The sequence below is a fragment of the Brevibacillus brevis genome (assembly GCF_031583145.1).
Taxonomy (GTDB): Bacteria; Bacillota; Bacilli; order Brevibacillales; family Brevibacillaceae; genus Brevibacillus; species Brevibacillus brevis_E.
Genome location: NZ_CP134050.1, coordinates 167,501 through 210,000 on the forward strand (window position 1 = coordinate 167,501; position 42,500 = coordinate 210,000).

General features: G+C 53.3%; 49 protein-coding genes and 1 rRNA gene (2 of these 50 running past the window's edge). All 50 read left to right on the forward strand.

The window, feature by feature from the left end:
- A 23S ribosomal RNA gene (locus RGB73_RS00965) occupies window positions 1-1,111 on the forward strand; it begins 1,817 nt to the left of the window's first position.
- Window positions 1,112-1,272: 161 nt separating this feature from the next.
- A complete protein-coding gene (gene cpaB / locus RGB73_RS00970; RefSeq protein ID WP_310767918.1) occupies window positions 1,273-2,001 on the forward strand; it encodes a Flp pilus assembly protein CpaB in 729 nt (242 codons plus the stop codon).
- Window positions 1,998-3,416, forward strand: coding sequence for a CpaE/TadZ family protein (locus RGB73_RS00975; RefSeq protein WP_310767921.1), 1,419 nt, complete (start codon window positions 1,998-2,000; stop codon window positions 3,414-3,416). Before cpaB ends, RGB73_RS00975 begins: the two co-directional genes overlap by 4 nt.
- 15 nt (window positions 3,417-3,431) lie before the next feature.
- A complete protein-coding gene (locus RGB73_RS00980) occupies window positions 3,432-4,922 on the forward strand; it encodes a TadA family conjugal transfer-associated ATPase (protein WP_310767924.1) in 1,491 nt (496 codons plus the stop codon).
- 10 nt (window positions 4,923-4,932) lie between these two features.
- On the forward strand, window positions 4,933-5,835 hold the full coding sequence (locus tag RGB73_RS00985) for a type II secretion system F family protein (RefSeq protein ID WP_310767928.1): 903 nt from the start codon (window positions 4,933-4,935) through the stop codon (window positions 5,833-5,835).
- 4 nt (window positions 5,836-5,839) lie between these two features.
- Window positions 5,840-6,754, forward strand: a complete 915-nt coding sequence (locus RGB73_RS00990; RefSeq protein WP_310767930.1) for a type II secretion system F family protein — start codon at window positions 5,840-5,842, stop codon at window positions 6,752-6,754.
- Between the two features lie 71 nt (window positions 6,755-6,825).
- On the forward strand, window positions 6,826-7,002 hold the full coding sequence (locus RGB73_RS00995) for a pilus assembly protein (protein ID WP_310767933.1): 177 nt from the start codon (window positions 6,826-6,828) through the stop codon (window positions 7,000-7,002).
- Complete coding sequence (locus RGB73_RS01000) at window positions 6,999-7,496, forward strand: A24 family peptidase (protein ID WP_310767936.1); 498 nt, start codon at window positions 6,999-7,001, stop codon at window positions 7,494-7,496. Before RGB73_RS00995 ends, RGB73_RS01000 begins: the two co-directional genes overlap by 4 nt.
- Entirely contained in the window at window positions 7,493-7,915 is a 423-nt protein-coding gene (locus RGB73_RS01005) for a TadE/TadG family type IV pilus assembly protein (RefSeq protein ID WP_310767939.1), read from the forward strand. Before RGB73_RS01000 ends, RGB73_RS01005 begins: the two co-directional genes overlap by 4 nt.
- A gap of 56 nt (window positions 7,916-7,971) precedes the next feature.
- Window positions 7,972-8,424 carry a hypothetical protein gene (locus tag RGB73_RS01010; RefSeq protein WP_310767942.1) on the forward strand — a complete coding sequence of 151 codons (453 nt, stop codon included), beginning with the start codon at window positions 7,972-7,974 and terminating at the stop codon, window positions 8,422-8,424.
- Window positions 8,425-8,521: 97 nt separating this feature from the next.
- Entirely contained in the window at window positions 8,522-9,139 is a 618-nt protein-coding gene (locus RGB73_RS01015) for a DUF4046 domain-containing protein (RefSeq protein ID WP_310767945.1), read from the forward strand.
- A gap of 109 nt (window positions 9,140-9,248) precedes the next feature.
- On the forward strand, window positions 9,249-9,527 hold the full coding sequence (locus tag RGB73_RS01020; RefSeq protein ID WP_310767948.1) for a hypothetical protein: 279 nt from the start codon (window positions 9,249-9,251) through the stop codon (window positions 9,525-9,527).
- 151 nt (window positions 9,528-9,678) lie between these two features.
- A complete protein-coding gene (locus RGB73_RS01025) occupies window positions 9,679-10,437 on the forward strand; it encodes a hypothetical protein (RefSeq protein ID WP_310767950.1) in 759 nt (252 codons plus the stop codon).
- A 2-nt stretch (window positions 10,438-10,439) separates the two neighbouring features.
- Complete coding sequence (locus RGB73_RS01030; RefSeq protein ID WP_310767953.1) at window positions 10,440-11,321, forward strand: CpaE/TadZ family protein; 882 nt, start codon at window positions 10,440-10,442, stop codon at window positions 11,319-11,321.
- A complete protein-coding gene (locus RGB73_RS01035) occupies window positions 11,318-12,106 on the forward strand; it encodes an SAF domain-containing protein (protein WP_310767956.1) in 789 nt (262 codons plus the stop codon). The genes RGB73_RS01030 and RGB73_RS01035 overlap by 4 nt, the downstream gene beginning before the upstream one ends.
- Entirely contained in the window at window positions 12,103-13,221 is a 1,119-nt protein-coding gene (locus RGB73_RS01040; RefSeq protein WP_310767959.1) for a hypothetical protein, read from the forward strand. The genes RGB73_RS01035 and RGB73_RS01040 overlap by 4 nt, the downstream gene beginning before the upstream one ends.
- Window positions 13,221-14,570 (forward strand): ATPase, T2SS/T4P/T4SS family, encoded by a 1,350-nt coding sequence (locus tag RGB73_RS01045; protein WP_310767961.1) that lies wholly within the window; start codon window positions 13,221-13,223, stop codon window positions 14,568-14,570. Before RGB73_RS01040 ends, RGB73_RS01045 begins: the two co-directional genes overlap by 1 nt.
- Window positions 14,567-15,466 carry a type II secretion system F family protein gene (locus RGB73_RS01050; RefSeq protein WP_310767963.1) on the forward strand — a complete coding sequence of 300 codons (900 nt, stop codon included), beginning with the start codon at window positions 14,567-14,569 and terminating at the stop codon, window positions 15,464-15,466. The genes RGB73_RS01045 and RGB73_RS01050 overlap by 4 nt, the downstream gene beginning before the upstream one ends.
- Window positions 15,466-16,305, forward strand: a complete 840-nt coding sequence (locus RGB73_RS01055; RefSeq protein WP_310767965.1) for a hypothetical protein — start codon at window positions 15,466-15,468, stop codon at window positions 16,303-16,305. Before RGB73_RS01050 ends, RGB73_RS01055 begins: the two co-directional genes overlap by 1 nt.
- A gap of 16 nt (window positions 16,306-16,321) precedes the next feature.
- Entirely contained in the window at window positions 16,322-16,468 is a 147-nt protein-coding gene (locus RGB73_RS01060) for a hypothetical protein (RefSeq protein WP_310767967.1), read from the forward strand.
- Between the two features lie 67 nt (window positions 16,469-16,535).
- On the forward strand, window positions 16,536-16,736 hold the full coding sequence (locus RGB73_RS01065; RefSeq protein ID WP_310767969.1) for a hypothetical protein: 201 nt from the start codon (window positions 16,536-16,538) through the stop codon (window positions 16,734-16,736).
- A gap of 268 nt (window positions 16,737-17,004) precedes the next feature.
- Entirely contained in the window at window positions 17,005-17,316 is a 312-nt protein-coding gene (locus tag RGB73_RS01070) for a hypothetical protein (protein ID WP_310767971.1), read from the forward strand.
- A 3-nt stretch (window positions 17,317-17,319) separates the two neighbouring features.
- The gene (locus tag RGB73_RS01075; protein WP_310767973.1) at window positions 17,320-17,472 is read left to right on the forward strand and encodes a hypothetical protein; all 153 of its coding nucleotides are present in this window, start codon (window positions 17,320-17,322) and stop codon (window positions 17,470-17,472) included.
- A complete protein-coding gene (locus RGB73_RS01080) occupies window positions 17,472-17,888 on the forward strand; it encodes a hypothetical protein (RefSeq protein WP_310767975.1) in 417 nt (138 codons plus the stop codon). Before RGB73_RS01075 ends, RGB73_RS01080 begins: the two co-directional genes overlap by 1 nt.
- Window positions 17,889-17,965: 77 nt before the next feature.
- Window positions 17,966-18,529 (forward strand): hypothetical protein, encoded by a 564-nt coding sequence (locus RGB73_RS01085; RefSeq protein ID WP_310774041.1) that lies wholly within the window; start codon window positions 17,966-17,968, stop codon window positions 18,527-18,529.
- A gap of 138 nt (window positions 18,530-18,667) precedes the next feature.
- Complete coding sequence (locus RGB73_RS01090; protein ID WP_310767976.1) at window positions 18,668-19,009, forward strand: DUF3870 domain-containing protein; 342 nt, start codon at window positions 18,668-18,670, stop codon at window positions 19,007-19,009.
- A 333-nt stretch (window positions 19,010-19,342) separates the two neighbouring features.
- Window positions 19,343-20,281 (forward strand): ABC transporter permease, encoded by a 939-nt coding sequence (locus RGB73_RS01095; RefSeq protein WP_310767978.1) that lies wholly within the window; start codon window positions 19,343-19,345, stop codon window positions 20,279-20,281.
- Entirely contained in the window at window positions 20,278-21,195 is a 918-nt protein-coding gene (locus tag RGB73_RS01100) for an ABC transporter permease (protein ID WP_310767980.1), read from the forward strand. Before RGB73_RS01095 ends, RGB73_RS01100 begins: the two co-directional genes overlap by 4 nt.
- 5 nt (window positions 21,196-21,200) lie before the next feature.
- On the forward strand, window positions 21,201-22,226 hold the full coding sequence (locus RGB73_RS01105) for an ABC transporter ATP-binding protein (RefSeq protein WP_310767982.1): 1,026 nt from the start codon (window positions 21,201-21,203) through the stop codon (window positions 22,224-22,226).
- Window positions 22,227-22,358: 132 nt separating this feature from the next.
- Window positions 22,359-24,017, forward strand: coding sequence for a peptide ABC transporter substrate-binding protein (locus tag RGB73_RS01110; RefSeq protein WP_310767984.1), 1,659 nt, complete (start codon window positions 22,359-22,361; stop codon window positions 24,015-24,017).
- Between the two features lie 154 nt (window positions 24,018-24,171).
- Window positions 24,172-25,272, forward strand: coding sequence for a dipeptide epimerase (locus RGB73_RS01115; RefSeq protein ID WP_310767986.1), 1,101 nt, complete (start codon window positions 24,172-24,174; stop codon window positions 25,270-25,272).
- Complete coding sequence (locus tag RGB73_RS01120; protein WP_310767988.1) at window positions 25,269-26,189, forward strand: C40 family peptidase; 921 nt, start codon at window positions 25,269-25,271, stop codon at window positions 26,187-26,189. Before RGB73_RS01115 ends, RGB73_RS01120 begins: the two co-directional genes overlap by 4 nt.
- A gap of 27 nt (window positions 26,190-26,216) precedes the next feature.
- Window positions 26,217-27,179: an ABC transporter ATP-binding protein gene (locus tag RGB73_RS01125; protein ID WP_310767990.1), complete on the forward strand. Its 963-nt coding sequence runs from the start codon at window positions 26,217-26,219 to the stop codon at window positions 27,177-27,179.
- Window positions 27,180-27,440: 261 nt separating this feature from the next.
- A complete protein-coding gene (locus RGB73_RS01130; RefSeq protein WP_310767992.1) occupies window positions 27,441-28,385 on the forward strand; it encodes a sigma-70 family RNA polymerase sigma factor in 945 nt (314 codons plus the stop codon).
- A gap of 164 nt (window positions 28,386-28,549) precedes the next feature.
- Window positions 28,550-29,422: an Hsp33 family molecular chaperone HslO gene (hslO, locus tag RGB73_RS01135; protein ID WP_310767994.1), complete on the forward strand. Its 873-nt coding sequence runs from the start codon at window positions 28,550-28,552 to the stop codon at window positions 29,420-29,422.
- Between the two features lie 30 nt (window positions 29,423-29,452).
- A complete protein-coding gene (locus tag RGB73_RS01140) occupies window positions 29,453-30,358 on the forward strand; it encodes a peptidyl-prolyl cis-trans isomerase (RefSeq protein ID WP_310767996.1) in 906 nt (301 codons plus the stop codon).
- Between the two features lie 82 nt (window positions 30,359-30,440).
- On the forward strand, window positions 30,441-31,373 hold the full coding sequence (gene cysK / locus RGB73_RS01145; protein ID WP_310767998.1) for a cysteine synthase A: 933 nt from the start codon (window positions 30,441-30,443) through the stop codon (window positions 31,371-31,373).
- Window positions 31,374-31,494: 121 nt separating this feature from the next.
- Entirely contained in the window at window positions 31,495-33,006 is a 1,512-nt protein-coding gene (locus tag RGB73_RS01150) for an anthranilate synthase component I family protein (protein WP_310768000.1), read from the forward strand.
- The gene (gene pabA / locus RGB73_RS01155; RefSeq protein ID WP_310768002.1) at window positions 33,003-33,593 is read left to right on the forward strand and encodes an aminodeoxychorismate/anthranilate synthase component II; all 591 of its coding nucleotides are present in this window, start codon (window positions 33,003-33,005) and stop codon (window positions 33,591-33,593) included. The genes RGB73_RS01150 and pabA overlap by 4 nt, the downstream gene beginning before the upstream one ends.
- Before the next feature lie 202 nt (window positions 33,594-33,795).
- On the forward strand, window positions 33,796-35,439 hold the full coding sequence (locus RGB73_RS01160; RefSeq protein WP_310768003.1) for a PhoX family protein: 1,644 nt from the start codon (window positions 33,796-33,798) through the stop codon (window positions 35,437-35,439).
- A gap of 20 nt (window positions 35,440-35,459) precedes the next feature.
- The gene (tatA, locus tag RGB73_RS01165; RefSeq protein ID WP_310768005.1) at window positions 35,460-35,702 is read left to right on the forward strand and encodes a twin-arginine translocase TatA/TatE family subunit; all 243 of its coding nucleotides are present in this window, start codon (window positions 35,460-35,462) and stop codon (window positions 35,700-35,702) included.
- An 85-nt stretch (window positions 35,703-35,787) separates the two neighbouring features.
- Complete coding sequence (gene tatC, locus RGB73_RS01170) at window positions 35,788-36,510, forward strand: twin-arginine translocase subunit TatC (RefSeq protein WP_310768007.1); 723 nt, start codon at window positions 35,788-35,790, stop codon at window positions 36,508-36,510.
- Window positions 36,511-36,554: 44 nt separating this feature from the next.
- Entirely contained in the window at window positions 36,555-37,394 is an 840-nt protein-coding gene (pabC, locus tag RGB73_RS01175) for an aminodeoxychorismate lyase (RefSeq protein ID WP_310768009.1), read from the forward strand.
- A gap of 60 nt (window positions 37,395-37,454) precedes the next feature.
- Window positions 37,455-38,651, forward strand: a complete 1,197-nt coding sequence (gene folP / locus RGB73_RS01180; RefSeq protein ID WP_310768011.1) for a dihydropteroate synthase — start codon at window positions 37,455-37,457, stop codon at window positions 38,649-38,651.
- Window positions 38,644-39,015: a dihydroneopterin aldolase gene (gene folB, locus RGB73_RS01185; protein ID WP_310768013.1), complete on the forward strand. Its 372-nt coding sequence runs from the start codon at window positions 38,644-38,646 to the stop codon at window positions 39,013-39,015. Before folP ends, folB begins: the two co-directional genes overlap by 8 nt.
- Window positions 39,012-39,542 carry a 2-amino-4-hydroxy-6-hydroxymethyldihydropteridine diphosphokinase gene (gene folK / locus RGB73_RS01190; RefSeq protein ID WP_310768015.1) on the forward strand — a complete coding sequence of 177 codons (531 nt, stop codon included), beginning with the start codon at window positions 39,012-39,014 and terminating at the stop codon, window positions 39,540-39,542. The genes folB and folK overlap by 4 nt, the downstream gene beginning before the upstream one ends.
- Window positions 39,494-39,703 carry a helix-turn-helix domain-containing protein gene (locus RGB73_RS01195; protein ID WP_310768017.1) on the forward strand — a complete coding sequence of 70 codons (210 nt, stop codon included), beginning with the start codon at window positions 39,494-39,496 and terminating at the stop codon, window positions 39,701-39,703. The genes folK and RGB73_RS01195 overlap by 49 nt, the downstream gene beginning before the upstream one ends.
- An 86-nt stretch (window positions 39,704-39,789) precedes the next feature.
- Entirely contained in the window at window positions 39,790-40,818 is a 1,029-nt protein-coding gene (dusB, locus tag RGB73_RS01200) for a tRNA dihydrouridine synthase DusB (protein ID WP_310768020.1), read from the forward strand.
- Window positions 40,819-41,033: 215 nt separating this feature from the next.
- On the forward strand, window positions 41,034-41,510 hold the full coding sequence (gene greA, locus RGB73_RS01205; RefSeq protein WP_310768023.1) for a transcription elongation factor GreA: 477 nt from the start codon (window positions 41,034-41,036) through the stop codon (window positions 41,508-41,510).
- A 101-nt stretch (window positions 41,511-41,611) separates the two neighbouring features.
- Window positions 41,612-42,500 carry the 5' portion of a lysine--tRNA ligase gene (lysS, locus tag RGB73_RS01210; protein WP_310768026.1) on the forward strand. 638 nt of this gene lie beyond the right edge of the window, so 889 of the gene's 1,527 nt are visible here — the first part of the coding sequence; its start codon is at window positions 41,612-41,614; its stop codon lies off the right edge, out of view.

Sequence of the window (42,500 nt, forward strand, 5' to 3'; positions counted from 1 at the left end):
CAGGTCTCTGCGAAGCCGCAAGGCGAAGTATAGGGGCTGACGCCTGCCCGGTGCTGGAAGGTTAAGGGGATGAGTTAGCGCAAGCGAAGCTTTGAACCGAAGCCCCAGTAAACGGCGGCCGTAACTATAACGGTCCTAAGGTAGCGAAATTCCTTGTCGGGTAAGTTCCGACCCGCACGAAAGGCGTAACGACTTGGGCGCTGTCTCGGCAAGAGACCCGGTGAAATCATAATACCTGTGAAGATGCAGGTTACCCGCGACAAGACGGAAAGACCCCATGGAGCTTTACTGTAGCCTGGTATTGGAACTTTGTGCATCATGTACAGGATAGGTGGGAAGCTGAGAAGCAGGGGCGCCAGCCTCTGTGGAGCTGTCGGTGGGATACCACCCTTGATGTACGGAGTTTCTAACTCGTCGCCCTCATCGGGCGAGAGGACCATGCCAGGTGGGCAGTTTGACTGGGGCGGTCGCCTCCCAAAAGGTAACGGAGGCGCCCAAAGGTTCCCTCAGAATGGTCGGAAATCATTCGTAGAGTGTAAAGGCAGAAGGGAGCTTGACTGCGAGACCTACAAGTCGAGCAGGGACGAAAGTCGGGCTTAGTGATCCGGTGGTTCCGCATGGAAGGGCCATCGCTCAACGGATAAAAGCTACCCTGGGGATAACAGGCTTATCTCCCCCAAGAGTCCACATCGACGGGGAGGTTTGGCACCTCGATGTCGGCTCATCGCATCCTGGGGCTGAAGTAGGTCCCAAGGGTTGGGCTGTTCGCCCATTAAAGCGGTACGCGAGCTGGGTTCAGAACGTCGTGAGACAGTTCGGTCCCTATCTGTCGCGGGCGCAGGAAGTTTGAGGAGAGCTGTCCTTAGTACGAGAGGACCGGGATGGACGCACCGCTGGTGCACCAGTTGTCACGCCAGTGGCACAGCTGGGTAGCTATGTGCGGACGGGATAAGCGCTGAAAGCATCTAAGCGTGAAGCCCCCTCCAAGATGAGACTTCCCACAGCGTTAAGCTGGTAAGACCCCTCATAGACGATGAGGTTGATAGGTTCGGTGTGGAAGCGCGGCAACGCGTGGAGCTGACGAATACTAATCGGTCGAGGGCTTATCCACACAATCTTGGCAATCATGCAGATCCAGTTTTGAAGGTGCGAACGTCTATAGGAAAAAGAAGAACCGTGCAGAAATGACTGCACGGTTTTTTTGTTTTCTTTTTTTGTCCCTGATGGTCCGTTTAAGCTAGCCCTAGCGTGTAGGAAAGGAGGGAGAGGATCATGTCTGTACATCCACTGCGGCTGTTGGCCTTACTGCTTCTGGCGTCGTGTATAGGAATGGGAACTTATCTGATGGTAAAGCCACACACCGTTACGTATGTACAATTGCGGCTGGGAGTCGACAAGGAAAGCGGTCAGCTGCTGGAAGCACAAGATATGGAGCCATTGATTGTAAATACAGGCAGCCCCTTTCAGAGGTCAGAGGTCCCCATACCTGGCTTGGTGTTGTGGAAAGAAGCCCCTGAACTGCTAGGCAGACCGTTCGCTCGTCAAGTAAAAGGCGGACGTCCGCTTCTGGAGAGTGACTTGGAGCGATCCGGCCAGGAACAGGGCAGGCCCGAGCTGTCTCCATCCATGACCGGGATGAGCATTCCCGTCGACAATGTGGCAGGTGTATCCCCCCATTTGTCGACGGGAGAGCGAGTTCATGTGTATGCCTCATTTGAAGATGATGCGGGAGCTCATTCCGGGCTGCTCCTTCAAAACATGCCAATCATTGGCGTTCAGCGCGAGATGGAAGGGGAACTGCCCAAATTGATGGCGGTGACCCTCTCCCTTACGAAAAACGAAGCCGTACTCCTAACACACGCACTCCATTACGGCAAAATCCGATTAGGACGTGCAACAGCAATGGATGAACAAAAGCCGGGCATAGGGGATTCAACATTCGCAGCAGAACTCATGAAGACGAAAAAACGCTGGGGGATTCGGGAGGAGGAGCAAGAGTGAAAAAAAGTCTGCTCATAGTAGACGAAGATATGGACGCCGCACATCTTTTGCGGCAGCAACTGTCCAGCAGCCAATGGCTGGAAGTCTGCGGACATGCGGCTAGCGTAGAAGAAGCTTGGAAAATGCTGCAGGCATGCAAACCGGCTATGGTACTTTTAGGGGGCCTTGCGGAGACGGAGCGAGGGGTGCTCTGCCAGCAGTTTCGACTGGCGTTTCCCCATTTGTCCTTCATTGCCGCATGTGTACCGCAAGAGCTCATGTGGGAGCCCTTTTTCCGCAATCTTGGGATCTGGGTAGTGACCAAACCGGTTCAGCCAAGCCAAATAGAGGCCTTGGCGATGATGCCATCAGCCGTATCAGAATCGGGAATTAACAGAGGTCCGCAATACGGAGAGTTTCATAAGTCTCCCATGCAATCTGAGGTCGTTCCACAGCAGCTACAGCATACGATTGCAGAGACGCAGTTCTATCCTGCCCGTCCTGTCACTGCAGGGCTGCCGTCCAAACGGCTGATTACCGTATACGGGCCCAAGGGAGGAGTAGGAAAAACATTTCTGTCCCGGGAGCTCGCCATTTTCTTTTCCATGCAGAAAAAAGAGGGTCGCCCGCTTCGAGTGCTAGCCGTAGATTTTAATCTGGATCTCGGCACGTTCGCAACTACCCTGAATCTCCCCCGAACCCCGAATATCTATACATGGGTGCAGGATATGGACGACCAGCTCCAAGCCATGGCACAGCGTCAAGGAAGGGATCCGCAGACGATGCGGAACGATGAATGGCAAGAGCTTGCGGCTGTCATGCCGTTGACTTCACACGACATTTCCAAATACATGGTACGACACGATGAAACGGGTCTTGATGTGCTTACCTCCCCGCGTGACATTCGGCACAGCTTTGAAATCAAGGATTATCACCTCTATCTCATCCTCGAGACGCTAAAACAGAGCTACTATGACGTCATTCTCATCGACACTGCTCCCGATACGACCGACGCAACAATTCAGGCGCTGTTTTTTGCCGAGCAAGTGGTCATGGTAGGAAATCCGGTTGTAGACTCCATTGAAAACATCCAGAGGCTCTTGAAATTGCTACGGGAGGCCGAATATCCGGAAGAACGGATTCAGGTCTGCATGAACCGCCTGCAGCGTAAAGAAATGTTTACGCTTGAAGAGATTCGGGCGTATTTTCAACTGCATCCCAGCAAGAGGATTTTCTCCATACCAGACGATGCAGAAGTAAAAAAGTCGATCAACAGCGGTAACCCCGTCATGCTTCAGCCGGGACGAGCTGCCGCCAAGGATGCGATTGAAACGTTGGGCAAAGCGCTGCTTCCCATCGAGCCGGGAAAAGCGGAACCTGCTGTCCGGCCGAAAACGAAGGAACGGCCATCGCTGTTTCGTTGGCTATGGGGCTAAGGAGGAGAGGCTGATATGTTCGACAAGAAACATTTGCTGGGCATCCAAAATCAGGGGCGCAGCCTACCGCAGGATTTGCGTACAGTAGGCAAAGAGACGACCCGGTCTCCACAGACTTTGAATGAAAGAATGCAGGCCACGGCTTCGCACCCATCCGGCGAAAGCCGAATTTCCTCTGAAGCCGAGACTTCCATTCGCACGCAAATTGTAGAGAAATACGGTAAACGTCTATGGGACGAGAAACAGTCTCCGCCCTTTTTGGCGGAATTGACGGCAGACATCAAGATGCTGATGGAATCCCAGACACCGCTGTCTACCGTTCACATGGATACCGAAGCAAAACGATTGCTGCATTCGCTGATCGGCTGGGGCCCACTCGACCAGTTGCTGGAGGATCCCGATATTACGGAAATCATGTTTCATCGGTACAACTATCTGGTCGTAGAAAGAAAGAGCACGGGCCGTTTGGAAATCCCTGATTTCCCCGTTTTCAGGGAGGAAGAAGAGATGCTGCGGCTGGTGGAGCAGATCGCGGCAACCATGGGACGAGAGTTTAACGAAACAAAGGCAGAATTGCACACCCAGCTGCCAGACGGTTCACGCGTTGCGGCCACACACCGGTCGATTTCTCCAGACGGACATATGCTCACGATCCGAAAACACCGCGACCTGCTCAGTGAAGCCGATTATTTGCGGTACGGATCCATTTGCGAGCCGATGCTCCTGTTTTTAAAACGGGCTGTAGGGTTGTCCCGTGCCTCGGGAATCGTGAGCGGCGGAACGGGGTCGGGGAAAACACACATGCTCAATCTTATTTCTCAATATGTTCCCGCTTCTCTAAGCATTATTACGATCGAAGACGTGCTGGAAATGAAGCTGCAGCATCCGTATGTGCGCCGTTTCTTGGCGAAGCCGCCGAATTACGAAGGGAAAGGCGGATTTTCCATCAAAGATTGCGTGCGGTTATCCTTGCGCAAGCGTCCGGACGTCATCATGGTCGGGGAGACGCGAGGGGGCGAAATCGTGGATATGCTGTGGGCCATGAACACGGATCATCCCGGAAGCTGGAGTACCGCTCACGCCAATTCCCCACGCGCTTTGGTCGACTCGACGCTTCCGATCCTGTTCGGAAAAGCCGATGAAGTGTACAGCACGGAAGAACGCAACCTGATGATTGGCTCCGCCCTCGATCTGATCGTTCAGGTCAAGCGTTTTGAGGAGGACGGGAGCCGGAAAGTCGTGGCGATTACGGAGGTGGTCGGTACAGGACAGTCTCACGAGGAATGGATCAAACGAGCATGCAACGTGAAGCAAGTGGTGCCTGACCGGGTTTATTTGCAGGACATATACGTGTATGAACCAACAGGCGTCCGGGATGGAAAAGTGACCGGTCAGTTCAGATGGACTGGGTATCGACCCGAGAGATTGATCAAGCGCTGGGTGGAAAAAGGGTTGCCTCGGGAAGAATTGGACCGGGTCTTTTTTACAGACCCGATTTTGCGATAGGGGGAGTAGCATGGGAGATTTGAGCATACCTCTTGCGGTTGGAATCGGGATAGGTCTTTTCCTGCTGCTGGCTCCCCCAAACTGGTTTAGATCCCGTACACAGGCTGGGAAGCACGCTATCGTCGGCCAACTGCAGCGCGACAGAAAAACGATCTGGAACAGGCTCGAGGACAGACTGATTCAATCCCGTTCAGACTGGGGAGTCAATCGTTATGTCACTTCCTCCTTTCTTTTCGGTCTGGTTTCGTTCGGTATCAGCATACAAATTTTGCAGTCGTGGTGGCTGGCTACTCCCGCTCTGTTTGCGGGTGTTCTTTTTACGGAGCGGCTCGTGGCCATCTTGGGGGCAAGACGCAAGGAGCAATTTGAGAACGGAAACGTCAAGGCCATTCGGCTGATGGCCAGTTCTTTGCGCACCTCGCCTTCCTACCTGCAGGCGTTTGAGCACGTAGCCGCCAGTCCTTTCTTGGATCCGCTCGTAACGGAAGAGTACCGGCGAATCGTCGAGCTATTGCGCGCTCAAATCCCTTTTGAACGTGTCATGGGTTCGTTCTATGAAAGGACAGGATCGGCAGACGTGAAGTACATGGCAACGATTGTCCACATTCAGCGGGAGATGGGGGGCGATATGGCAAAAACGCTGGATTTGGCTGCCACCGCCATCTTGCGGCGCAAACAGTCCCTGCGCAGGCAAAAGGCCGCCATGGCCCAAATTGTCGCCCAGGTGAACGTACTCAGTGTCATGCCGTTCGTATTCGTAACTGCATTGTATATGAACAACCCGCATCACTTTGATTCCTTGACTGCTACGCTGGGAGGACGGCTCATGATTCTGGCGTCTTTGGCATGTATTTTGCTCGGGGGAGAGGCTATTCGCCATGTAGCTCAAAAAAGAGTTCACAGAGGAGGCTAGAAACATGTCAATGGTATGTGCGTTGATTGGTTTCTCCTTGTTCTTATACGGTTTGCCTTCGTGCCTGAGCCGGGAGGGCGGAATGATCTTTTCTCTTTTCGGCAGGATTGACCGAGAGCAGCAACTGCAATTGAACGATGCCTTTTTTCAGCGGCAAAAGCAAACCAGATGGACAGTGGTCCAGATCTTGGAAAAGCACGATGCTCTCTTGGGGAAATGGTGCGAATGGATGGGAATTGACCGGAAAAAGACGGAAGAGACGCTTAAGCGGCTTGGCTATCGTGTAAGCTTGCCTGAACTGGTGATTGTTCGGGCTATCTGCATGGTGTTTGTCGCATCTGCCCTGTTGTACCTCATGACCAGCTTGTACGGGGGACAATCGCTTCGATTGGCAAACGGTTTTCCGCTGGCCATTGCCCTGATTCTGTATCTGCTGCCGACCAGGCTTCTTGATTGGGCGGATAAGCGGGTCAAAGCGGAGATCCGGGAGCAGGTTCCTGTTTTCTTCAGTATTGTTCAGGCTTTGGTGGAGGCGGGGATGCCAGTTCAAACGGCGGTAAAAGAGACGGCGCGGCGATTCGACGCGAAGCTTGGCCACGAGCTGGCGAGATTGGAAGTGGAGGCAAAGCGCCTGGGCAATTGGAGAAAGGCCATGGAAGAGCTGGCGTTTCGATGGGAGGTAGACGCGCTGTCTACCATCGCTTTGGAGATGAATGAAGCCATCAGCAAAGGGGTCAGCATATCCGGCATGTTGGCCGTGCAGGTCGAAGAGCAAATGAGGCAGCTGGAGGATGAAGCCGCTGCACGAATGAACCGGTTGAATATCAGGCTGCTTCCGTTTGTGATCATTCTCATGGGCGTTCCGCTGTTGTTTTTGGTCATGGGGCCGGCACTGATCGGGATTGGCGATCGATTGTAAATAGTTTTGCATGGGCTTCTGTCTTTTGACAGAGTGTAAGTAGAATCCCATGAAAAAAGGAGTGAGTACCAATGTCCTTCGTCACCGATTATGCAAGACGGTTTTGGAGCGAGGAGGATGGCGTCACGATTGTCGAGATGGTGATTATCGTAGCGGTGATTCTTATCTTGATCATTCCGACGCTCGCCTCCCTGGGAGAAGCGGAAGACGCCAAGTTGAAAGAACTCCAGGAAAAAATCAGCAAATGACGGACATTGTCCTGTATGGGCTGTTGACGGTTGCCGCTTGCTTTGATTGGCATCTCCGCAAGATCCCCAATGCTTTGACCTTCCCAGTAATGATTACCGGGCTGTGCCATCAATGGCAAGCAGGAACGCCATGGACTGCCATCGAGGGAGTCGCTGGGGCATTCCTATTGACCCTTCTGCCTGTCGCTTGCAAAGGGATGGGGATGGGGGATCAGAAGCTGTTGATGGCGTTTGGCGCATGGAGCAGTTGGGACGACGTGTACTCCCTGTTCTGGCATTCTGTCTTGCTCTGCTTGCTTGCGGCGGCTTTGCTCCCCCGTACCTGGAAGCGTCTATGGGCCAACCTGAGGAAAGTAGCGATCGGATGGAGGGCGCATCGGCAATTGTGGTTTCCTGGCAGCGGACAAGCCGCTTTTGTATTTCCGTATGCGGTTTTTCTACTGGGGGCATTTTTCGTCCAGCAGCTTCGGGTGTGGGAAGTGCTCCTTGGATGAAGCGCTATCCGATCGTTCGCATGGTACTTGCTTCCGAACGAGGGAGCCAGACCCTTGAGTTTATCTTGGTATTCCCGCTAGTTTGGATACTGTTTTTGTTCTCCTTTGACCAATTCAGCATTCTGTACAACAAGCAAAAGACACTGGCGGCTGCTTACGAGGCTGGGCGGATCGCCGCCGTTCAGCCCAATTTCGGACTCGCTTCGTATCATGCCAGGGAGCGAGGAGAAGCAGAGCTAAGAGAGGGCTTGGGAATTGCTGATCAAGAGGTTCGTCTGCACTTGAAAGGCGGAGGCTGGAGAAAGGGCAATCACATTGTGGCTGAAGCCTCTATGAGCTTTTACTTGCTGGCGACAGGGGAGAAGGTAAAACTGACAGAGAGCTACTACATGATGATTGAAAATGCGGAGGATAAATGATGAATCGCTGTTCCCCCACTCACAGGTCAAAGCTGGCGGATGAGAAGGGAGCTGTCATGCTGACCATGATCTTCTTCCTTTTTTGCTTGGGAAGTCTTGTCTCCTTGCTGCTGTTTCAGGAGCAGGCAGATTACTTGAAGATGAAGGTACAGCATACCGCTGATCTCATCTCGAAAGGGGCCCGTGCCGCAGGCAAATGGGAGTACGTCGACACAGAGGGCGAGAGGCGGACACGGCTGTTTGCCACGACTGGCGAAGCGATTGGATCCGAGGCCGAAATCATTCGCGGAGCCAGGGAAGAAGCGGAAATTTTATGGGGCAACAACCGATCGTCTTTGGAGAAAGGCTTTGACAGGGCCCGCATCACTCATCAAAAGGGTGAGCAGCCGTATTTGTACAGACAAGGCATTTATCATGTGCGGATCGGGGTGGATAGCAACGTGCCCTACCTATGGGACGATGTTGACATCAGAATGGAGCGTGTTTCCCAGTCAGGAGTGTACGACTAATGGCCCGGATCAATTGGAATATGCTGTTATTTTTGTCCTAAACCACCGTGGTAATTTAGAAGTATATTCCAAAGGTGGGGATAGGAGTGAGGGAACAATGCCTTCAAAAATAGTGGATCGGTACAAGCGCATACTGAGCGGAGAACAAAAGCGTTTTTCCCCGTATGAATTTGAAGATGCGCAATACCGAAAGCAAAAAATCCAATTGGTTCTTCGATATGCGATTGAGAATGTAAAAAGGTGGACTCCCGAACAAGCGCGTCGAGAGCTGAGCATTCGGGATGTGAAAGAGCTGAAGCTGCATCTGGTTCGTGAATACATCGAGCCTCCGATCGAAGCCAAGCCGGACGATGTCTACTACATGGTGGAATTCGCCTATCCGTATCTTCCTCGCAGATCCGAACAAGAAAGGGTGCTTTGGGTCTATCAGGAGGTGTTGTCGGGCATACGCCGCCATTTCCCTCCCCTGTATTTTCAAAGCATAAAAGGAGAGGAACGCGCAAAAATTTGTGTGGATTACATGTGCAGCCAATTGATGAAGCTGCCTGACATAAGCGATCTTCCCAGAATATTCAGCAAAACGGAAAGGGCGTACAGTCTACTAAAAAAGTACAAGTTGAAGATTCTCGTGGATACGCTGTATTTCTCGCCGTTTGACATGGTGACAGAAATGTACCCGCACCTGAGCGCCCCTGCTTTGTGGGAAGACGTATAAAAAATATTTGCGTGAGCCTGCTGTCTTTTTTTACGGTAATAGTAGTTTCATTGGCTTATAAGCACATGAAACGGCCGTACTCTACAGGTGAGAGAAGGAGGCGTTGCGAATGGCAACAGTAGAGGCTCACCAGCACAGCTCTGTTACAGTGGAGCAGCTTCTGGGGCGAAAAGTACGCTATCAGAAGCACAAGCCCGGCAGACATCTTTCGTTGGAAAGATTGCCGAGGGAAGCCTTCCAGATCGAAACCGTACATCGGTTTGGAAGGAGAGTCATACTCAATGACGGCTTTATCGTGATGGAGGATGCTCCGACCGTCATGGAGCGCGGGGGAAGGATCGCCCTTCTGCTCGCTACGGGAGAAGAGCTGTATCTCATGGCAGAGTAAGCTCCCAGCGTCGCCTTGCACGGTTGCGTGCGAGGCGATTCCTCCAAAAAAGCCGGGTTGAACCCTTCCAAAAAAGATTTGACGAGTGACGAAAGATGTAGCAAAATGTCTATTAAAACATAAAAATGTAAAAATTTGGGGGTATTTTGTCGTGTTGGCAAAGAGCGCAATCGAATTGGTCAACCGCTGCTACGAGGAGACAAACAGTCTGGTATCACTGGAAGAATTGAAGGAATCTTTCATCATCTTCGTTTTTGGAAACTATCAGGATGAGTTTCTAAAAAAGCATGATCTGGAGACGTTTTACGAGCATCTCGATCAGCTGCAATTAACGAACTGCCGGAAAGATTTTGACAAGGCCGTAGAGGAATGGTACGTCATTCAGTACGGCAGTACAGCCAAAGAAGCGAACTACCATGACATTCTGTTTACCCTTGTAAAGGATGCTGTTGTTCAGTATCAGTCCCAAAATCGGAGCGCATTGATTCGTGATGTGACAAAGATGCTGACGGTTCCGGGCGGGTTCATCGCTCGATGGCAAAGCGGCATTCACCGCGACTCTTCCACACCGACATACTTTAAATACCTGATGAAGCTGGGCATTCGTTCCCACGATGACATTGAGACCTTGGTGGATATGTGGCTTGTCGAATATCCGAATGCCTTTGATAAAAAGCAACAGCAGTTATTCGCCAATCCTCCCAGACGAGGGAGACCAAACAATGTAGAGCTGGCCGTGCTCGTCGATCTGGCGTACAAGTTCAAGCCGGAAATGACCTCACAGGAGCGCGAGCGATTGCGGAAAATTTACTATTATCACCGCAAGTCTCTCACCATAAAGGAAATGGTAGAGAAGTTTAAAAACTATATAAGCAGTAAAACAAAAACAGACGATTCCCAGGTAGGATAGACATGTTTCACCAAGTAAGCCGTTTCGTATCCCGGTTTCGGGACCTGGAACAGCAAGAATTTCTCCACACCCCGGAGGAAGAGCGGCAATGGAGAGCCCTGAAAGACAAGCTGATAGCTCCCCATTCGATAGAAGAGCAACCATACTCGTTCGGTCGCAGCTGCGTTGCGGTCGCCAGCCTGTATCCGCAGGCCGGAGCCAGTTTTATTGCTGCCAACGTCGCTTACGCATGGGCCGGAAAAGGGATTCCTGTCACCCTAAGCGAGATGCCCAACGCCATTTCCTACTATTATTTTGCACTAGACTACGAACGCAGGGTTCACCGATTAGCGAATCCATCTACACCCGCACCGTTGCTCCTCATGCAGAACAACCATCTACGCATCCAGATCGACCCCCCGTTGCTGCAAAACGAATCTTCCCACATCGATCAAGCTCATTGGTTACTACGAACATGTAAAGCCACTCCATTCGTCGTCATTGATGTTTCTTCCCGCTGGAGAGAGGAAGGAACAGCGCAACTGTTCGAATTGGCTGACGAAATCTGGATTGTATTTGATGCTGACCTAGCTCGGCTTACCCGCCTGCTGTTAGTGGAGCCTCCCCCCTCGTGGTGGTTCACGGAACGGAAAAAAATCAAATTGATCGCAAACAAATGGAATGACGGACTGTCCCGTTCCCGTGTTATGAAAAAAATTGAGGGGACCTTTTCCCTGTGGGGTCCGGAATCCGGCCCCGTCAAGGTGGAGCATACTCTATCCCTGATCGACAGTGAAAAGGCGGGGGAGGCGCAAGCTAAAGCAAACCTTCTATTGGAACAATTTCCGGAAGAAGAGCATGAATTTCAGTCGCTGATCCACACGTATAAAGGAAGGTTGTTATGAAAAAGCAAACCTTGTTTTTGATCTGCCTGATCTCCTTTTTACTGGCAGGCTCTTCTTTCTACGCAGCGACCAGGTACATCGATGCACTGGCAGCAGAAGAGCTTTTTGCCCCTGTCGTTAAAGTGGCTCAAGGCAAAGAAATATCGCCGTTTGAACCGATTACGCGGGAAGATGTCGTCCTTGTCTCGGAAGAAACAGACGAAATCCTGCCCAATTCGGCGCGTGACCTGGAGAGTGTCATCGGAAAACGAAGCGTGCAGAGCATGTACGAAGGGGAGCAATTACTTTTAAACAAGCTGACGGATACGCAGCTTCTCCCTGAGAAGGGACAAGCCCGATACGAGTTTCCATTGACGTACATTCAGCCTCTGACGGAGCTCCGCAAGGGGGATCACGTAAAGATATGGGTGAAGTACAAACCCCTGACAGAATTGCAGGGCTTGCCGGATCCAGCCCAGTTCACGAAAACAAATGATACAGCGGAACTGCTTTTCGAAAGCCAGTTGGTGAGCGTGCGAGACAGCAACGGGATTGAAATTTACACCTTGAAACCGAGCATGCTGCCTTCACCCGACCATATGGATGCCGTGTTTAACGGTTCGAAGGAAAAGCCCATCTTGAACAGTGAGAAACGCTATCGCGATTATCGGGTTCAGCCCACAGCCATGCCCGCCTTTGTCGGATTCAATCTGACCGATCGGCAGTATGTCATTCTATCGGAAGCGATGTCCTATGGCATGCTTCAGATCGGGCATATCCTGGATGCGAAGGAGGTTGCTTCATGAAAATTATCGTGTGTTACCCCATGAAGTCGTTGGCAAGAACATATATGCCACACGCTGCCGAGGCTTTAGTAGCGGAATCGGAGGAAGAGTTTTTTCGCTACGTCAAACTGTATCAGCCTGATGCCGCTGTCGTTTTTTCCGAAATGTTCTCCGCGCCGGCCTGGGAGTGGCTCCCAGCTGTAAAAGATTCGCTCCCGGAAAAAGCCTCTCTCCTTGTCATTCCTTTATACCGGGATGAGGCTTTGATCGCCAAAGTAACAGAGGAGATGCATCTTCAAGAGGTATATGTCCTGTCCGCCCAGCTCTCACAGGAAGAAATTCGGGATCAGATCAGCCTTGTGCTGGATATGGTGGATGGAACGCAGGTGAGGCAGGAGACAAATACCAACGGGACCGTCTATGCTTTGATGAGCTACGGATCTTCAGGGATCACTACGTTTTGCATCAATTACCCGATTGTGCTTGCGAGGCGGTATCCGGAAAAGAGAATTGCAGTCCTCGACATGAACGAGGCCAAACCCGATTTATCGCGTTTTTTCAAATTGCATAAGCACCAGCTCGCACTTTTCCGCCCAGATTTTTGGGACAAGGAAAAAGCGCGAAAACGCAATTGGCTGGACGTATGCAAACAGAGTACCCACATGCCCAACTTGTATTACGCCCATGCGGCAAACAAATGGAAGAGCTCGGAGCTCACCAATCTGATTTCTTCGTTTCGAGAGCAGTTTGACTATGTGTACATAGACTGGGGGTACTGCTTCCCGGAGACAGAGGCCATGCAGCGCTTGCTGGACGTGGCTGATCGCAATCTTTTGTTTGTGCGGGCGGATCCGTTTAGTGTCGAGAATGCGAGGGAGTGGATTCGGGCCTGGAAAGACAGAGGAGTTTCGTGCGAGGTCCTCCTCAGTCACATGGACAAGGGACAACCGTTCCGAATCGGCGAAGGCATGTCCTTGTACGGCATCGTTCCTCGCATTTCCGAGGGACGACTCATGCAGGCTCAGTTAAGCAACAGCGTGCTGGTGGAGGAATTTTTTCCGCCCAAGCTTTACGTAACAAGTCTCAAGCATCTGGCAGAGTCTGAATATACGGTGAAAAGCGCGGTGCCGGTCTGATGGATACATTGAAACGATCGTGGACGCAATCGGCTTTGTATGGGGTGGAAAGCCTGAAGCAGGCTGCACGGGATTATCTCAACCATTTTGGCAACACCAAAGAAGAGAAGCTGGAGATGCAGAAGATATTGTCTTCCGCTGAGCAAGGCGATCGAGATAGCCATAATCATATTATTTTGCGCCTGCAGCATTACTTTGAGGAAGTTCTCAAGCGACCGGTTACCGAACAAATTTTGCCCCAAGTCAATGGGTACGAAGGGCTTGTATTTGCTACTTACGGATGGGGAATCCTCGATGCCGTGCTTCACTTGTCTCCTTGGGTGGAGGAAGTGCGAATTTCCGCCAACAGAAAGGTAGCCTACATCGAACATGGCGTGAAAAAATCTCTCGAGTACACACCGACATGGCGGGAAGTAGAAAACCTCCAGCAAAAGCTGACAAATGCCGCAGGGCTTTCCTTCAACGAGAAAAAGCCTCGTTTGAGCGGATACCTCGATTCGATCAAAGCGCGGTTGACCATGTTCACATTCCCGTATTCTCGGGTACCCACGATTCTGGTCAGGAGGTTTACGACCCCTGCCTTTTCACTGGACAGCCTGCGTACCCAACCGCAGCCTACCTTTGATGAAAAGGTGCAATGGCTGATGGAGCAGCAAGTATACGGACGGGGAAACGTGCTGGTGATCGGTCCGATGGCGGCAGGGAAGACGACGTTGATGCTGTGCATGCTCAAACTGAAGGACCCGAGGACGGAATACGTGACCATATTTGAGAGCGAGCACGAGATGCGGTTCGGAGATGTTTGGAGCGGCGAAGTAATCGAACTGCAAAACGTAGAGGAAATTGGGATTGAACTCGCCCACTGCTTCAAAGACATGTACCGTTCCACAGCCAACACCATTTTGATTGGAGAAATCCGGGAGCCGATAGAGGCCTATCATTTCATCAACGCGGGCATCAGAGGGACCGACGCGACGATTGGAGCCATGCACGAACGCTTTCCGCACAAGGCGCTGCAAGATTTGACCGACCTTGTGTATCAGTACGGAGGGCGCAGTATTGAACTGACCCAGGAGAGAATCAGCAGGGCAGTCAATTTCGTCAATTCCCTGACGTATCGCAACGATGGGCATCGCTTTATCGACGCGATTCACGTGACGGAATGGAACGAGACCTTCGGCAGGGTGGATTCGATCCCGCTCGTTTACCGACACAGGCAAACAGGCGTATACGAATGGACTGGCAAGCAGATTGCTCCGGATTTGATTGAGTACATGTGTTATGTAGGAAAGGCGGATATGGACGTGTTAAAAGAATTGCGTTTGACGGATATAGGCAGGCAGCTATGAAATACATGCTGGTCGTCCCCATGTGTCTATGTATTTTCAGTGGATTCTTGTTTCTTGGTCAGTACTTGTACAAGGGATGGTCCGCCCCGAAAGTGTTTTTTCCACGCACGGTTGAAGTGTGGCGGGAAAAGTTTTTACAGCATGCTACCCGCAGGAAGCTTTACAACGGCTACGACCGTTGGTGCCAGATTGGAGGAGGCACGCCAGAGGCGCACTTGCTGATCTCCTTGATTGGGGCTGTCGCCGGCTTCGTGTCCGGTCTCTTGATCGGGAATATGATTGTGTCGCTCTCGATGTTCTTGCTGTTCCTGTTGCTTCCATCGCTGTTGCTATACGCCCGTTATACTGTTCGGATCAACAAAAAAATCAGTTCTTTTTGCCGCTTTGTGGAGCTGTTTGCCCGTTATTACAACAGCCGCAAAAACATTATCCTGACGTTTCGGGAAATGATCGACGAGTGCCCAAAGGAGCTGCTGCCCGAACTGCTTCTGGTCAACAACAGTCTGGCAGACGGGGGCGATCCGGTAATGGCAGTCGAGCAATTCGCGCACAGATTGGACCATCCGTGGGCATTTGACTTTGCGACCTATATTGCGAGCGGCCTTGAGGGGGAGACCGAGGACATCCAGATCCCTCTCAATCGGTTGACGAATGAGATGTTTGTCCAACAAGACGAGAAGGAAGAGCGGGACAGTGAGATCTATGCGATTTGGATCAGCCTGCTCGTCGTAATTGCCATCTGCATTTGTTTGATCCCTTACAACCAGGTGTTGCTGAAAGATACGTATCGCCTTTACTTTTACACACCGGATGGACAGGCGATTCTCGCGCTTGCTGTCACGGTTTGGGCGTTGTCCATCTTGCTTGCCTTCATATGGGGAAGGAGGTATCGCTAGTGTCGCTGTTCGTCATGTACACCTATCTCGGATTGGGCTCGCTTTTTGTATTCACCGCATTCTTTGCGATCGGCAAACACTTGGTCACCGCGAAGCGACCCCGGCTTTTTCTTTCAAAAGTATGGTGGGAAAAGTGGGAGCAAGCGTTGCACGCCGATGAAGACGAGAAATGGGAGCAGCTATTGAACCGGGCGGGAAAGCCTTTTGGCTGGGGGAAGGCCGAATGGGTGTTTTTGCAACTGGTTTGCGGCAGTACAGTCTGTTTTCTGATCTTGCTGTGGGCTGTGGTAAGCCGTGTTGAATCTTTTCCCGTCTTCTCCATGTGTATCGTCTCTGCGGGCAGCTTCATGCTGCCGTACATCGGTCTGAAAATGTGGGCAGGGCATCGGGAAGATTTGCTGAGCAAGGACATTGCCCGGTTCATCAATCGATACGTGACCTTGTTGGAAAATCAGGTGCCGATCTACAACGCGATGGTAAAAGCGGCTCGGCCGACCAAAAAGCTGAAGGAGTACGTCCCTACGCTCTCGGAATGGAATAAGGATCCGGAGGAAGCGCTGGAGCAATTCAAGCGAAAGATCGGGGTGGATGATGGGGTCATCCTGGTATCCAGCATGCGAACGGTTGAAAAGCTAACCGGGGGACAGTTAAGCGTGACCATGCAACGAATGGAAAGGGCAGTGGACCATCGGCGGACGTTTCGTCACCGCAAGAACATCAAATCGCTGGGGATCGGGTATAGCGTCATCGTGTATCCGGCCTTTTACATGGGCCTGCTGGTAGCCATGTTCCCTTGGTACAAGCTGCTTTCCGAGATACTGGACAAATATTTGACCTGACAAGGAGCGGTCAGCTATGACAAAGCTGTTGTCCATCATGATGTGCATTGTTTTTACCCTCGGCATCATTGTTTCCAGTCTGTCCGAAATCAACAATTCAGTCGTCCGGGATGGCGGCCTGCGGGATCGGGCTGTCAGCTGGATCGACCAGGCGATTCCTTGAATCTGCTTTCCTCCATTAGATAGGAAGCTTGCCGTTTGAATTCCATAAACCAGAAGGAGTGATTTTCATGTCAAAGATGTTCTTTATTTTCTTGGCTTGCGTGATGGTGCTCGGGATCGGAGTAAGCTCGTATGGCAACGAGCTGAGCCCGGCTGCCAACAGCTCTGCTGAAAGCATCAACAACTCGATCAGTTCGCTCAATTACGACACGCGAAATGAAAACATCAACTTCCGGACGCAAAACGGAACGTCGTACACTTCCAACTGATATGCTGACCCATCACGTTTTTCTCGTCATTTTAATCATGGTGGGGAGCCTGTGCGCTGTTCTGTGGGGTCTCCATCCGGAAGATCAGCTGCGCGAAACGCAAGAGGAAAGGGTGCATAGGGCTGCGACAGTCATCTTTCATTGAAAGAATGCTTGAGAGCGGCAGCGAACTATGGTCAAACTGAAAGTTTTTTTAATCTGCCTTACAGTCCTTATTCTCGTCTTTTCAGCGGTGGGAGCCTTCCATTTGTATGCCATGGAAAGGGCAATGGCGCGAAGCATCTATGCCGATCTGCTCGATGACATGCAGGATATCGGTTACCTGGATCCGGCCTTGGAAGAATACTATTTGCAGGAAATGGCCGACATGGGCTGGGATGTATCCGGTGATGTGTTTGCAGGGAGCTGGCCCCGATCCGAGCATGAGCGGGCTCGAAAAGAACGCCAGGAAACGGTGACGCTCTCTGTAACGATCAGGCCTTCTATCGTTTCAGGGTGGCTGCATCGCTTTGTGGAGGGAGAGATCGCGTTTAGCTTCGCAGGCAGCCGTCCCTCCGAATATTTTGACCCGGGGTGGTAGTCTTTGAATAAATTGATCGCGATTTTGGCTTTGCTCGTTCTGGTACTGCCGCTGACCGTGAATCTCTTGTTGACTGGCCCGGACAACCTCATGTCCGCATGCTCGCAATTTTTCGGCGAGCTGCTGGGCAGTGTGACGAGATTCGGTACGAGCTGATGGGGCAACTGATTGCCGTCATTTTGAACGTCATGGTACTGCTGATCGTTCCGCTTGGCATTTTGCAGGTGCATACGGTTGTTCAAACCAAAAACGAACTGCTGGAGGTCAGTGCTGCAGCCGCCAAATACGTGAGCAATCACGGTGGGAAAGATGGAACGAGCATACAGCAGGAGGTACGTCGGTTGGTTTCCCAGGAGTTGGCGGAAAAGCAATTCTCTTTGTCGGATCGCGATTTGACGGTGAGCATCAGCAGGACCCGTTCCGCCGATCCGGTATTGTGGAGCCACGAAGACGAGTTTGAATTGACTGTGGAGGTTCCTTTTCCCGTCTTTACCGATTTGTTTCCTATGCCAGCAGACAGGATGAAGGTGACGCGGAGAGGGACGATTAACGTCATGGATTATGATCTGTAGTAACCGGAAACCGGGAAGCAAGGTGACGCGAAGAGGAGGCTATCTGTACGGGTATCAATGTCTTGTCCATTTCGATGATGCTCTTCTTTCTCCTGATCGGAATATTTATTGTAGATACGGATGTAACGATGCAGAAAAAAACGGAAGTGAAAGCACTGCTGGAGCTGGCAAACCACCATGCGACCTTTGCCGTCGATCCAATCCTAAAGACAGAGGGCGTCATCGACCTGATGGAGGACGAAGCGATGGAACGCTTCGCTGCCAGGATGAGTGAAAACGGCGGGTATCGTTTGGAGCAGCGAGCCTTTGTGCCGGCAGGGGAAAGCGTCACCACCGATCCGCTTCCTTTCTACCGCTATTACATCGATTTTCGAGCCTGGCGCCAAGACTTGGAGCTGCGCTTGCGGTATAACGGTACGACTTTGCTGCAGGAGCGGGCAAGCCCGGGAGCCATTCGATCCGGAGGCGGCCGGTTGCAGGTGACGGTGGTGACGGAAGAGGGAGAAGAGCTGCGCCTGGCCCCCAAAACCATGGTCGGACCCTCGCATGTCGTAGTAGCGTACGTGGACGAAAGGCCGTTCCTTCCCATTCTCCCGGCCCATTCGTTTCCCGTCGTATCCGTAGAAGAATTGAAACATTAGTCTGAGTTATTTACAAATTATGAATTCCTTTGGTACTATGTAGGAAAGTGCTTAGCCACCTTGCGATTGTGAGGAAGTAGCTCTCCGAACGTCTCGCATGGCCGGTCCTTCAAGCGCGATAAAGGTGAGGTTTTCCAATTGTTTGACAAAGATACCATTTATATCGTAGGCGATGCGCAGTCTTCCTCCAACAACCCGATCACTCAGCAGTTCAGTGCCTTTTTTATCGGTCTGGTCGTGGATACGTCAAACGACAAGATCGTAGAGGCGGCCTGTTCCGCTACGGTCCAACTGACATCAGATTTTGCCCGGTCGATTTTCGTCGGCCATTCCATCTTTGCTTCAGAGGAGATCGGAGAAGAGATTCGCTATCGGTATTTTGGATCTTCCCAAAAAACGTTGATCGCTGCGTTCAAAGACGCACAAAAGAAGTACAAACAGGCTATTGCCGTGAGAAACAGCATGACAGAGTCACGGTAAATAGCACATACGCTGCTTTATTTATTCGTATGCACGGCATACACGTAAGTAAAACCCAGCAAATGCCATCGCTGTGAGCATTTGCTGGGTTTTTTGTTTCAGGGAGCGGGCAGGACAAAGAGACCTTGGACGTTCGCATTCGGGACCGTCCGGGAATACAACGTTCCGCTGCTATACGTCCGGTTCCACCCTGAAGCAGCCTCGGCAGAGGTCTTTTACGCGAACGTCCGCAGGTCAGAGCGTCCTTTGCCCATGCCTTTGGCAACCACTTTACGGCCAGATGCCGCCCCTTGCATTTTTCCCTAGCATTACTGATTAGAAGGAGGAGATTCCTTGCTATCATTTGTCTTTCGCAGATTTATCTCCATGGTCGTCACGCTCTGGCTCATCATTACTCTCACCTTCTTCCTCATGCACGCAGTACCCGGATCTCCTTTTGAAAAGGATGGGAAGGGTCTTAACGAAGCGGTGGCAGCCAACCTGAATGCCTACTACAACCTCGATAAGCCGCTGCTGGTCCAATACGGCCTGTACTTGAAGCAGCTGGTCCAGTTCGATCTCGGGCCGTCGATCGCCAACAGCTCGGATACGGTGAACAAGATGATTGCCCGCGGCTTTCCGGTTTCATTTCAGCTTGGGATTGTAGCGATTCTTTTTGCGGTAGTGACGGGGATCGCGCTGGGAGTGGTCGCTGCATTGCGTCATAACCGGCTCATTGACTACTTTGCGATGGTCGTGGCTGTCATCGGCATATCCGTCCCCAGCTTTGTCGTCGCATCGCTGCTCATCAAGTATTTGGCGGTGGAATGGAAGCTGCTGCCGACGGCAACATGGGGGACATGGGCACACGTCATCATGCCTGCGCTGGCTTTGGCCTTTAGCCCGATTGCGATCATCGCCAGGCTTACGCGCACCAACATGCTGGAAGTACTGACGCAGGATTTCATCGAAACCGCTCGTGCAAAAGGATTGTCGCCCGCTACGATCGTGTTCAAGCACGCGCTTCGCAATGCGATTTTGCCCGTCGTTACCTTGCTCGGGACACTGATTGCCAACGTTTTGACAGGAAGCTTCGTCATTGAAAAGATTTTTGCCATTCCCGGCATGGGCAAATACTTTGTGGCCGGGATCAACAACCGCGATTATTCCGTCATTATGGGAACGACCGTGTTTTACAGTGCGCTGCTCATCTTCATGATCTTCGTCGTCGATGTCTTGTACGGCATCATTGATCCGCGAATCAAGTTCCACGGAAAGGAGAGCCAAGGATGATTGTTTCTGACGAATTGTTTGTCCCGATGCGAAAAGACAGCTCCAGTACGGAAGCGATTGTGCGGCCGCAGCTTACGTTTTGGCAAGGGGCTTGGCTCCGCCTTCGAGGAAACAAGCTCGCACTGGCTGGATTGGTCATCATCATTCTGCTCGTTGGCATGGCGATCGTGGGGCCGATGATTTCCGGCCACGACTACGCCAAGCAGTCCATCATTTCCAAAAATAAAGGCCCGTCCGACATGTACTGGTTCGGGACGGATGAATTTGGCCGTGACGTATTTACCCGGGTGTGGTACGGCGCGAGGATATCGTTGTTCGTCGGATTGATGGCGGCACTCATCGACTTCTTTATCGGTGTCTTGTACGGCGGTATCGCCGGCTACATGGGCGGCAGGGTCGACAATATCATGATGCGCTTTGTCGATATTTTATACGGATTGCCGTACCTCTTGGTCGTTATTTTGCTGATGGTCGTGATGGGACCGGGCTTGATGACCATTATCGTAGCCCTCAGTGCGACGGGGTGGATCGGGATGGCACGGACCATCCGCGGACAAGTGTTGCAAATGAAAAACTCGGAATATGTGCTGGCTGCCAAGACGATGGGAGCGAAGCCGTTTTACATTATTCGCAAGCATCTTTTGCCAAATACCATCGGAATTATCATCGTGTACGTGACATTGTCCGTACCGACGGCCATTTTCTCGGAGGCGTTTCTCAGCTTTCTCGGACTCGGTGTTCAGGCGCCGCAAGCCAGCTGGGGCGTGATGGCCAACGACGGACTGTCGACCATCTTGTCCGGTCATTGGTGGAGACTCTTTTTCCCGGCCTTCTTCATATCCTTGACCATGCTTGCGTTCAACGTGCTCGGCGACGGTTTGCGGGATGCGTTTGATCCGAAGTCTAGGGGGTAAGCATCATGGAAAAACAGGAAACATTGCTGGAGGTAAACGGACTTCGCGTCGTATTCAAGACGCACGGCGGAGAGATCAATGCGGTTAGGGACGTCACCTTTTCGCTGAGGAGAGGGGAGACGCTGGCGATCGTGGGTGAATCCGGATGCGGCAAAAGCGTGACAGCCAAAAGCATTATGAGGCTGGTGCCAGAGCATATCGGAAAGATCGCAAGCGGCAGCATTCTATACAAAGGAAAAGATTTGGCGAAGCTGCCTGAAAAGGAAATGCGGGAGATGCGCGGCTCGGAAATCTCGATGATTTTCCAGGATGCCATGACTTCCTTGAACCCGACGATTTCCATTGGCGAGCAGATCATGGAAGGAATTATTCGGCATCAGAAGGTCAGCAAGGCGGAAGCCAGACGGCAAGCCATCGAAATTCTGCAGCTGGTGGGCATCGCCAACCCGGAGAGCCGGCTGAAGCAATATTTGCATCAATTCAGCGGCGGGATGCGGCAGCGAATCATGATTGCGATTGCACTCGTGTGCAAGCCGTCTATCCTGATCGCCGACGAGCCGACGACCGCGCTCGATGTGACGATCCAGGCGCAAATTATCGACCTGTTTAAAAGCATTCAGCAAAAAACAGGCGTGTCCATCATCATTATCACGCACGATCTGGGCGTCGTGGCCAAGATCGCCGATCGGGTCAACGTCATGTACGCGGGGAAAGTAGTCGAGTCTGGCCTGGTCCGGGACATTTTCTACAATCCGCAGCACCCGTACACGAAAGGTCTGCTTGCTTCCATGCCGCGTCTCGATGCGGACCGCAACATCCCGCTAAGCCCCATTCCGGGGACGCCGCCGGATTTGTTTTCGCCTCCGCCGGGCTGTGCCTTTGCCGCCCGCTGTGATTACGCGCTGGAGGTATGCCGCAATCATCAGCCTGCCGAGACGACTGTACACAGCAGCCACGCCGTCTCCTGTTGGCTGCAGGATCCGCGGGCGAAAAAGCTGCTCGCCTCCATGCAGGTGCCTACAGGGACTTGAAGCCGATCGGTGACACGGCACACTCCGGCTTGAGTCCATGCCGCTCGCTTTGCTCATCGGTGTAAAAGAGGGTGTCGTCCTGCGACGCTATCCTTTTACGACATATAAAAAACGTATAAGGGGGAAGAATCAGTGAAAAAATTATCGACACTCCTGCTGTCTGCGTCGCTCGCTGCTTCCATGCTGATTGCCGGATGTTCATCCGGTCAGCCTGCGGACAACAATGCGGCTCCACCGGCGGCAAACGGAAACCAGTCCGCTCCGACTCCGCAAGACCAGGCAGCCAAGCTGCTGCTCTTGAACAACATCAAGGAGCCTACGTCTTTGGACCCGCCAATCGGGTTTGACGAGCCTTCCTACAACATCCTGAACAACCTGATGGAAGGTCTGACTCGTCTGGATGCCGACCAAAAGCCTCAACCGGCGGCAGCATCGGAATGGCAAGTGTCTCCGGACGGTAAGGTCTACACCTTCAAGCTTCGCGACAACAAGTGGACCAACGGCGATCCGGTTACGGCAAAAGACTTCGAATACGCGTGGAAGCGCATGCTCGATCCGAAAACGGCATCGTCAGCAGCGCCGCTCGCTTACATCATCGAAGGGGCAGAGGCTTACAACAGCGGAAAAGGCTCCGCCGATGACGTCAAAGTAAAAGCGCTGGACGACAAAACGCTGGAAGTGAGACTGGCTCAGCCTGCGTCCTGGACGCTGCTGCTCGTCTCCAACCCTGCATTCTTCCCTGTAAACAAGGCAGTTGATGAGAAAGATCCGAAGTGGGCTGCCGAAGCTTCTACTTTTGTAGGAAACGGTCCGTTCAAACTGACAGAATGGGCGCATGACAGCGAACTGAAAATGATGAAAAACGAGAACTACTGGGATGCGGCAAACGTAACCCTCGCTGGCGCCGTTTGGAAGATGATCGATGACGAGAATACGGAATATCAAATGTTCACCAACGAGGAGCTGCACAGAACGACCACGGTTCCTGCAGACATGGCCGACCAGCTGTTCAAAGAAGGGAAAGTGCTCGTAAAAGACGGAGCGGGAACAGAGCTGTATCGTTTCAACGTGACCAAAGAACCGTTCGACAACAAAAATATCCGCAAAGCATTCAGTATGGCGATCGATCGGCAGACACTCGTTGATCTTGTTCTGATGCGTAAGCAAAAACCGGCGTTTGCATTTGTTTCCTACGGTCTGCCGGATGCCAACGGCGCGGGCCAGTTCCGCGAAGTAGGCGGAGATCTGGTGAAATTCGATCCGGCCGAAGCGAAAAAGCTGCTGGAGCAGGGGATGAAGGAAAAAGGCTACACCACCCTGCCGGAAGTGACGCTGACCTACCGCAGCGGCACCAACTACGAGAAAACTGCGCAAGCGTTGCAAGAAATGTTCAAGCAAAACCTCGGGGTCGATGTCAAGCTGCAAAAGGTCGAAGGAAAAGTGCTGACCGATATGCAAAAGCAATTGCAATTCCAGTTGGCGCGTTCTTCCTGGCTGCCTGACTTCGGTGATGCCATCAACTTCCTGGACATCTTCCAGTCGAAGAGCCCAAGCAACCGCACAGGCTGGAGCAACGCTCAATACGACAAGTTGATCCAAGACGCGTACAAAGAGGCGGACGATGCGAAGCGGCTGCAAATGCTGCACGATGCGGAAAAAATCCTGATGGATGAGGCGCCAATCGCTCCGCTGTACTTCTACAACACGTCCCTGCTGCAAAGCGACAAGGTCAGTGGAATTGAAAGCACATCTCTCAGCTATACAGACCTGAGGAAGGCTGTCGTGAAGTAAAAAGCAATGGCCGGGAGAAGTCATTTCAAGGCAAATGGAATGACTCTCCCCCTTTTTTGCTGATTGTTTTAATGGTGCTATAATTAATTATGACTTAAGCAAACAAAAGAGAGATGACATCAAAGAAATAGCACTAGAGAAGATGGAGGAAAACATGATTATTCAAGCCATCGAAGTAAAAAGAATTTCTGTCCCATTGAAAAAGCCGTTTAAAACTGCATTGCGCACCGTCGAGAGCCTGGAATCGGTTCTGGTCAAGATCACGTGCGACAATGGAATGGTAGGCTGGGGAGAAGCGTCAGCCACAGTCGTCATCACCGGCGACAGCATCGAGAGCATTGAATCCGCCATTTTAAATACGATGAAACCGCAGTTGATCGGGCTGAATCTGAAAGCCTACGAGCATGTGTTCCATGTCTTGCACCAGTCCATGGTCGGCAACACCAGTGCCAAAGCAGCGGTCGACATCGCTCTGTACGATCTGATTTCCCAGCGTGCCGGCATGCCGTTGTACCAGTTTCTCGGCGGGTACAGAAATCAGCTGGAAACGGACTACACCGTGAGCGTCAACTCGCCAAAAGAGATGGGAGAAGACGCAGCCGCCTATTTGAAAGAAGGCTTCAACGTTCTGAAAATTAAGGTAGGGAAAGACAACATCGAGGATGACATCTTGCGCATCCAGGAAATTCGCAAATCCGTGGGCAATCAAGTGAAGATTCGTCTTGATGCCAACCAGGGATGGAATGTCAAAGAAGCGGTTCGTTCGATTCGCAAAATGGAAGATATGGGCCTCGGCATCGAGCTGATCGAGCAGCCGGTGAAAGCTCATGATCTTGAAGGCTTGAAAGTAGTGACCGATTCCGTAGATACGCCGATCATGGCAGACGAGAGCGTGTTTTCCCCGGCACAGGCCTTGCACGTTCTGCGCACCCGGGCAGCTGATCTGATCAATATCAAGCTGATGAAAGCAGGCGGAATTTTCAAAGCGCAGTTGATCAACCAGATGGCGGAAGAACACGGAATTCCATGTATGGTTGGCAGCATGATCGAATCGCGTCTGGCGGTTTCGGCGGCGGCTCACTTTGCAGCCAGCAAGAAAAACATCACGCGGTTCGACTTCGATGCGCCGTTGATGCTTCTGCATGACGGCATTGACGGAGGCGTGACGTATGCAGGCCGCCTTATGACGATGCCGGAAGACCCTGGCCTTGGCATTCACTCCGTAAGCATGTGGGAAGGAGGAAAGGAATCGTGAAAGCTGCACTCGTAAACGTTTCGGTCGCAACTGTATGGACGAAGCCGGAGTCGCCGCGGGACATCGACCGACTGGCGCTGACCGTACCCGTGGATGCACGCGGCTGGCTGTCGTCGCTTACGGTCGAGGAAAAACTCGGCTTCTACGACAACAACGCCATTCAGACGCAAGCTCTCTACGGCACGAAGGTGCTCATCGAGGAAGAGCAGGGAGATTGGTCCAAGGTACTCATTCCGGATCAGGCTTGCCGCAAGAACGAGATCGGGTACCCGGGGTGGATCCCTTCGAATCAGCTCGTGCCCTGGTCCGAAGCGTTTGAGGTACAGGACGGCCAAAAGCTGGCGATGGTGACGGCTGCGATGGCTGACCTCTACACCACCGACAGGGAAAGGGCAATGGAGCTGGCTTATTTGACCAGACTACCGCTGCTCTCGGAAACGGAAGGCGGTGTATTCGTGGCTACGCCGACAGGAGAGGGCTTTTTGCGCTCGGAAGACATCGAGGTGGTCCGGGCAAACGAGCCAGTTGATCTGACGGGCAACCGCGGGGAAGCCATCGTCGAGAACGGCAAGCGATTCCTCGGACTGCACTACCTGTGGGGCGGAATGTCCTCTTACGGCTACGACTGCTCTGGATTTGCCTACAACATGCATCGTTCGGTCGGCATTCAGATTCCTCGTGATGCGTCGGATCAGGCGAATGCCGGACAGTTGGTGGAAAAAGCCGACTTGCTCCCGGGCGATCTGCTGTTCTTCGCCCATGAAGAAGGAAAGGGCAGGGTGCACCACGTCGGCATTTACATCGGCAATCAGGAAATGATTCACTCCCCTGACTCGCGCGGTGCCATTGAAATCGTCAAGCTCGACGATACGTACAGGCTGATTAAGGAGCATTGCGTCTCCAGACGATACTGGTAAACGGATTACGGGGGGAGGAGTGGCCAGATGCAAAAAAAGAAGCTGGTCGAGGTAAAAAACCTAACGAAAGCCTTCACGGTTGGCAAAGGGCTTTCGCTCAAAGCTGCTGACAATGTTTCTTTTGATATTTATGAGGGGGAGACATTCGGTCTGGTAGGCGAGTCTGGCTGCGGGAAATCCACGACGGGCCGCACCATTATCGGCTTGTACCAACCAAGCGGAGGCGAAGTGCTCTTTGACGGCCAAAATGTGCACAAAGCCTCTTCGCACGAACGCAGCAAGCTGACGAAAAACATGCAAATGATCTTTCAGGACCCATACGCTTCCCTGAATCCTCGGATGAATATCGCGGAGATTATTTCCGAAGGCTTGCAGCTCAACGGGCTTTACAAGGGCAAAGCGGAGCGGATGAAGCGCGTCGTCGAGCTGCTGGAGATGGTCGGTCTGAACAAGGAGCACGCCAACCGCTTTCCCCACGAATTCAGCGGCGGACAGCGGCAGCGGATCGGGATCGCAAGGGCGCTCGCAGTCAATCCCCGCTTCGTGATCGCGGATGAGCCGATCTCGGCACTCGATGTCTCCGTGCAGGCGCAGGTGGTCAACTTGATGAAAAATTTGCAGCGAGAGCAAAACCTCACCTACCTGTTTATCGCACACGATCTGGCGATGGTGAAGCATATCAGTGACCGCATCGGAGTCATGTACTTGGGCAATCTGGTGGAAATGACGGACAGCGAAAAGCTGTACGAATCCCCCAAGCATCCGTATACGCAAGCGTTGCTTTCGGCCATACCCGTCCCTGATCCTGACCTGGAAAAAAGCCGGGAGCGCCAAATTATAGAGGGCGATGTGCCGAGTCCGATCAATCCGCCGAGCGGCTGCGTGTTCCGGACGCGCTGCCCTGTCGCCAAAGAGGTATGCGCCCAGAAGAAACCGGATTGGCAGGAGATCGAACCCGGGCATTTTGCTGCCTGCCACCTGTATTCGTAATAGGTTGATTCTTCGCTATCATTCGACAAAAATCGCGCTGACCATCCCTGCTGAAGGGGATGGTTTTGTCTTTTGTAAAGGTATTGTTATCCGCCTTATATATGGAAGCGTTACCAACCAGGAAAAGGGAGAGTGCTGTTAATATTCTGTAAACAAGCAGGAAATGGACGACTTTTGTCGAAATACTGATGCATAAACATCTGGTAACAACATTGGCCTACTTCATCGTGAATTTCCATTCCAGAGAAGTGAGGGTTGCATATGGCTCTGAGTTCATCCTCATTCCAATCGACCCCCCGTCGTTGGCGGGAAGTCGAAACACAGCTGGGAATCACCGTGCCCAAGTCGCTGCGATCTGACACGTCTGCCCTGTTGTTTTTGGAAAGCGTCGCTGCAACACCCATGTTGGACAAAGAAGAAGAGTTGGAGTGCCTGATCCGCTACCAGCAAAATGGCGATTTGGAAGCCAGGGAAACGCTGGTGCGGGCGTATCTGCGCTATGTAGTCAATACGGCTTTGCGCCACTTGAGACGAGGCATGCCATTTCTGGATCTGATTCAAGAAGGAACCATCGGTTTGTTTACGGCTATCGACAAGTTTGATGTGGGACGAGGCGTCCGCCTGTACCATTACTCGCACTGGTGGATCTCCCAGGCCATTACCCGTGCCATCAATGACAAAGGGACTCTGATCCGCATTCCGGTGCATATGCACGAACAAATTCGCCAGTACCAAAAGCAAGTGCTGCACCTGGTGCATGAATTGAACCGTACGCCAGACCGACTGGAAATAGCCGGGCTGCTGGACATCCCGCTGGAAAAGGTCGATGCCATCGAACTTGCGCTAATGATGAAGATGGAGTCCATCGACGATATTCTGGAGGCGGAGGAAGAGCTGGCGGGACACGAGGACGAATGCCTCAGCTACGCCGAAATCATGGATGACGGTGAGTCCTCTCTGGATGACTGGATCGAAAAGGTGGATTTGCGCTCACAGATGCGGGCCGCCCTCGAAAGACTCAGTCCACGCGCCCAGGAGATCATTTCCATGCGGTACGGTCTGTACGACGATCAGGTGTACACGCTGGAAGAAGTGGGCAAGATGTTCGGCTTGACCCGCGAGCGCATCCGGCAGATTGAAGCAACAACGATCGATCGGCTGCGCACCCAAAAGGCCTCCCGCGTCTTGAAAGATTATTTGACTTAAATAGAGGTTTCGACTGCCCCCTCGAGGAACGAGGGGGTTTTTCATGCGTCAGCCAAAGTGTCAGAGGTGGCGGGAGGGAGAGGCGTAGTCTTCTTTTCTTGTGGTAAACTGTATAGATAGGCTTTGATGATTTTGGTTCCCAAAGGAAAAGGAGGATCGCCAGTATGAGCGATTATATGATAAGAGCAACTGGATTTAACGGACACGTGCGTGCATTCGCAGCGCGCACAACGAACATCGTCGAGGAAATGCGCAGTCGTCACGACATGTGGAACACCGCTACGGCTGCCGCCGGACGCACGCTGACAGTCACGTTGATGATGGGGGCGATGTTGAAAGGAGACGAGAGCCTCTATGTCAAAGTAAAAGGGGGAGGACCGATCGGGCAAATTATGGCGGAGGCCAATGCCCACGGGGAAGGTGTGGCGTACGTCACCAATCCGCACGTTCACTTTGAGCTCAACGAGTTGGGCAAGCTGGACGTGAGACGGGCGGTCGGAACGGAAGGCTTTGTCTATGTGACGAAGGATCTCGGTCTCAAAGAACCGTACCAAGGCAGCTCGCCGATCGTATCCGGGGAGATCGGGGAGGACTTTACCTATTATTTCGTGACGTCCGAGCAGACGCCATCCGCAGTAGGAGTGGGTGTCCTGGTCAATCCGGAAGACCGGTCGGTGCTGGCGGCAGGAGGATTTATTCTTCAGCTCATGCCGTTTACGCCTGACGATGTCGTGGCCACGATCGAGGAGAGGCTCAGCGGCCTTCCGCAGGTGTCGCGGATGATCGGAGAGGGATTGACGCCGGAAGAAATTCTGGCCAAGGTGCTGGATGAGCCGAAGTACCTCAGCCGCACGGAAATCAACTTCCACTGCAAATGTTCGTCGGAAAAAGTAAGCCAGGCACTCATCAGCTTGGGGAGAGAAGAGATGCAGAGCATGCTCGAGGAGCAAGGCGAAGCCGAGGTGCACTGTCATTTCTGCAACGAGCGGTACCACTACGACAGGGCCGCGCTGGAAGACCTCATGAAAGACATGTAAGCGCGGTGACCGTTAGGGAGAGGATGGAGCGTGTCCGTCAACGCAAAGGGGTTGTGGGCATTCATCGGAGCATTGGTCGTGCTGCTGCTGGCTGTGACGTGGTCGTGGTACCAGTCTTCAGCCAAGCTGCAGCCGGCCGCGGTTGTCGGAGACAAAACGATCACGGAAGCGGAATATGTGGAGGCACTCAAGCAGAGGTACGGAGAGAAAGTGCTGGAAGACATGATCAATCGGGAAGTGGTTTTTCAGGCGGCCAAGCAGCAGGGCATTTCGGTAGACCCCAAGCAGGTGGAAGAGGAAGTGGCGAAAATTCGCGAAAGCTATGGCAGTGAGAGCGACAGCGAGTTTCAGCAGGCATTGATCCGGCAGGCGGGGATTACGGAAGAGTCGCTGCGCCAAGAAATCAGGTACCAGCTTTTGCTTCAAGCCTTGGCGACCAAGGACATCGTCGTATCGGACGACGAATTGCTCGCGTATTACAACGACCATCCCGAGCGTTACGCCAAGCCCATGCAGGTCCGATTGTGGCAGATCATCGTGGCATCCAGGGAAGAAGCGGACCGGGTCACGGCTGAGCTCAGGCAAGGCGCCGACTTTCAGACGCTCGCCAAAGAACGTTCGATTGATTCGGTGACGGCAGGAAACGGAGGCGATATGGGCTGGGTTTCCCTGAGCGATTCCAGACTGCCGGAAGCCGCCAAGGACGTGGTGGCCGAGCTTGGCACCAAAAAGGTTAGCGATCCTGTCCAACTGGGGGACCAGTATGCCATCTATTCGATTGCCGAACGGAAGGAAGCACAGCAGCAATCGTTTGATCAGGTCAAGGAAGCGATTCGCCGTGAGCTCGCATTCGCGCAGGTGGAATCGATCGATGACGTCTTGAAGCGGCTGCGTCAATCGGTAGGAGTCCGGATTTCTGGGCAAATGCAGCATTGACCAAATAGGCAGCGAATTGATATAATCATACCAATAAAACCTAGCATTTTACTCGGCTATAATAAATAAGGAGGCAGGACCTATGCGCGTCGCGAATTCCATTACCGATTTGATTGGATTTACACCGTTAGTAAAGCTCAATCGCGTTGTCAATGAAGATCATGCAGACATTTATCTCAAGTTGGAATTTTTCAACCCGGGCAGCAGCGTCAAAGACCGGATTGCGTTGTCCATGATCGAAGCGGCAGAGGCAGACGGCAGCCTGAAACCGGGAGATACCATCATTGAACCGACGAGCGGAAACACCGGGATCGGCCTTGCCATGGTGGCTGCAGCAAAAGGGTATCGGGCGGTTGTGGTCATGCCTGACACCATGAGTATCGAGCGCCGCAACTTGCTGCGAGCTTACGGAGCCGAGCTCATCCTGACTCCCGGCAGCGAAGGGATGGGCGGAGCGATCCGCAAAGCCGAAGAACTCGCCAAGGAAAACTCCTCCTATTTCATCCCGCAGCAGTTTAAAAATGCAGCGAATCCAGCTATTCACCGCGAGACAACGGCCCGTGAGCTGTTGGAGCAAGCGAAAGAAATCGGCGGCGTAGACGCGTTCATCTCCGGGGTCGGAACCGGCGGAACGATCACAGGTGTCGGCCAAGTGCTCCGCGAACACTATCCGAACGTAAAAATCGTAGCGGTCGAGCCAGCTGCTTCTCCCGTTCTCTCAGGCGGCAAGCCCGGCCCTCACAAAATCCAGGGGATCGGTGCGGGCTTTGTGCCGGACACATTGGATACCCACATCTATGACGAGATTATCAAGGTAGAAAACGATGACGCATTTGATGCTGCGCGCCGTGTAGCACGCCAAGAGGGCATTCTGGGAGGCATTTCTACGGGAGCGGCTATTCACGCAGCCCTGCAGGTGGCAGCCCAGCTCGGCAAAGGCAAAAAGGTAATCGCAATCGCTCCATCCAACGGCGAGCGCTACCTGTCCACTCCTCTGTATTCATTTGAAGACTAAAAACGACTGTATTTTCCAGAACCACGCATGTCCATTTTGGGCGGCGTGGTCTTTTCTTTTTGTATCAGACAACTATATAATGAACGAAAACTTATCCTAGCAAACCGGAGCGTGAAACGGATTGTTCCCTACGTATGCAGAATGCCGAGCCTATGCAAGTACCTACCCATTTGTTCCTGTTGCAATTCGCAGGCCGTGGCCCACACATGTGGATCCGTGGCACGTACTGAAAAGCCTGCACCCTTCCCTGCAAGAAGCCGCTCTTTTGGAAAGCGGCCGGGCTGGCCGCTACACATTTTTGACGTATCAGCCCGCGGCGGTCCTGCGCAGCCAGCAGGGCGAGACAGTCGTTTCCTATCGGGACGGGCGCACCGCGAGCAAGCGCGGCAATCCGCTGGAGGCTTTGCGCGGGCTGCTGGCAGAGTACCGGAGCCCCGCTATTCCTGAAATGCCGGACTTTTCCGGCGGAGCTGTCGGGTACATGAGCTACGAGATGAACCGCTTTTTTGAGCCGAGCTTGCCGCAGATCGCGACAGATGACTTACAGTTGCCTGACCTGTATGTTATGATAATGCCAGATCTTCTCGCCTTTGATCACGAGACACGCGAAATGATCTTCTTGACCCACCTGGCTTCCGGGCAATTGAACGAAGAGGTGTACGGGCAAGCGGCGGCGTTGCTGGAACAGCGGGCGAATGTGCTGGACGGGCTGACCGCGGCTGCTGACGACATCGATTGGGACGCTTTGCGGAAAAGACCGTTGGCTCACGTATCACCGGCTTCCGTTTCCTTCGGCAAAGACCAGTTCGAGGATGCCGTTCGCCGGGTTCAGGAATACATCGCCCAGGGAGACGTCTTTCAGGTGAATTTGTCGGTTAGGCAAAGCAAGCCGATGAACGTGCAGGCGCCTGACGTCTACGAAGTCCTGCGCAAGCTGAATCCGTCGCCGTACATGGGATACCTGGGCTTCCCCGAGTTTCAGCTGGTCAGCGCTTCACCAGAGCTGCTCGTCAAGGTGAAGGGTGGCGAGGTGCATACTCGGCCGATCGCCGGGACGAGGCCGCGGGGACAAAGCGACGAGCAGGATGAGGCGTTGGCCCGCGAGCTGATCGACAACGAGAAGGAGCGCGCCGAGCACGTGATGCTGGTCGATCTGGAGCGAAACGACTTGGGACGTGTATGCCGATTTGGCAGTGTGGAAGTGAGCGAGTTCATGGTGGTGGAGAAGTATTCCCACGTCATGCATATCGTCTCCCATGTCAAAGGAGAGCTGGCAGCAGACAAGGACGCGTTTGACGCCGTAGCAGCCGCTTTTCCGGGCGGTACGATCACGGGTGCGCCCAAAGTCCGGACGATGGAGATCATCGAAGAGCTGGAGCCCGTCAAACGGGGCGTGTACACCGGCTCGATCGGCTGGTTTGGATTCAACGGAGAAGTCGAAGTCAATATCGCCATACGCACGATGGTGGTCAAGGATGGCATGGCTCACGTCCAGGCGGGAGCGGGAATCGTCATTGATTCCGTGCCGGAAGCAGAGTATGCGGAGTCGCTGAAAAAGGCGGAAGCGTTGTGGAAAGCGCTGGAGATTAGCGAGCAGAGAATGATGAGTCGAGAGGAGACGAGTGTGCGATGATTTTGATGATTGATAATTACGATTCTTTTACCTACAATTTGGTGCAGTATGTGGGGGAGCTGGGCGAAGAGCTGCAGGTCTACCGCAACGACAAGATTACGCTGGAAGAAATCGAGCGGCTGTCCCCTGACTACCTGATGATTTCCCCGGGGCCGTGCACGCCGAACGAGGCGGGTATCAGCATGGAGGCCATTCGCCATTTCGCCGGAAAAATTCCGATCCTGGGCGTATGCCTCGGCCACCAGTCCATCGGGCAGGTGTTCGGGGGCAAGGTGATCCGGGCGGAGCGATTGATGCACGGAAAGACGTCCGAAGTGTTCCATGACGGGAAGACCATCTTTCAGGACATTCCGTCGCCGTTTACCGCTGCGCGCTACCACTCCCTGATCGTGGAGGAGTCTACGATTCCAAGCGAGCTGGAAGTCACAGCGCGGACGGCTGAGGGGGAGATCATGGCGATCCGCCATCGGGAGTATCCCATCGAAGGGGTACAGTTCCATCCGGAGTCGATCATCACCCAGCACGGCAAACAGCTGCTGAAAAACTTCCTCACCTCATATGCGCGCCATACGACAGGTTCACGATAATGAATAAATAATGACGAAGCCGCCTTGTTGCAGGGCGGCTTTTTCATTGGCTGAGCCCCCTCCCGCCTCCCCGGCGTTTATTTCTCCCCCCTCGTTTACAAAACTGTCTGATTTCTTAACAAGCTCTTTATATCGCATTAACAGCCCGTCGACAAAAGGCTCGTACAATGGGAAGAAAGATGACGAAAGGGAGCGATTGGACATGGATGTAAATCGTCGACAATTTTTGACTTATCTCGGAGCGGGAACAGCAGCTTTGGCTTCGATGGCGACAGGAATTCCGGCACTGGCAGCAGGAGCGACTCTCTCTGGAAAAACGGCCGACCACCTGTTTGGGTTGGAAGCGAAAAAACACAATTTCAACCCCAAATTCAAGCCGATTCATCCGACGACCAAAGACGATGTAGTGCTTCCGGATGGGTACAAATACGATGTAATCGCTTCTTATGGAGATAAAATCAATGCCGCTGGCGATACCTTCGGCTTCAACAACGACTTCACCTGTTTCCTGCCGATTGACGGCAAGGCGGATCACGGCCTTCTGTGGGTCAACCACGAGTACTTGGGTGAACTGGAGTACTACGTGACAGGATACGACTACCTGAATGCGGATGCGAAAAACAATACGCGCACAGCCGAGCAAATCCGCAAGTACTTGTACGCTTTGGGCGGCTCCGTCATCGAGGTGAAAAAAGAAAAAGGGAAGTGGAAGCTCGTTTCCGATTCCAAATACGGACGCCGCGTCAGCGGACTCACCAAGCATGTACTGACGGGACCGGCTGCTTCGATCGCCAAAGAAGTGACAGGGACGTTTGCCAACTGCTCCGGCGGTGTGACACTGTGGAAAACCGTCCTCTCCTGCGAGGAAAACTTCCTCGACGTGGTGGGCGATTGCAAGCTGCCTGACGAAAGGCACTACGGCTGGGTCATCGAGGTCGATCCGTTCGATCCGACATCCACACCGAAAAAGCATACCGCTCTGGGACGCTTCTCCCATGAAAACACGGCGATGGTGCTGGCTTCGACTGGCCAACTGGTCGTATACATGGGCGACGATGCCAAAGACCAGTACGTGTACAAATACGTGTCCAAGGCCAAGTTTGATCCGAAAGCGGGCAAAGCCAACTCGAAGCTGCTGGAGGAAGGCACTCTGTACGTAGCAAACTTCGGCAAAGGAAAATGGATCGCGCTGGATTACGCCACAAACGAGGCTCTGCAAAAAGCGACGAACAGCGAAGGCAAGCCGGCCTTCACCTCGCAGGCAGACGTCCTGGTCAACTGCCGCGAAGCTTCCAAGGCCGTCGGGGCAACGCCGATGGACCGTCCGGAAGACCTGGAAGTGCATCCGATTGACGGCTCCGTCTTCATCTCGCTGACCAACAACGACAAGCACGGCAATTTTTACGGCCAAATCGTCCGTCTGTTTGAAAAGGACGACAACCACGCCGGCGGCGAATTCACCTTTGAGATTTTCGCGGCGGGCGGCCCGCAGAGCGGATTTGCGGCACCGGACAACCTGGCGTTTGACAGCGCGGGCAACCTGTGGGTCGTGACCGACATTTCTTCTTCCTCCATGAACAGCGGCATTTACAAAACGTTCGGGAACAACGGAGTATTCTTCATTCCGACTACCGGCAACAGCAAAGGTATGGCTGCTCAGTTCGCATCGGCACCGGTCGGCGCGGAGATGACCGGACCTTGGTTTACTCCGGACGAAACGACCTTGTTCCTGTCCGTACAGCATCCGGGCGAAAACCTCAAAGGGTACGACCAGCCTACCAGCCACTGGCCAAAAGGCGGCAGCTCGGTTGCGCTGCCAAGCGTGATCGCCATCACAGGATTCTAAGAGAAGGAGTGTAGTCCCAGATGCTATCCACCATCGGAATTCCTGGATTGATCTTGATCTTGATCATCGCTCTGGTGATTTTCGGCCCGAGCAAGCTGCCGGAAATCGGCCGCGCATTTGGTCGAACCTTGACCGAGTTCAAATCCGCCGCAAAAGATTTGACGAAAGACGACGACGAGGCCAAGGACAGGGGAGCAAAAAATTCGACACCCGAGCTATCGGCTACAAGTGTCCAGCAAGACGCGCTGAAACGAGTCAACTGAACCGGTTGCAGGAGAAGGCGGTGCGCACCAGTCGCATTGCCTTTTTCCTTTGGGAGCACAGCTTCGCGCATGAGGAGGATGTTGCATGAGTAGAGAGATGCCGTTTCTCGAGCATTTGACTGATTTGCGCCGCCGGCTGCTGATCGTGGCGGCAACGCTCGTGCTGAGCGTGATCATCTGCTTTTTGTTTGTCGATCACATCTACCAGCTGTTGGCGAGTCGCTCCGGGGAAAAGCTGGCGATTCTCGGGCCGGGAGATATTTTGTCGATCTACGTCAAGCTGTCCGCGATAGGGGGCATTGCCCTCACCATTCCGGTGGCCGCTTACCAGGCATGGCGCTTCGTCGTTCCTGCGTTGGAGGAGCGGGAGCGAAAAGTAGCGCTCATGTACATTCCCGCCCTGTTCCTGCTCTTTTTGGCAGGTCTCTCCTTCGCCTATTTCGTGCTGTTCCCGATGATGTACCACTTCGTGCTGGGATTGTCCAACGGGAACTTTGAACTGGTCATTACCGCAAACGATTATTTTACGTTCATGCTCAACCTGTGCCTGCCGTTCGGGTTGCTGTTTGAACTGCCGGTCGTCGTTTTGTTTCTGAGCCATCTGGGAATCCTGAATCCGCACCGACTGGCCAAGATGCGAAAGCCGGCTTACCTGGTCCTGTCCGTAATCTCGATCACCATTACGCCGCCCGACTTTTTGTCGGACATCATGGTGATTGTTCCCTTGATCGTTCTGTACGAAATATCCATCAGCATTTCGCGCTTCATACACCGCAAACGCACTCGGGAAACTGCGCTTTCCGCATAAGTATGGTATGATGCTCTCGACAATGTTTTCGGGAGAGAGCGAGCATGCGGGTGTATGTAAATGGTACCGTCTACTCGGCGGAGGAAGCGGCGATTTCCGTGCTGGACCACGGTTTTTTGTACGGGATCGGCTTGTTTGAAACGATGCGTGTGTACGACCGTCGCCTGTTTCTATGGGATGCCCACTACGCCCGGCTCTGTACCGGGCTTTTGGCGTTGCGGATTTCCCCGGTCTGGACGTCCGAAGAGCTGGCCGATGCGGTGATGCAAACCGTGGAGGCCAACGGACTTAGGGATGCGTATGTGCGGCTGAGTGTAACGGCTGGAGAAGAAGGCGTAGGGCTCGTCGCAAACGGCTATGAACGCCCTTCGCTCATCGTGTTTGCCAAGCCCGTGGCGCCTTTGGCTGATCCGCCCCGGCCGAAACGGCTGCAGACCTTGGAGTTGGCCCGGCAGACGGCGGAGGGGCATCAGCGTTTCAAGTCCCACAACTTTTTGAACAACGCGCTGGCAAAGCAAGAGGTAGGGGATCGCCCCGATGTGGAAGGCCTGTTTTTGACGCATGACGGATACGTGGCGGAAGGGATCGTCAGCAATGTGTTTTGGGTCAAGGATGGCCGATTGTATACTCCTTCGCTGGATACAGGCATCCTGGGCGGCGTCACGAGACAGCATGTACTGGAGCTGGCAGGTCGGATCGGGTTGCCGTCAGAAGAAGGCAAGTTTCGACTTGGAGCGTTGAAAGAGGCGGACGAAGTGTTTGTGACCAACTCCGTGCAGGAGATCGTTCCCGTCGCGGAGATAGACTCTCTTCCAGTCTCTTTGGCCTACGGCGAGCACACGCGGCAACTGCACCGCGCCTACCGTGAGTCTGTATGGCGATAGGTGGGCAAATTATGGTATGCTACTAATCAACATGCTACGACGGATAAGGGAGCAAAGCTCATGAAGTACAATCCATTTCTGATTCATGCGGCAACTCGCGACGAGCTGGCGGCAGAGCTGTCCAGGCGCGGGGTCTTTCCTGCGCAAATCGAGCGTTTGGCCAGGACGGACGGTTATTTGCGGATTCATGTGGAGAATTTGACCGGCCAACAGGCACAGCTGCTGCACCAGAACATGCTGGCCGTCGGAGGGGAAGCAGTCGTTTCCGATCAGCCGGGAAAAGCGGACAGGGCCGTAGTTCTCCTTTTGGCGACCCGATCCCAGCTGGAAGCGATGCTGGGCGGTTTGACAGAGACAGACAATGTCCTGGAGGAGGTAGCTGTGGAAGTTCGGGAGGTACTGGCAGCCCGCGAGCAATCGAGCCTTCGGCGGGAGCTGGTCTGCGGCAAGCACGTCCTGCCTTTGGGAGAACGCACTCTCGTAATGGGCATTTTAAACGTCACCCCGGACTCGTTCTCGGATGGCGGGAAGTTTGTCGATCTCGATCAGGCGCTGCGGCAGGCCCGTGCCATGGTCGAGGCGGGTGCGGATCTCATCGACATCGGAGGCGAATCGACGCGCCCGGGAGCGGTAGCGGTAGATGCAGCCGAAGAGCTGGAGAGGGTGCTGCCCGTCATTCGGGCTTTGTCGCAGGAGCTGCCGGTTCCGCTGTCTATCGATACGTACAAAGCGGAAGTGGCCGAACAGGCCGTGCTGGCCGGAGCCCATATTATCAATGATGTCTGGGGGGCCAAACGTGACCGGCGGATGGCGGAGGTTGCCGCTCGTCACCGTGTGCCGATTATTTTGATGCACAATCGGGAAGACACCGATTACCACGATTTTTTTGCCGATTACGTACGGGATTTGCGCGAATCGGTTGACATTGCTCTCGCTGCAGGGGTAGCACCGGAGAACATTGTCCTTGATCCAGGCATCGGCTTTGTCAAATCGCTGGAGCAAAACCTGGAGACAATGCGCAGACTGGACGACCTGGTTGCCCTCGGGTATCCGGTATTGCTGGCGACCTCGCGAAAGCGCATGATCGGCCACGTGCTGGACCTTCCTGTAGAGGAGCGGGTGGAAGGGACGGCCGCGACGGTCGCCCTCGGAGTGGTCAAAGGCTGCCACATGGTCCGGGTACATGACGTGAAAGAGATGAAGCGGGTCGCCAAGATGATGGACGCCATGCTGAAAGGAGGGATCGCTGTTGGATAAGATATACTTCAACGGCATGTCGTTTTACGGCTACCACGGCGTATTTGGCGCGGAGGCGGAGCTGGGGCAGCGCTTTTATGTCGATCTCGCGCTGACACTGGATCTGTCCAAGGCCGGTTCGACCGATGACCTGCAAGATACGGTAAACTACGCGGAAGTGTTCGCCTGCGTCCAGAAAATCGTGGAGGGCGAGCGCTACAACCTGGTGGAAAAGCTGACGGCACGGATTGCGGAGCAGCTTCTTGGGCAGTTTCCGTTTGCCGAGGTCCGGGTGAAAGTGACCAAGCCGAATCCCCCGATCAACGGACACTATGAGTCGGTTGCCATTGAAATGGTGCGCCGCAGAGAGGAACTTCACTCATGACAGTGTGTGCTTATCTGGCGCTCGGGTCCAACATCGGGAATCGGGAGGACACTTTGCGAAAGGCGATTCGGCGGCTGAACGAGCTGCCTGGCATCCGAGTGAAGCGGGTATCCTCGGTCTACGAAACGGATCCGGTCGGGTATGTCGATCAGGACGCGTTTCTCAACATGGCCGTCGCTGTCGAGACGGAGCTTTCACCGGAGCAATTGCTGGAGACCGCCTTGGCGGTGGAACGGGAGCTGGGGCGGGTGCGGACTATCCGCTGGGGCCCGCGCACAATTGATATTGATTTGCTTCTGTACGGTTCATACACGGTTCAGAAAGAACATCTTATGATTCCGCATCCAGCCATGGCAGAGCGCGCTTTTGTGCTGGTCCCTCTTCGCGACGTTTGGGAGGGGGGAGCTCTGCCCGTGTACAACCAGACCATTGATCATTTTCTTTCGCATTTGGCAGAGGATCACAAGGGGGTACGTAAGTGGGGAACAATCAATTGGGAAATCGAATCAGGTCCTTCCGGAAGCTGAAGGGGTATACGCAGCAGTCCCTCTCGGAAAAGCTGGGAGTGTCCTTGTCGTTTGTCGGATCGCTGGAGCGGGGCACCAGAGTGCCTACGGAGCCTGTTTTGCGCAAGATCGCCAGCACTTTACAGGTCGACTACGACGAATTATGTGCTATAAATAAATAATGACTTTTGGAAAGGTCAGTCCTCTCCAAGCGCCCGCCGGCGACGAATGGTCGCTTGCGTCACGGGAAAAAGGAGGTCGTAAATAGATGAAGATCGGAAACATCGAATTGAAGAACAATGTCGTATTGGCGCCGATGGCAGGGGTGTGCAATCCCGCCTTCCGCCTGATTGCCAAGGAATTCGGCACGGGGCTGGTCTGCGCCGAAATGGTCAGCGATAAAGGAATCGTCCACGGCAACAAGAAGACGATCGAAATGCTGTACGTCGACGAACGCGAAAAGCCGCTCAGCCTGCAGATTTTTGGCGGAGACAAGGAAACGCTGGTCGAGGCAGCGAAATATGTAGACCAGCATACCAATGCGGATATCATCGACATCAACATGGGCTGCCCCGTGCCGAAAATCACGAGCTGCGATGCGGGTGCCCGTCTGCTGCTGGACCCGAACAAGATCTACGAAGTCGTATCCGCTGTGGTGGATGCCGTAGACAAGCCGGTGACAGTCAAGATGCGGCTGGGCTGGGATGAAGAGCACCTGTATGTGCTTGAAAATGCAAAAGCGGTTGAACGCGCAGGCGGCCAAGCGATCGCGGTCCACGGCCGCACCCGTGTGCAGATGTACAAAGGGCATGCCGACTGGAGCTGGATCAAGCGGGTCAAGGAAACCGTCTCGATCCCGGTCATCGGAAACGGCGACGTCGCGACTCCCGAGGATGCGCGCCGCATGCTGGATACGACCGGCTGCGACGGCGTCATGATCGGACGCGCTGCTCTGGGCAACCCGTGGATGCTGTACCGCACCATCCAGTACCTGACATCGGGTGAACTCGCCCCGGAACCTTCCGTTCGGGAAAAGATGGAGATTTGCCTGCTGCACGCAGAGCGTTTGATTGCGTTGAAGGGCCCGCGTGTAGGCGTTCTTGAAATGCGGAAACATGCCGCCTGGTATTTGAAAGGATTGAAAGGCTCTACCCATACCAAAAATCTGATCAATAGCGTGGAGACGGAAGAAGAACTTCGTCGCATCCTGACCGAGTATGTCGATTGGGTGGAAAACGCTGGGGACGACGTGGAAGAGATGCCGGAATCCGCGCAATCGGAAGCGGTCAGCTACTGATTGAATCGAGCATTCCAGACATTGACAAGGGTTCCTTCATATCCTATAATACTCCGTAATATTGGGAGCCAAGCTGCCAGTTCACCCTGGCAGCTTTACCTATGAATCCTCACATGCGGTTTTGATCGGCTGTATATTGTATAGAACAACTACATATAATCCTTTGTACTTTACCCAGTGCGATGGAATCATTTTTTAAACGGGGGAATTGGATCATGTCTGAAAAAGAAGTCATCCTTACACCAGAAGGTTTAGCAAAACTTGAACAAGAACTTGAAGATTTGAAAACGGTTAAACGCAAGGAAGTAGCTGCGCGGATTAAAGAGGCGATCAGCTATGGTGATATTAGCGAGAACTCGGAGTACGAAGAAGCAAAAAATGAACAGGCGTTCATCGAAGGCCGTATTCTTACGCTGGAGAAAATGCTGCGCAACGCTCGCATCATTACCAACGAGGATGTCGATACCGGCGTTGTCAGTGTCGGCTCCCGCGTAAGGCTGAAAGACTTGGAGTTCGGCGACATCGTGGATTACACGATCGTAGGATCTGCCGAGTCCGATCCGATGAACAACAAAATCTCCAACGAATCTCCAGTCGGCCAGGCGCTTTTGGGTAAAGCGAAAGGCGCGATCGTCGATGTAAACGTACCGGCTGGCGTCATCCAATACGAGATTCTCGATATCAACCTGTAAGTGTCAGCACATGGCGTACCTCATCGTAGGTACGCCGTATCGCTATTTATCCGCCCTGCGCAAATTTGTCAATGCAGGCATTTTTTAGAGGAGTGAGCAGAATGGCAAACGAGCAAGATTTGCAACAAGAGCAAGAACAGGAACAAGAAGAACAGCTTCATGAACTGCTTCAGGTGCGTCATGACAAGATGGACCAGCTGCGGGAGTGGGGGTACGATCCGTTTGGGAAGAAATTCGAACAGACCCATCATGCAGATGAAATCATAAAGGCGTTCGGCGACAAGTCCAAGGAAGAGCTGGAAGCGGAGGAGCATGTCGTCACGATCGCGGGCCGTTTGATGGCCAAGCGTGCGATGGGCAAGGCCAGCTTTGCCCAGCTGCTTGACCGTTCCGGACAAATCCAGATCTACGTGCGTCAAGACACGGTTGGGGAAGAGCTCCACAAAGTGTTTGACTTGAGCGACATCGGCGATCTGATCGGAGTGAAAGGTGTCGTTTTCAAAACCAAGACAGGCGAGCTCAGTGTTAAGGCGAAAGAGCTGACCTATCTGACCAAATCGCTTCGTCCGCTGCCTGAAAAATACCATGGCTTGAAGGATGTCGAGACTCGCTACCGCAAGCGCTATGTCGATTTGATCGTAAATCCGGAAGTGCGTCAGACCTTTATCACGCGCAGCCGTATTTTGACTTCGATGCGCCGCTATTTGGACAACCTCGGTTACTTGGAAGTAGAAACGCCTACCTTGCATGCCATTGCCGGCGGTGCGTCTGCACGTCCGTTTATTACGCATCACAACGCGCTGGACATGCAGCTGTACATGCGGATCGCTATTGAGCTGCACCTCAAGCGCCTGATTGTGGGCGGTTTGGAGAAAGTGTATGAAATCGGCCGCGTATATCGCAATGAAGGCATTTCCACACGCCACAATCCGGAATTCACCATGATCGAGCTGTATGAAGCGTACGCTGACTTTCAGGACATCATGAAGC

What these genes read in the sequence shown, in the direction of transcription:
- RGB73_RS01160 (WP_310768003.1), top strand. Translation starts at nt 33,796, where the DNA reads ATGGATGTAAATCGTCGACAATTTTTGACTTATCTCGGAGCGGGAACA.
- cysK (WP_310767998.1), top strand. Translation starts at nt 30,441, where the DNA reads ATGCGCGTCGCGAATTCCATTACCGATTTGATTGGATTTACACCGTTA.
- RGB73_RS01070 (WP_310767971.1), top strand. Translation starts at nt 17,005, where the DNA reads ATGGCGCGAAGCATCTATGCCGATCTGCTCGATGACATGCAGGATATC.
- dusB (WP_310768020.1), top strand. Translation starts at nt 39,790, where the DNA reads ATGAAGATCGGAAACATCGAATTGAAGAACAATGTCGTATTGGCGCCG.
- RGB73_RS01085 (WP_310774041.1), top strand. Translation starts at nt 17,966, where the DNA reads ATGCTCTTCTTTCTCCTGATCGGAATATTTATTGTAGATACGGATGTA.
- RGB73_RS01115 (WP_310767986.1), top strand. Translation starts at nt 24,172, where the DNA reads ATGATTATTCAAGCCATCGAAGTAAAAAGAATTTCTGTCCCATTGAAA.
- RGB73_RS01020 (WP_310767948.1), top strand. Translation starts at nt 9,249, where the DNA reads ATGGCAACAGTAGAGGCTCACCAGCACAGCTCTGTTACAGTGGAGCAG.
- RGB73_RS01040 (WP_310767959.1), top strand. Translation starts at nt 12,103, where the DNA reads ATGAAAATTATCGTGTGTTACCCCATGAAGTCGTTGGCAAGAACATAT.
- tatC (WP_310768007.1), top strand. Translation starts at nt 35,788, where the DNA reads ATGAGTAGAGAGATGCCGTTTCTCGAGCATTTGACTGATTTGCGCCGC.
- RGB73_RS00995 (WP_310767933.1), top strand. Translation starts at nt 6,826, where the DNA reads ATGTCCTTCGTCACCGATTATGCAAGACGGTTTTGGAGCGAGGAGGAT.
- cpaB (WP_310767918.1), top strand. Translation starts at nt 1,273, where the DNA reads ATGTCTGTACATCCACTGCGGCTGTTGGCCTTACTGCTTCTGGCGTCG.
- RGB73_RS01010 (WP_310767942.1), top strand. Translation starts at nt 7,972, where the DNA reads ATGCTGACCATGATCTTCTTCCTTTTTTGCTTGGGAAGTCTTGTCTCC.
- folK (WP_310768015.1), top strand. Translation starts at nt 39,012, where the DNA reads ATGACAGTGTGTGCTTATCTGGCGCTCGGGTCCAACATCGGGAATCGG.
- RGB73_RS01000 (WP_310767936.1), top strand. Translation starts at nt 6,999, where the DNA reads ATGACGGACATTGTCCTGTATGGGCTGTTGACGGTTGCCGCTTGCTTT.
- RGB73_RS01045 (WP_310767961.1), top strand. Translation starts at nt 13,221, where the DNA reads ATGGATACATTGAAACGATCGTGGACGCAATCGGCTTTGTATGGGGTG.
- RGB73_RS01035 (WP_310767956.1), top strand. Translation starts at nt 11,318, where the DNA reads ATGAAAAAGCAAACCTTGTTTTTGATCTGCCTGATCTCCTTTTTACTG.
- greA (WP_310768023.1), top strand. Translation starts at nt 41,034, where the DNA reads ATGTCTGAAAAAGAAGTCATCCTTACACCAGAAGGTTTAGCAAAACTT.
- RGB73_RS01005 (WP_310767939.1), top strand. Translation starts at nt 7,493, where the DNA reads ATGAAGCGCTATCCGATCGTTCGCATGGTACTTGCTTCCGAACGAGGG.
- pabA (WP_310768002.1), top strand. Translation starts at nt 33,003, where the DNA reads ATGATTTTGATGATTGATAATTACGATTCTTTTACCTACAATTTGGTG.
- RGB73_RS01125 (WP_310767990.1), top strand. Translation starts at nt 26,217, where the DNA reads ATGCAAAAAAAGAAGCTGGTCGAGGTAAAAAACCTAACGAAAGCCTTC.
- hslO (WP_310767994.1), top strand. Translation starts at nt 28,550, where the DNA reads ATGAGCGATTATATGATAAGAGCAACTGGATTTAACGGACACGTGCGT.
- RGB73_RS01105 (WP_310767982.1), top strand. Translation starts at nt 21,201, where the DNA reads ATGGAAAAACAGGAAACATTGCTGGAGGTAAACGGACTTCGCGTCGTA.
- RGB73_RS01065 (WP_310767969.1), top strand. Translation starts at nt 16,536, where the DNA reads ATGTCAAAGATGTTCTTTATTTTCTTGGCTTGCGTGATGGTGCTCGGG.
- RGB73_RS01050 (WP_310767963.1), top strand. Translation starts at nt 14,567, where the DNA reads ATGAAATACATGCTGGTCGTCCCCATGTGTCTATGTATTTTCAGTGGA.
- RGB73_RS01130 (WP_310767992.1), top strand. Translation starts at nt 27,441, where the DNA reads ATGGCTCTGAGTTCATCCTCATTCCAATCGACCCCCCGTCGTTGGCGG.
- RGB73_RS00980 (WP_310767924.1), top strand. Translation starts at nt 3,432, where the DNA reads ATGTTCGACAAGAAACATTTGCTGGGCATCCAAAATCAGGGGCGCAGC.
- RGB73_RS01030 (WP_310767953.1), top strand. Translation starts at nt 10,440, where the DNA reads ATGTTTCACCAAGTAAGCCGTTTCGTATCCCGGTTTCGGGACCTGGAA.
- RGB73_RS00985 (WP_310767928.1), top strand. Translation starts at nt 4,933, where the DNA reads ATGGGAGATTTGAGCATACCTCTTGCGGTTGGAATCGGGATAGGTCTT.
- RGB73_RS01060 (WP_310767967.1), top strand. Translation starts at nt 16,322, where the DNA reads ATGACAAAGCTGTTGTCCATCATGATGTGCATTGTTTTTACCCTCGGC.
- RGB73_RS01015 (WP_310767945.1), top strand. Translation starts at nt 8,522, where the DNA reads ATGCCTTCAAAAATAGTGGATCGGTACAAGCGCATACTGAGCGGAGAA.
- pabC (WP_310768009.1), top strand. Translation starts at nt 36,555, where the DNA reads ATGCGGGTGTATGTAAATGGTACCGTCTACTCGGCGGAGGAAGCGGCG.
- RGB73_RS01100 (WP_310767980.1), top strand. Translation starts at nt 20,278, where the DNA reads ATGATTGTTTCTGACGAATTGTTTGTCCCGATGCGAAAAGACAGCTCC.
- folP (WP_310768011.1), top strand. Translation starts at nt 37,455, where the DNA reads ATGAAGTACAATCCATTTCTGATTCATGCGGCAACTCGCGACGAGCTG.
- RGB73_RS00990 (WP_310767930.1), top strand. Translation starts at nt 5,840, where the DNA reads ATGTCAATGGTATGTGCGTTGATTGGTTTCTCCTTGTTCTTATACGGT.
- tatA (WP_310768005.1), top strand. Translation starts at nt 35,460, where the DNA reads ATGCTATCCACCATCGGAATTCCTGGATTGATCTTGATCTTGATCATC.
- RGB73_RS01080 (WP_310767975.1), top strand. Translation starts at nt 17,472, where the DNA reads ATGGGGCAACTGATTGCCGTCATTTTGAACGTCATGGTACTGCTGATC.